The organism is Aeromicrobium sp. UC242_57, assembly GCF_044452305.1.
In the GTDB taxonomy this organism is placed as follows: Bacteria; Actinomycetota; Actinomycetes; order Propionibacteriales; family Nocardioidaceae; genus Aeromicrobium.
This window is the reverse complement of the sequence record NZ_JBIOAM010000005.1, coordinates 1,043,318-1,098,261: the sequence shown is the minus strand read 5'-3', so window position 1 is coordinate 1,098,261 and position 54,944 is coordinate 1,043,318. Positions and strand designations below refer to the sequence as shown.

Here is a 54,944-nt window from a genome sequence, read left to right as displayed (position 1 = left end):
CCAACACGTGCGTCACGAGTGAATCGGAGAGTTTGGAACCATCAGCCCACCGTGCCCCAGCGACTGCGATTACTACCGCGGCAAACGACAAGACGAATGTCATGTAGCGAAACAGATCAGACGACCCCAGTTCCGACTTCGAGTAAGTACTGAAGTAGCTTGCAAGATCTAAATCGCCAATCGCGCCCTGAGAGGAACGTGCTCGTGACGCGGCCGCCTCTGCACTAGTGGCAGCCTCATCGGCCCGAATAGCGGACAGCCGCGAGGATGCCCGGTTGCGGCTCTCTTCGAGTGCGGATAAATCGTCCTCGAGCATCTTGAAGTCAACCATCGTCAAGTCAAGACTGGCGACGACGCGACGGGCCATCGGAAGTCCCGACTCGACGACGGTCAGTAGTTCCTGCGAGCCTTCGTGGCCTAGTGCGCTGAACAGTTCATCGAGGTGATTCTCGATCTGGTGGCGCGCAGACAGGCCAGTCGCATCGGACTCTTCGTCTTCGTAGGCCCCGACCTGTTGCAGCGCCCCGGCGAGGTGCTCCATGGCTCTGAGATCAGCCACAACAAGCCTGCGGTCTTCGAGTGGCCGCTCGATCAGTTTCCGTTGCACCCGCTCGGACAGGTACTCGAACCAATCGGTCACGGGCGATCTCCTTCGAATACGACGTACGCAACCGCCTGACCCTAGTCGCTCCACACCGGCCGTGTGGTCGATTCGGACCATCCCATTGTTAGGCCCCGTCAACTGGCGGGGCCTTCGTCATGCCCAGGAGGCACCATGCGCCCAGTCAACGAGAACGTACAGGTCAGCTTCCAGTACGGCCGCCGCTACAGCAACGGCAAGAAGCACCGCGGCCGCGACTAGTCCAACGGCAAAGAAGGCGGCAACGTCTACGCCATGTGGGACGGCGTCGTCACCCACGCCGGCTACGGCGGCTGGGGGCCCGCGTTCGGCCAGCACGTCGTCATCCGGTCGACCTTCAAGGGCGCCGTGCGGTGGCAGTGCCTGGCGCACCTCAAGACCGAGAACGTGCGCGTAGGCCAGACCGTCAAGGGTGGCCAGAAGATCGGCACGATCGGCGGTGCCCGGGGCAAGAAGTACTCCGGCAACTCCACGGGCCCTCACTGCCACGCGCAGGTGTCGACGCAGAACCGGTACGACCGCGAGATCGACCCGGCGCCGATGATCAACGCCGGCAAGCCTGCCCCGTCCAAGCCGATCGCCAAGTACACCGACGGTCTGTTCTGGAACCTCGCCGCATCCGACAAGGAGCACGGCAAGGCGTCATGGGACAGGCGCGTTCTCGGCATCATCCGGGCGCTCAAGCACTACGACCGCAACATCATGCAGCTCGTCGAGGCCGAGACGGAGGGCGCGCAGGGTCGGACGTTCGGGGCCGCGCTCGACAAGGCCGGGGCCAAAGTCGCCGTCGCGGACAACCAGCGCATGATCGCGGTCAAGAAGGCCGTCAAGGTCGGCAAGACCAAGATCCACACCCTGTCCGATCGTGGACCGGCCAAGGACGACAAGCAGATCGTCATGGCCGTCGTCACCGTCCCCGGCGCCGGGCCGCTAGTCGTCGAGGCGGGGCACTTCGAGTTCCGCGACGGCGCCGCCTACGACAAGACCCGCAAGGCACAGGTCAAGGAGACCCGCGACGTCACCCTGGCATTTGCCAAGGCCAACGGGGTCCCCGCCCACCGGGTGATCTTCTCCAACGACGAGAACGCCAAGACCGGCACCAACAACGCTTGGGGCACGACCTACACCGACCTGCGATCGCGCTCCAACGTCGTCTACGGCAACGCGAAGTACTTGTCGAACTGTGGCTGGGACGGCGTCGCCGAGACCTCGACATCGGCCTACGTGCCCGACAAGGTCCGTGTCCACAAGAACCGGCCCGTCATCGGCGCCTCGACATCGCTGACGTTCGTCGAGGACGAGCTCAGCGACCACCTGCCCATCCCGTACACCATCGGCAAGATCTAGAGAAGGGGCACCATGTCCCAGTCAGTCATTCCCACCACGACCAAGCTCGCCGCAAAGCACGGGGTCGTCCGCACCGCGACGCAGACCCCGTCATCTGTCATCCCGATCACGGCGATCGCGATTCCCACCACCGGCGACGGACTCCTCGGTGTCGGCCTTGGTGTCGTAGGTGCCCTCACGTCCGCGCTGATGATCATTGCCAAGGGCATCCCCGGCGAGTACGTCGACGCAGCTGGCGACTGACCATGATCCCGTCCTGGCGCACGGCCTGCGTGGTCCTGGTCGCATGGTCTGGCGTCGTCGCCGGCGCCGTCTTCGTGTCATGGCGCAGCATGGAGGCCGTGGCCAGGTCACGGCGGTAGCATCACCACGCGCGCCGTATTTCTGACGGCACGACCAAGCCCCTCGTCATCTTCGGATGGTGAGGGGCTTTTCGTCGTTACGTCACAGGAACGAGTTCGCTTCCGTCGTGAGGATCTCACCGTCGGTCGAGAAGACCGCGATGATCATCCCCAGGCTTCAGCCGTCGACCACGGTCCAGTAGCTTCCGTCGTCCGGCAGGATCGGCGGGATGATCCACCGGTCTCCTGGGCAGTCGTTGCACATGGTGGCCACCCTTGCACCAGGCGCGGGTCAGATCGCTGTTTCTAGAAACGTCATGACCGCGTCACTCCTGGTCCGCTTCCTTGATGAGTTGGTAGATGCGATTGCGGCTGATGCCAAGCTCGCGTGCGGCAGCAGTTGGCCCAACTTCGGACGCGTAGTCGCGGACGGCTTGGGCTCGCAGGTCGCCCACCTGGACGCGCAGGATCCCAACCTGTTCGATGGCCTCGTCGAGTGCGCGGATTCGTTCGAGCGGGTCAAGGCGCTTGGTCCGGGCTTCGAGTAGCCCGGCAGCGACTGCGATCTCTTCCGTACCGTCAATGTACACCCATGACTTGACGATCATATAAAGCTGAGCACCAACACGAACGCCCCGACCTCACTCGAGGTCGGGGCGTCGATGTCATAGGGACCTAGTTGCCATCGGCCACAAAGATCTTATGGGTTCGACACTCTTTCGGTACGTCGGCCGGGAGGCTCTTCGCGCCCCACTTGACAAAACTACCCCCCGTGTCGATCGGGTCTCCAATCTCATATGTCTGGCCAGAATGCCTCAATTGGAGCGGGCTTTCGCTGACCAGCCTCGCCGTTCCCGGAAACGCGACGACTGTGAAATGGGTGCCATCTAGAGACGCGACGCCGACGCAGCCTGATCGCGAACCAAGTTTTCCTTCCAGCCCTACCTCGTCCGACTCCTTCACTCCACCGGCGAAGAGGACCACGCCGGAGGGAGTGCGGGACGTGGAGCCTTCGTCTGAGGCAAGTATCCGCCACGCGCCGGCTGCTCCAATTAGGAGGACCACGACAACCAGAAACTTTCGAATCATCTCCTCGACCCTATCCCGCCGTGCGGAGTTCTAGTCCCATGACGCCCAGGTTGTGCCACAGCGGGGTGAACTGGCTTCGTTTCTTGAGAATCCTCGTATGCCAACCCGAGTGGACACCGTAGGCGTAGCCTCCGGAATACCAAGGACCGCCGCTGTCCCACCCTCCGACACCTTACTGGTCATAGACACCAGGTGCTTCCACTTGCCTCGCGCCGTGTTTAGACGGCTCACAGTACTGCACGTAGTTTTGCCGTTGTCGCGCTTTCCTAACGAAGTGCGCCCAAACAGGCACAGGCGCTGATTGATAACCGGCTTACGGTAGGCCTTGATTGAGCGAACCTTGGACGCTGTGTAGTAGAAGCTCTTGCCGACCTTTGCGTTGTCCCTCTCGTGATACTGCATATCACCGTCGTCGGTAGGCAAGTAGATGCTTGAGTTCTTCAGCGATCCGCTAACTCCTGCATATATTGAGAGATCGTTGTCGCAGTGACGTGCCGTAACCAGTCCGTACTTTCTTGGCCCGCCACCTTTACGGGCCAGCCCGATGTGCAGTAGCTGACACCGTTGGTGATCTTCGCACCGCCACGAAGCGTTGCCTCGTCCTCCGTGACAGTTGACTCATGCACGGTGACTTGAACGCCCGGAACGGCAAGTGGGGGCAAAGAAAGTTGCAGCGCATTCGAGACCTGGAGTTCAAGACTTGATTCAGCCCTTGCCCGCCCCCAACATCGGCTCTGATAAGTCCAGCTTCATCGTCGTAGTATGTCGACACATCCTCTGTTCCTGATGCAGCGATTACCGCATCATGCGCATCCGATACGAGTTTTGCGGTCTGGCCCTCGGTGTAAACCGCGTCAGCGACCGTGTCTGACCGGTACGGAAACGCCGGACGTCAGACCATCAACTTGGAGTTGGATGCTTGCAGGAGTGGAGGTCGTCATGTGAATGACTGCGCCCTGGCTTCCGCCTTCTTCCACTTCGGCTCGCGAGAAATACTCAGGATAAGATTGGCTTACTTGACTTGCAGTTTGAGCAAAACCGTTCTGCCAGCCATACTTAGCGATTGCAGAGGCAAGCGTGATGCCCTCGTCAACTGCCGCAGCCTGCATGTCCTCGAGCTCGTATTCGTCGATTCCATACGCTGTCATTGCGGGGAGACCCGGCTCAATCTCGTAAGTGACGTCGAGGTAGGGCCGTCGTGCGGCTGTGCAGGTCGAGGAGCTGTCAGGGTTCATGGAGCAGAAGCGGCGTTCTGCTGAGTGAATGGTTTCGTCGCCAGCAACCAGGGCGATGCCTTCCATGTTGATGGTGCCGTTGTTCCAGGCTTTGGCCATGTTGGTCAGGTTGACCTTGGTCCACCCGTCTGCACAGCCACTTGCACCACGGTTAGCAACAATGCTGGTGCTACCTGAGGTCTGAGAGCCGGGGCGTGTCGACCAGGTAATCGTGTCTTTCCAACCAATGGTGACCGGGTTGATGTTCATGGTGCGGTTGTTGCAGGTGTACCCGTAGTACTGCCACAAACCCAGCTCCGCCGAGATGATCTCGGTGTTGACGTTGCTGTCAACGAGGTTGTTGAAGAACTTCAGGTACGACCTAGCCGGGTTGGAGTTTCCCGGGCTGATCGCCGGGTCAACCTTGCCAACGATCAGCCGGTAGTCCGACCCCTTCGCCGTGTCACCGTTGCGGACCCAGGTGTCGCGGGTCTTTTCCATGGTGATGTCGGGGTCGATGATGACTGGGTACTGGGTGCCGGAGTCGGTCAGGTAGCCGGTCGGGGTGGTTAGGTCCAGCGTGTGCTGGGTGAGATCGCCGTCCGTAGCGGTGGTGTCGAGCTCGGCGTCCAGGTCGACCATGTTCGCGGGGTCCCCGGCCGCGTCTTTGACCGCATCCCAGGCTGACAGCTGGGTCGTTGATCCGACGGTCTTGCCGTTCTCGTCGGTGATCTTCAGACCACCGGCAGATGTCTGATCGACGTCCACTCCGTCTGCGCGCAGCCCTAGGCGGAAGACCGGATCATCTTCATCCGGCTGTTCATTCAGGCGGATCCGGGCAGTGACACCGGAGCCGGTGACAGTAACCAGTAGGTCTGTGGAGTCAGAGATCTCGTAGGTGGCGACACCGCCGTCGACCGTCGGTTCAGGCAGGTTCGTCGGCCAAGTGAACGCCAAGGAGGTTCCGTCCGGGCGGGTGACTCTGGCCGCTTCCTTCGCCGAACCGCCATCGACCGTGATGTCCAGGTCAGATGCCTTCGGCGCATAGGTTCCGTCAGCCTGCTTGACCAGCGTGTAGTCGACCGGGACCCACTCGCCCGACTGCTTGATCCGAGCGGTTCCGCCGAAATCGCGCTGGGTGAAGGTTCTGTCTGGGTTGGCATATACCGAGACCGATTCGGTGCGTTGGGAAAGATCCTCAACTCGCTCGCCCTGGTCGACTGCGGCAGCCACAGCCGCCTTGGTCGTACCAGCGTCAAGAGTGCCGTCGTCGTCCGAATCGGACACCGCGACGGTCACTGGATCGGTCGATCCGACGCTGACACTCGATGTCGAAAGCGTCATCAACGACACCCCCAAGACCAATGCTGAAGCCATACACGTTGCGCGCCGTAAATGGCGATTCAAACTCACCGAAAGTCTCCCAGAGCAAAAGTGAACGCCCGTCGCATTCGACAGGCGAAAACTAATCATGACGCACCCGTCTCTATTCTTCAGCAGAATCACAGAAACGAGTTGTAGGTCACCGGGTCTCCCCGACCTCGACCGCCACGCCAACTACGTGTGCGCCGGCTGACTCGAGAGCGGGGCCTGAAGCTTGCGTCGCGCATTCGTCGCCAGGTTGCTACGGCTGGGCTTCCAGTCGACTCCAATTACCGCTTGGATTTTCGCTAGCCCGCAGCCACCGCAGCCGACTCCGTGGCAAAGCACTCTTCCGGCTTCGCCACGTCGTAATACTGACCGCTCGGTACGTGGTAGATCATGCTCGAGGCGTTGCCTTTGATCGGGTAGTCCGACGGGCAGTCGTAGCCTTGCGGCGCTGCAGTACCGCCACCGTCACCAGCTGGATAAACTCAATTGCTCCGTGTACATGTACACGGAATCGGCTTTGAGACCCTCCTTTCTCGTCGTTTCAGATCCTTCCAGGCCTATCCACCTACGCTCAGAGTTCCCTGCAAGCGCAGTATTACGAGGCTTCGATTCCCGTCATCAACTCCGAGCGGAGCGAGGCGCCGAGGTCGGGGATCGAGTGGGCCCACCCGTGTCGCGCACCCGCGGAACTCTCGCGGCCTAACTCACGTCCCGCGCCTGGCCAGGGTGACCCCCGGCTCCACTAGGGTTCGGGGGTGATTCGACTGGGTACGGGTTTGGCAGCAGGAGCACTTGTCGTCTTGGCCGCGTGTGGCGGAAGTGATGAGCCGGCCCCGGAAGCAACTACGGCGGCCCTGAAGTCGGTGGATTGGCCGGCAGCGTGTGAATCCGTCGACACGTCCGTGCAGGAACACATCAACGGAGCGCTGCCGTCGGCCGAGGACTACGAAGCATTCGCCGTCGCGGTCGAAGAGCTCACGGCGGGCGTCAACCCTGATGACACCCAGCTGCTGAGCGATGTGCTGGTGGCGGCCCGGCAGTCCGTCGACGTGGAGAACAACCCCGTCGCGGGGCCTGACGATTACCTGACCGCTAGAGCGGGAATCCGAGACTCACTCTCCGCACTGCGCGACAAGTGCGCGGCCGAAGGCTCATCAGCCCTCAGCTAGATTGCGGCTCCGCGGCCGACCGGCGATCGAGATACCGAACCCGCGCAACCTCGACCAGCAGGAGCGCAACGAACGCGGTGCCCCACCGTACGTATGCCGGAACGTCGAAGACGAGGTCGAGCACGAGGTTGACGGCCAGCACCACGACGACGGCGACGACGATCTGATTCGCTCGCATCAGTCTCTCCATGCGAATCATCCTAAGAGACAGACCGTCAGGCCGTGTCTTCTCTTCAGACGTCCTCGGTCGGATCGGGCGGCGCGATGTCGTTGTCGTCAGGATCCTCTTCGATGCCGCCGGGCACCGTGGTCTTCGGCGCATCCGGATCGACGGGCTCGAGCGTCGGGTCCGGTTCCATAGGGGTCTCGCTCATGATGCCTCCAGTGGTGTGGTGATCGTCTCTTCGAGGTACCCGTCCGGGGTAGCGGCCAAACTTGGCATGGCCCCTACACTTGACAAGACAGATTGTGACCTATTGAAAATCTGCGGAATCTGCAACGAAAAACAATTGACTCGCCTAGCCTGCAAGGGAGGGTCATCTGCAGATGGACCGGTAGCGTCACCGACAGCTCGCGATGTGTTCGTGGAGGAGAGAGCTTGTCGCCGGGAGGTCTGCCAGTACTTGGAGTTCACATGTCGTCCCCCTGGCCATCCATCAATCGCCCCCAGCTGCTCAGTGCTGCCACAGAGTCGTTCACGCATCTTCGCGGCGCCATCCTGTACGGCGAGGCCGGGGTCGGCAAGAGCCAGCTGGCCAGCGACATTCGAGAGACTCTCGACCGCGAAGCTCCAGACCGTTACGTCTGGTACTCCGTGACCGGATCGCACGTCGAGTCGGCGATACCGCTCAGCGCGATCGACGGCTTGCTGTCTGAGGTCGACGCCGAAGATCAACGACCGCCTCGACGTATCGCCGAGCTGGTGCACTCACGACTCACCAGCGAGGCGAGCAGCAAGCACGTTGCGCTCCTGGTCGACGACGCACACCTCCTGGATGTTTCGAGCGCCGAGGTCCTGGCACATCTGTGCCGGCTCGGCGGCGTCCACCTGTTGTGCGCGATCCGCTCAGGCCACACCCAGGCAGATGCGCTCGTACGCCTCTGGCGAGACGATCTGCTGGGTCGGGTCGACGTGCCGCTCTTCACCGCCGACGAGGTGGGAGAAGCTGTCTGGGCGGCGCTCGGGGGCCCGGTCGACAGCGCGCTGGTCAGAGAGCTGTTCCGTTCGAGCGAGGGCAATCCGATGTACGTCCGCGAGCTGGTCCGCGCCGGGACGGCCGACGGCTCGATCGTCCAGCGTCACGGCATCTGGATCCGCGAGGGTCGCCCCAAGACAGCTGACCGGATCATCGACCTGGTCACGGCCGAGCTGGAGCGACTGTCGGATCGAGAGCGCGCAGCCGTCGAGCTCATCGCACTGGCGGAGCCAGTCAGCTCTGCCCTGGCCCGGCCCCTGATCGACACGGCGACCCTCGATCAGCTGGTCGACGCCGGCTTGGTGCGGGTCGAGGAGGTCCCCGACCAGGGCCAGCTGACCGACCCGTCGCTGCGGCTCTCCCACCCGATCTACTCCGAGTGCGTCCGCAGCACGATCAGCCCGCCAGCCCGTCACGAGTGGTACGCCAAGATCTACCGCGAGACCCCGCCGGCACCGCATCACACACTCAGCGGGTTCCTGCGCTGGACCGCCTGGACCCTGGAGTGTGGCCTGGAGATCGCCGCAACCGATCTGGTGCGCGCGGCTCGCGCGGCCAGCTCCCTCGGCCAGTCCGACTTTGCGCTCGAAGCCGCAACTGCCGCCTTCGAGCGCAGTGTCGACACCCAGACGGCGGTCGACGCGTTGACGATCCGCTCACGCGAGCTGTACTACAGCGACCTCCCGATAGAAGCCCTCCGCGACGCCGACGCCGCACTCCGTCTGTTGCGTGCGACGCCGTTGACGGTTGACGAGAGGGTGGCCGACGCGATCTTGAAGCTTCACGAGCTGCGCGCCGACATCCAGCAGTTCGGCCTCGACGATCCAGCCGCCGCATTGGAGACCATCGACCGCTTCTTCCGTCCGCTGGTCGAGAACGGGGAGCGGACCGAGCACGTCCGACGCCACGCTGGCCCAGATGGTCAGCCGCAGCTGGGCAGGAGATCTCGTCACCCCGCTGAAGGTCGTGGACGATCTGGTCGACGAGCCGACGGCGAGCTGGATGCCGCTCCACCGGTCATGGTCGCCCTGACGTGGGCTGGCCGGACCACAGAAGCCATGGCGCTCGCGGCCCACTACGACACCGTGACGATTCCCGAAGATCCGACCTCGATGCGCGCCGGAGCCAATCTGCGGTTCGCGGCGCTCATGATTCACCTCGTGAGCGGGCGTCTGGAAAGCGCTCGCGCCTGTGCGCCCGACCCGCTGTCGATCAACGACTGGGTCACTTCGATCCGGCGGGGACCTACGCGTGCTCGGCCCGGCTGCTCGCTGCCGACGGCCGCTGGCGCGAGGCCGACGAGCAGTTCCGCATCGCCCGTCAGCTGAGCGACGTGCGCGACCCGTTCGGCCTGAAGGCGTGGGCCATGGCCTGCGAGTCGGTGACCGCAGCGCAGGTCGGTGACGACGATCGCGCCCGCGAGCTGATGCTGCGGGTCGAACGCACCCCGTGGCGGGCCAGCAGAGGACTCGAGGCCGACATGCGCGGCCAGATGGCCCGCACGTTGTTGATGCTGCGCGACCCCAAGGCCACCGAGGCCGCGGTGGAGCTGACGACCTGGGCGGCTGAGCACGGCTACCACTTCGTCGAGCTGTGGGGACACGACCTGGTCGCGATCGCCGATCCGAAGCTGGTCCGCGCTCCTCACGGCACCGCAGCCAGGGTGGCCGAGCGGCAGGCTCTCGTCGATGCACCCATCGCCGGCCCGCTGGCCGCGCACATCCGCGCGATCATCGACGAAGACCCCGCATTGGAACAGGCCGCTGCTGCCCAGCTCGGGCAGCTGGGGCACTGGGTGCCACGACAGTCGTCATCGCCGTCGGCGTTGTCGCGACGGGAGTCTGAAGTCGCCGCCTTGGTCGCTGCGGGCCTGAGCAGCCCGGCCATCGCCGAACGACTGCACCTGTCGACCCGCACCGTCGAGGCCCACGTCTCGCGGGTCTTCGCCAAGCTCGGCGTCAACCGGCGCAGCCAGCTCGCCGACGCCTTGCGCAAGCACACCGCCTGACATCCGACGGCACGCCCACCGAGCTGGCCCGGACAGACGTCACCCCAGGTCCGGCGAGGTGAGCCCGCCGGACCTGGGGTGAAGGTGTCTCTCAGTACTGACGGAGCTTCAGCGTCTTGCTTGCCTGACGCAGCTTTCCGTTGCCTCGGTAGCTCGCCGTGACGAAGACGCTCCGGTCCGCCAGGCCCGTGAGCGTGAACTCGCGGACGCCACCGTTGCTCGGCAGGCTCAGCAAGCTGACCGGGCGGCCGTCGACGTAGACCTGGACGCGACCGAGAGCCGCTCCACCCTTGCTCTGACGCACCTTGACCCGCAGCTTGCCGGTCGTCTCGCCGGTACGCCTGACCGACATCTTCACCTTGGCGTTCGGCTTGCCCTTCAGCACACGCTGGATGATGCCCGCGCTGGTGGTCGACTCGAACGACGATGCCGACGACGGGATGAACCGCGCCGTGAACCGGTGCGTGCCAGGCTTCAGCTTGCGGACCACGACCGATCCCCAGCCCTGGCTGTTGACCGGCACCGGAGCGCCGACCTTCCTGCCATTGTTGTAGAACTGGACGCTGCCCGCGATCTTGCCCTTGCTGCCTGCATCGGCCTGCAGCTTCGCGTGCAGCAGGATGTCCTCGCCCTGGAAGGCCGGGATCTTGTCGGTGACCAGACGGAACTTCAGCGTGTTCTCGTTGACCGTGACGACCACGGTCGGCGAGACGCCCTCGACGTTGTTGTCGTCGCCGAGGTACTTGGCGCTGAACTGGTGCACACCCTTGGCGACCTTGGTCGAGGTGACCGTGGCGTTGCCGTTGTCGTCGATCAGGACCTGCGAGCCCACCGGGCTGCCGTGATCGTAGAACTGGACGTGGCCGGTGGCCTTGCCGTCAGGGTCGGCCGACGTGACTTTGGCGGTCAACGTCAGCGGCTGCCCGTACTGCAGCTGGTCGCTGCTCGGGGTCAGCGTCACCGTGGCGGTCTGCTTGTTGACGACCTGGTCCAGGACGTTGCTGAACACCGGCTTGTACCGGTCATCACCGAGGTACTCGGCACCGACGTCGATCGTTCCGACCGGCAGGACATCGGTGGTGACCGTGGCCTTGCCGTCGGTGTCGATCGCGATCGGCGCGTTGAACGGCGTGCCGTTGACGTAGAGCTGCACATCGCCCGTGGGCTCGTACGGCTTGGTCGGCAGGAGTCCATCGACGTCGATGCTGAACGTCACGTCGTTGCCGACGAGCGAGGGGTTGACGTCGCTGGTCGGCTTGATCTTGGCATCTCCGAAGTTGACGACGTGATCGATCCAGCTGCTGATCGCCTCGTTGTAGTTGCTGTCGCCTTCGTAGACGGCCCGGATGTGATGGTGCCCGTTCGGGTTGGTGACCGGCACCTCCAGGACGAATGTCGTGACACCCGTGTTGGGGTTGATCGCCTGGGAGACGCCTAGCGGCTGGTCGTCCACGTACAGCTGGACGTTGCCGGTCGGCTTGGTCGTGCTACCCGTGAGCGAGGCGACCTTGACCGCGAACTTCGACTTCTCGCCCGAGATCACGGTGTCGTGCTCGGCCGACAAGGTGATCGACACGTCGCCGGCGTTGACGACGAAGTCGACCAGGCTGGTGGTGTCGTCCGACGGGTTGAACTCGGTGTCGCCGAGGTACTGGGCCGTGATGTCAGCCGTTCCGACCTTCAGCTTGGTCGTGGTCAGCACGGCCTGGCCTGCACCGTCGAGCGTGACGACGCCGCCAGGAATCGCGACACCGCCCTGGAAGAAGCGCACCTGTCCTGAAGGAACGCCCTTGGCCGGCGCCACAGGCGAGACCGTCACACCGAGGTCGACCGCGTCACCGAGGTTCGGCACGTCGGCCGGTCCGGCGATCAACGTCGAGCTGTCACCCTTGATGACGGTCAGCCGGCTCGCCGATCGACGGCAGGAGGTCGCTGACCGCGTCAGGCGTGTAAGTCGCCTGCAGCGTGTAGTCACCGACCAGCAGGCCGTCCTTGTGGATGGTCGCGGCACCGTTGAGCAGGTTCTTGGTGCCCAGTGTGACGATCGAGCCATCGTCGTGGCTCTCGGCGGTCAACGTGACCGATCCGGTCGCCACTGGTCCGGGAAGCTTGCCGGAGCGACCGTGATCTTGTAGCCCTTGGACTGACCGGTCACGACCGTTCCGGGATCGTCGATCGTGGTCGTGCTGGCCGTCGGGGTGCGCTTCTTGACGACCTGCTGCAACGCCTCGCTGCTGGCCGGCTTGTACTTGGCATCTCCGAGGTAGCGCGCCCAGACGCTGGTGGTGCCGACCGGGAGATCTGCGAGGGCGACCGTGGCCTGACCGTTGACGTCGATCGTGATCGGCGCGTTGTACGGGGTGCCGTCGACGTAGAGCTGCACCTTGCCGGTGGGCTCGTAGGTCTGGGTCGGGATGAGGCCGTTGACATCGATGCTGAACGTCACGGCGTCACCGACCTGCGAGGGGTTGACGTCGCTGGTCAGCCGACCTCGGCTTCACCGATGTTGACGAAGTGGTCGATCCAGTTGCTGGTCGCCTCGTCGTAGTTGCTGTCACCTTCGTAGACGGCCCGGATGTGATGATGGCCGTCGTTGCTGGTCACGGGCAGGCTCGAGGAAGAAGATCGTGCGCCCCGTCGCGTCGAGCGACTGTGACGTCCCGAGCAGCGGTCGTCGACGTAGAGCTGCACCGAGCCGGTCGGCGTGGTCGAACCGTTCAGCGAAGCGACGTCGACGACGAACTTGGACTTCTCACCCGCGATGACGGTGCCGTGCTCGGCGTCGAGGGTCACCGACACCTGCCCGTTGTTGACCACGAAGTTCTCGAGGCTGGTGAGGTCTTCGGACACCTCGAACTCGGTGTCGCCGAGGTACTCGGCGGTGATGTCGGACGTGCCGACGACGAGCTTGGTCGTGCTCAGCACGGCCTGGCCCGAGCCGTCGAGCGTCACGGTGCCACCGGGGATCGCGTTGCCGTCCTGGTAGAACTTCACCTGGCCGGACGGGACGCCCTTGGCCGGGGCGACGGGGGTGACCGTCACGCCGAGGTCGACGGAGTCGCCGAGGTTGGGCGGGGTGCCCGGACCGGCGATCTCGGTGTCGGTGTCGCCCTTGACGACCGAGAAGTCACGCTGGCCGGTCGAGGCCAGCGAGTCGCTGTCGCCGTCGGGCGTGTAGGTCGCACGCAGCGTGTAGTCGCCGACCAGCAGACCGTCCTGGTGGAAGGTCGCCTCACCACCGGTGAGGTTCTTGGTGCCGATGACCGTGATGGTGCCGTTGGTCTGGTTCTCTGCGGTCAGCTCGACCGAGCCAGTCGGGGTCTGTCCCGCACCGGCAGCGGTCACGACTACCTTGTAGGCCTTGTCCTGACCGGTGACCACGGTGTTGGGATCGTCGATCGCGACCGCGGTCGTGAACTGCGACTCGTAGGTGATCGTGACGGCGCCGTCACCGTCGACGTTGCTGGTCCAGGAGCCGTCGAGCTCGGCCAGCACGCTGTTGACGTGGCTCGTGCCGCCGCCACCGCCGCCGCCACCGCCGCTGGTCGTCGCGGCGCCTTGGCCACCGCCCTGGTAGCCGCCGCCACCGCCACCGGCGCCGCCGGCACCCGTGGTCGTGGTGGTGTCGCCCGTGCCGCCGATCTCGCTGGCGGCGTCGCCGGCGTGCCCGCCTTCAGCGGCCGACGCAGAACCGTTGTCGCCGTCTTGATCGGCGCCGCCGCCGTCGCCGGCCGCCTGGCTGCCGATGAGGCCGCCACCGGTGCCGCCGCCACCGCCGCCTGCGCCTGCGGTCACGACGTGGTCGCCGTCGAGCAGCACCTCCGTCGCGCCACCACCGCCGCCACCGGCACCGGCGTTGTTGCCACCGGTGCCGCCGTTGCCACCCTTGCCGAGCGCGGCGGAGGTGCCGCCGAGCCCGGCTCCGGTGTTGATGTCGGAGTCGGCGTCGCCGCCGCGCTTGCCGAGGTTGACCGTGATCGTCTGGCCGGGGGTCACGGGGACGGTGACGGTGCCGCTGGCACCTCGTCCGCCGGATCCGCCTTCGAGACCACCGGCGCCGCCGGCGGCACCCTTGACCGCGATCTTCAGGGAGGTGACGTCAGTCGGGACAACCCATTGCTGGTTGAGGCCGCCTGAGGTCTGAAATGTTGCTGACCCGCTGGCAGCGTGGGCTGCTTGGGGTGCGATAGCGATCAGTCCGGCGGCCATCATGGTGGTCGCAGCGGCTGATGCAGTGATTCGGGAAGCCCGACTGCGTTGGCGCACGAGAAATTCTCCTTGGGGGGGTGGCGCCCGGACGGCACCTAGAGACTGACCAACGCTCGCAAGTCGTGGCCTCCCGCACATCAGTAAGTACTACGTAATTCCGCCTAGCCGCTGCGATGCTGGTCAACGACAGCCGCTGCTTCGTCGCGTAGTGCCTGCACCACGAGGCGGACGGAGGGCCGTTCGTAGCGGTCGGGCCGCAGCAGCGCGGCGATCTCGCGGGTGGCGCGGATGCCGACGAGGGGGCGGGTCACGAGCCCGTTGCCGTGCTCTCGCGTCGTGAAGCGGGGCAGGATCGCGATGCCGTGCCCTCCAGCGACCAGCGCCTCGACGATGCCGTTGTCGGAGATGCGTTGCGCGATGCGCACCGGTTCGCCCGTCGCGGCGACGACCTGGCTCAGGACCCGGTCGAAGGGATAGTCGTGCGGCACCCCGATCCAGGTCTCCGCAACGACGTCCTTGGGTGACAGGCTCGCCTTGCGGGCGAGTGGATGGCCTTCGGGGAGGGCGACGTCGAGCGGTTCGCTCATGAGTGGGACGACCTGGAGCCCGCGGTCGTGCCACGAGGCGGCGGTCGTCGGCGAGTCAGCGATCACGACGTCGTAGTCGGGCGTCAGATCGGCGAAGTCGACCGTCACGCCGTCCTCGTCGGAGCACACCAGCTCGACCTCGGGAATCTCGGCCATCCGGGTCAGCACTCCTGGCAGCAGCATCTCACCACCGGTGGGGAAGGTCGCGATCCTGACGAGCCCGGCGGGGCGTTCCATGAACGCGCGCCACTGTCCCTCGGCTCGCTCGATCGCGACGGCGATCTCGGTGGCTGTCTGGACCAGCGCCCGACCTGCGACGGTCAGGGCGACCCCACGACCAGCCGGCTCGACCAGCGAGTATCCGGCCTCGCGTTCGAGCACCTTCGCTGCTGCGACACCGCTGAGGGTGTGACCTTCATCGCGTCGGCGACAGCGCCCACGGTGCCTCGCTCGGCCAGTTCCCGCAGCAGCGCCAGTCGGTTCACGTCCATGTAGAAACACTACACGTTACGTGTAGAAATGTTCGCTTGTCCTTGATGGTTGAAGCATCCACAATTGAGCTGTGACCCGATCAGCGGATCACCTCAGAGCCTTGAAGGAGGCCCACCATGTTGATCCTCAGCATCAGCTTCGCCGTCATCACCGTGATCGGTGTGGCCAAGACGGTCAAGGCCGTCAGCACCGACGGCTTCGGGCGCATCCCCACCCGTACGTACTGAGTCGACGCTCAGGCGACCCGGGCCCGATGGCCCGGGGCCAGCTCGTCGACCAGCGCGTCGGTCTCACCCGTCGTGCCACCGAACGCGCCGTGCTCGGCGACGGCCGCGTACATCTCGTCAGCCACCGCCTCGACATCGGACCGCTCACCGAAGTGAGCCGCCAGGCGCAACCGCGAACGCCACAGCTCCTCGCTCGCCGGCAACATCGTGAGCCCCTGGGTCAACGCCGATCGCGCCGCGACCTCGTCGTCACGTGCCGCCGCAGCCTCGGCCACCGCCTGCACCGTCAGATTGACCGCGATCGCGATGTCACCCTCGACCGTCAATGACTCCAGCCAGCCGAAACGACCTGCCGGAACGTCGGCAAAGGCTGGTCCTGTCACGAGGTCCAGCGCTGCGCGCAGGTGAGTCTCGCGGTTGGCTCCGTCCTCGCTGGCCCGGTTGAGCGCTGCCCGGAACGTCGCCCAGTCGACATCGACTGCGCCAGGGGCGAGACGCCAGATGCCAGCGTCCTGCTCGACGACGGGATGCCCGTCAGCCGTGGCGCCGAACCAGGCACTCAACTGGCCGAGGGCACTAGCCCGCAACGTCTCGTCGACGCCTCGGGGCCAGATCGCCGCGCTGATCCGGTTGGCGTGCACCCCCACTGGGTGCAACGCCAGGAAGCACGCGATCTCGGTCAGCAGCTCGCGCCGGTCGTCATCGACCTGACCTGGCGCCTCGACGGCCACCGGGCCCAAGATGCTGACGCGGGCAACCGTGTCGTGGGCGGCCTGCACCCGGTGCTCGGTCTCGAGCACGTCGACCAGCTGATCCATGCTGACGCGTCGCGACGTCGCAGGGGGCTCGTACAGGGCAGTCAGGTCGCGAGTCGCCTCGACTGTCAGCACCTGCGCTGCGGCATCGATGCCGTGCAACGGCGACGACACCCTGCCGTCAGGACGTGCCGTCAGGCGAACCCCGTCGACGCCGGCCGAACCCACGACGACCACACCCAGAGCAACGGTCGGGTCTGCAGCGAGGGCCGCCGCTGCGCCAGCTCTGACTTGGCCGGAACGCCGGAGCACACCACCAGGTGGTACGACCAGTCGATCGCGCCGGGAGCGACCTGACGCGCCTCGCGCGCGGATGCGACACCGGCCTCGCGGCAGGCAGAACGGTGGTACCGAGCGATGTTGTCGAGCGACTCCAGAACCCGGCCAAGATCATCGGCGTGACGGATGGCGCCGTTGCCGACCGACGTGAGGTCGTCGGCAAAGCCCACCAGCGTGACGACCCGATCGTCAGCCCATAGATGCGTCGCCGTGTCGACGGCGATGCTGAGCGCGAGCCCGCGCGCCACGTCGCTGTCACCGTCGAGCACAAGGACGCCCGACACAGACTCCGCATCGAGCAGCAGCAGCGTGCCGTCGTCGCGGCGTCCGATGCTGACCAAGCCGGGCAACGACGACAGGCCTGAGCCCGAGACCTGCGTGTCACGGTCGAGAGTCCACACTGTCGAGCGCGCCTGCCACTGAGCGGGCGGCTCAACCGGCGGTGCCTCGTCGAACGACAAGGCGACGCCGCCTGCGCCGAGCGAGACCCTGGCCGGGGCAGGGGCAGCGACGGCCGAGTTGAGCGACCGGATCGCCCGGTCGAGCCAGCCTGCTGTGGAGACGTCGGCCTCCTCGCGCAGTCGGGTTCCGGGGCCGGGGGTCTGAGGATCGGGATCGTGCGGATCGGTGCCGGTGACCCCGCGGGTCGACCACCATGCCGTGGAAGGGGCCGAGGCGCGTCGACGGCGCAGACCCAAGAAGGCGCCGGCCAGGACCAGGCCTCCGGCCACACCGAACAACGGCGCCCAACGGCCGTCGAGCGAGATACCGCCGCCGGACTCGGCCGTGGTGTCGGTCGAAGCTGCAGCGACGTCTGAGGCGACTGGGTCGGCCTCGGCCCCACCTGTCTGGCCGCCACCACCGCTGCCACTGCCGCCAGCGGGAACCTGCTGCAGCACCGCGTGGTCGACGACCTTGAGACCCGAGCCCTTCGCGTCGTTGGGCAGCTTGAGCACCCAGCCCGGATGGATCAGGTCTGCCTTCTCCAGCACCCGACCGTCAGGCTGGGTCACACCCTTGTTGAGCTCCCCAGACCTCGTTGTAACGGCGGCCGTCTCCGAGGTAGCGCTCGGAGATGTCCCACAACGTGTCGTAGTGGCGGCCGTTCGGAGGTTTCACGTCGTAGTAGGTCGTGACGCCTTCGGCCACGTCGAGCCGGGTCGCCGACTCGAGGTCGCCCACCGTGGGCAAGGTGCCGTCGGGCAGCTCGTCGGGCATCGCCACCTCGGTCACGGCCGCGACGGGCGCCTGACTCGTGGTGGTCTCGGCAGGCGCCAGATCAGACGGCGTCACTGCCGTCGCCGACGACATGCCGGCTCCCGTCACGGCGGCGAGCAGCACGATCGAGGCCACGAGACGTCGGGCCAGCCCCTGGGTGCCGATTCCGCCGCCGGGGATGTGCGGTGCGAGCCCGCTCTGGCGACGTTCGGCCACGAGCTCGACGACCAGGCAGACCATGAAGTGCGCCCACGCCAGCCACACCACGAACGCCAGGACTGCCAGGACCGTCTCACCGCTCGCCGGTGCGTTGAGCCACTCAGCCGACGGCGCCTCGTCAGGCCACGGAGGGCCAAAGGCTGCCAGCAGCGCAACCGGGACACCGACCGCGATGAGCAGCGTGCCGACGAGGGCCGCCGCACCGGTCAGGACCGACGCAGCACGACTACGCTCCTGCGTGATCGCAGGCAGGCGGTTCTGCGAAGATCGCTCGACAGTCGGTGACATCGTCAGCTCCTTGGATCAGTCTCAGTAGATGACGGCGGGTGGTTGATTGGGAGCCTGGACCTCTTGGACCGGCAGGACCTGTCGCATTCGCATCGTAAAACCGTTGCCCAGCTGGCGCATCGCACCACCGGGCTCACCGTAGGTGACCTCCCAGGTCACCCGGACGTCGGCGTAGAAGGCGTCCTTGACGTTGTCGGGGATCGGCTTCGTCGCGAACTTGCGGGCCGAGGCGGACGACCGCGGGAAGACGATCGAGCAGGCGTTGCTCGGCTGGTCCTTGGGCTGGCGTCCCTCGAGATACGGAGTCGACGGATCACAGGTCACCGCGTCGACCCCCTGCTGGTTCGGGTCGATCACGATCTTGGTCGCCCGCGCTCGCATCACGACACCGCCCTCGGTGATCTGCCGGACCGGCCCGTAGGCCTGCTTGGTCAACGGATCGATCCAGTTGAACGTGAAGTAGGTCGGAATGCCCACCAAGGGAGTCGTGTTGGGCCGCGTACGCATGATCGGCACCGGCATCTGGGTGTCACGGTCGAACTGGTTCCACAAGAAGTTTGAGATCTCGTTCTCGTGGTAGTCGATGTCGGTGCCGTTCTCGACGAACACGATCGAGATGTCGATCGTCCGGTCAGGGCCACCGTTGTAGGTGTCGAAGTCGATGTTGTCGAGACACGTCATCAGCATGTACCGGCCCTTGCCGGGATTGGCGTTGTGCGGTGTCTGGATCGAGGCAGGAATCTCTGAGTAGCGGCATCGCTGGAAGCTTCTGGCTGCCGTAGCGCTCACGCAACGTCTTGGAGGTGCCCTGTCCGGGTGTCACGCAGTACATGCCCATGCCAGCCCCGTTGGCGTACAGCGAGCACGACTTCGTCGGCGTCTGGTAGTTGGCCTTCTGGGTTCCGTCGCTGAGCTTGCCGCTGTCGCCACCCCCGTCGTCACCGCCTCCGGGCGGGCACGGGGTCGAGGGCACCACAGGCCTGCGCGGCAGGTGCCATCACCACGGCACCTGCACCCAACAAGGGCACCGTCAGAGCAGCGGCCAACAGCCGGCGCATCCTCATCACGCGGGTTCACCGCCGGAACATGTGCCCTTTTGACTGATGGTGGTGACCTTCGCCGTTCCGCCGGCGACCGAGACGGTGGCCCGTTGCTTGTGCCACTCAGCCTTCTGGTTGTTGATCAGCTTGCCCGACTTGTCCTTGAAGTCGGTCGTGGGTGCCCACAGACACGCGACGATACGCGTCGTCGAGCCCGAGGCACGCGACGACAGGATCTTGGCGTCACCCTGCTCATCGACCCGCCAGTCATTGTCCCACTGCTGCTGGAGTCCTGGCGCATACAGACGCAGCACCTTCTTGCTGGCGACGTCGCGCAGCGCGGGAACGATCTTGCCGGCGTTGCCTGAGGCTCCGATACCCTCGATCAGCTTGCTGTAGGCCAGGACCGCCGGATCTTCGGCATGCTGCTCCCAGTTGCCGATCGTGATCGTCACGCCATCGGAACCCTGCGGCTGGGTGGGGCTGGTTGGGGCGGGGGTGGTCGCAACCGGCGTGGTCGCCGTGGTCGTTGACGCAGCCTTGGGCTCGTCGTCACTGCCACAGGCGGACATCGCGCCCAGCAGAGCCATGACGGCGAGTCCGTTCACCAACACTTGGCGATTCACGAAAGATTCCCCCCGGAGATCTTGGTGTGCAACCTGGTCAGCATATCGAAATCCCCCGAAACGACACACCCAGTCTCGATCAGGGAGCTTCGGGCGTCTCTGGCGTCTTGCACTCCGGCGGTTCGTCTTCGTCATCGTCGGGCTTGTCAGTCTCCTTGGGCGTCGGTTCATCCGTGGGCTTGTCAGTCTCCTTGGGCGTGCACGGTGTCACCTCGATCTCTGGCGGTACCGGTGGCGCCGTCGCCGTCGGGGAGCCCACGCTGGGCGGGGCGACCGATGGCGGGCCGACTGTCGGGACCTTGCTGCCGTCCGGCTCGGTGATGCCGCTGACCGGGCGGGCCAGCGCCTCACCGGTCGCAGTCAACACGTGTCGGTTCACGATGCCCAGCAGGATCGACTTGATGCTGATGGTCGTCGACACCGCCACTGCCAGATAGTCGCCGCCAGGGTCCTTGATCGTGGACAACCGGGCCTGGCAGCTGACGCAGCTGCGCATCGACCGCCATCGCGGTCCGGCAGTACTCGGTGGCCGCCGCGAGAGCGACCTGCGGCATCAGGTCGAGCCTCGGATCGCCGACGTCGATGGCTTGCGCTCCGGCTCGGGTCGCCTCCTGCGCATACGCGACCGCTCGTCCCTTCGCATTCAGCTGGCGGCCACCATCGATCACGAGCGCCGCCAGCATCAAGATCGCCAGCGACACGATCACCACGAAGGGTGTGATCGACCCCCTGCTCGTCGCGAGCCCTCATCGATACCCCCGATACCGGTCGAGCGGACTCGTGAACGTCTCGGAGATCTCGACCGACTTCAGCGGAAGCGCTGCCAAGTCACCGAGATCGACGGTGCACGTCACGGTCACCGTGACGGTCTCGATCGCGAGCGGATCGTTGGGATCAGGCAGCCCGAACGCCCCGTCGGAGAGCACCGGCTTGGCCACGGCACTGTCGCGACATGACGCCGGCGCGTCGTCCAATGACTCGCCGACAACCTGGTCGACCACGTCAGGAACCTGCGCTCGGGTGTTCTGGGCGGTGGCCGCGCGGGCTGCGTCCCGGGCGGCCTGGTCGATCAGGTTCTCGGTCTGGGCATATCGCCCGAAGGCGATGATCAGCATCATGAGGGCAAGCAGGAACGGCGCCACGATGACGAGCTGCGAGACTTGCCGTGCCGCGGTCCGTCCTGATCGGCCTCATTCGCGTGTGTCCCCCCGGAACTGTTCGAGCGTCGCCTCGGAGGTCTGCTGGATCTGCACCTCACCACCCACCGGCAGCACGACGTCACCGACCACGAGCATCGTGACGCGCCCCGTCCGGGTGTCGATCGTCCCGATTGCCGTGACGTCCTTGAGGCGACCAATCTTCGACGCATAGCCCTGTGCGACGTCCTCAGCAGCAGCGACGAAGGCACCCGGATCGGAGTTGTTGCCGGCCAGCCTCAGGTACGACACACCTTCGCGTGCCGCCGACTGGGCCGTGTTGCGGGCATGGAAGTACAGGCCTGCCTGGATGATCGTGAAGATCAGCAGCAGGAAGACCGGTGCGATGATCGAGAACTCCAGCGCGCTGGTTCCCCGTTCACGCCGGCGTCGGTCAGGTGTTGGAACCCTGCTCGATCTTGTTGGCGTTGTCCTCGACGACGCCCTGGATGACCCGGGCGACGACCAGCGCGAGCACGACGACGACCGCCGAGATGATGGCCCACTCGATCGCTGAGGCCCCGCGTTCGTTGAATCCTTCGCGACGCGCCCGGTCGGCGCGGTCGTGAACGTACGCGATGATCGCGCGGGCGTAGAACAATTCAGCTGACACTGAGATATCCCCCGATACATGGACCGCCGCCTAACCAAGTTGGCTGACGGCTGGATAGGCCAAGAATACCAAGAATGCGACGCACATGAGCAGTTGAGCCATCAGCATCGACTGCGAGTTCTCGCCCGCGGCACCTTCGATGTCGACCATCTCCTTGCGCCGCATGCTCTCGGCTCTGGCCATCAGCGACAACCTGATCCGGGCACCTTCGTCACCGGCGAGCGCGAGCGCCGACGCGAGGTCGCGCAGCCGTCGACACCCAGCTCGTTGCCGAGCCGCGCGATGCCCTCCCACGGCGTCCAGCCCATGATGCGGGCGTTCGACAGCGCCTGCCGCATGCGCACCATCGCCCAGTGATCGCCGAACGACGACGCCGCCATGAGGGCCTCGGGCAGACCGCGCCCGCCGGCGAGGTTCATCGCGACCAGGTCGAGGAAGGCTCCCGTGACGTGCCGGAAGTCGCGGCGCCGCTTCTCCGCCTCGCTGCGCAGCGCGAGGTCAGGCAGGAAGAAGCCGAACAGGCCCGCCGCAAGCGCGAGGATCAGCGGCATGCCGAGGCCGCCGCCGAAGCCAAGCAGAGCCATGACGACCGGGAACCAGATGAACGCGCCCAGACCCAGCAGCGCCTTGGTGCCCAGGTGCGTCGACATCGAACGGTTCATGACCGCGAGGTCCTCGCGGGTGCGGGTCAGCGGCCAGCCACGCACCGCGACCTCGGCCTCGATCCGTTCGCCGACTGTCGCACGCACGCGCTCCAACCGGCCGTCGGCGGACGAACCCGCAGCGCTCGCGGTCATCGACCGGCGAGGACGACGCTGCTGGTCGAGCCGGCCGAGGGTCGCCGCCACACCGGGCACGCGGGGCCGCAACATCAGGACGATCAACAGCACGCCTGCGCCCACGCTGGCTCCGGCCAGCAGCTGCGGGATCATCGCTGCACCTGGCTGGTGGTCGAGTTGCTGGTGGTCGGGTTGCTGCCGGTCGGGTGGGTCATCGCGGGGGTGATCAGGAAGCGTTCGGGCTCCACGACACCGGATAGTCGCCGCAGCCACAGCACGCTCAGCCCGAAGACCGCCAGGACGACAGCGAGGACGGCCTGGCCGGCCAGCGTGCCGTACGGCTCGACGTACTCGCGGTTGAACACGACCAGCAGGGTCGCGACGCCACCGATGACCCCGACGACGACCTGGACGCTGCGCCGGGTGCTGCGCCGGGACGCCTCGACCCTGCGTCGCACGTCGAGCTCGTCGCGCGCCGAGGCGGCCAGCGCGGTCAGCACGTCCCGCAGTCCGGGGCCCCGCAGCCGGGCGTTGAGGATCAGCGCGGCGACGACCAGATCGGCAGACGGGTCATCGAGGTCTTCGGAGAACTTCATCAGCGCGTCGGGCAGTGGCTCCCGTACGCGCAGCCGGTCGACCAGCAGGTTGAGCGAGGGCCTGATCGACGGTGCCGCATTGACTGCGGTCGCCGGAATCGCCTGCTCGAGACCCACCGCCCCGGCGATCGTGTCTCGCAACGCCTCGATCCACCCGGCGAGACCTTCGACCCGGGCGATCGCGGCACGCTCGTGCCTGGCGCCGCCGAAAGCGCGGTCCCAGAACGCGATGACCGCGCCGACGACCAGCGCGAGCACGACCCACTTGGTCACCGCCAGGACGACCACGCCAGCCAGGACGCCGAACGGCAGCTGCTGTCCCCGCCGCTTCGACGTCCGCGCCTGCAGGGCCCGTCGCCGTGGCGTGACCCCGGGGCTCGTGTCGGGCTCCTGCTTGCTCAGCGCGTACCAGAGCACCAGGCAGCCGAGGCCGACGACAGCGCCTGCCGTCGTCGCCAGCGGGAGTCGCAGCGTCTCGAGGTCCATGGCTAGGCCCAGCGTCCGTGGACCATGGGGCGGTAGCCGTGATCTTCGAGGTCGCCGACGCAGCCGATCGGCGAGTGGGCCGCAGCCCGGCCATCGGGGTCGGGCGCGAACACCTCGTTCGACAGCACCTGCCCGTCGTGGCCGACGACCTCGCGGATGCTCTCGACGACGCGCGTCTGGGTGCCGCCGGTGGCGTGGTCGTTGCGCTTGCGGACGAACACCACGAAGTCGAGCGCACCGGCGATCAGCATCGTGGTCGCCTCCAGCGGCAGCCGTTCCTTGCTCTGGATCGCGTACGTCCCGATGCGGTTGAACACCTCGAGCGAGGAGTTGGCGTGGATCGTCGACAACGAGCCGTCATTGCCCTGGCTCATCGCGTTGAGCATCGTGACGATCTCGTCGCCGAGCACCTCGCCCACGATGACCCGCGACGGGTTCATGCGCAGCGAACGGCGCACCAGCTTGGCCATCGAGACGTGCCCGAGACCTTCGGAGTTGCCGAGCCGTTCCTCGAACGACACCACGTTGGGGTGCAGGTCCTCGTACTCGCCGAGACCGACCTCGAGCGCACGTTCGACCGTGATGATGCGTTCGGACGCCGGGATGACGTTGGCCAGCGCACGCAGCATCGTGGTCTTGCCGGCGTTGGTCGCTCCCGCGATCATGATGTTCTTGCGCGCCTTGACGGCGGCCTTGAGGAACTCGCCGACATCGGCCGACATCGTGCCGTTCTCGATCAGCTCGTCGAGGAAGACCCGGCCGAGGCGCGCCTTGCGCACCGAGATCGACGGCCGGGCGCACACGTTCATGACCGCCGAGAGACGTGATCCGTCCGGCAGGCGCAGGTCGAAGCTGCGGATTGGCCGAGTCGAACGGACGGCTCGACAGTCCGGTGTGCGCCGCGAGCACCTGGATCAGCTCGATCAGCCTTCGTCGGTCTCGGCGACCGGCGCGTGGCGCTCCTCGCGACCGTCGCCGTACTGCACGAAGACGTTGTCGCAGCCGTTGATGTCGATGTTCTCGACCTCGGGATCGGCCAGCAGCGGTTCGAGGCGTCCGACGCCGAACAGCGCCGAGTGGATCGCGGACGCGACCCGCGCCTCGACGTCGGACGGGATCGGCGAACGTCCTTCGGCGACTTCGTAGCGGGCGTGGTCCTCCAGCACCTGCACGATGAGCGACCGGGCGAACTCGCGCTCGTCATCGGCGTTCATCGGCGTGATGCCGCTGATCTGGTCGCGGCGACGCTGCTCGTTGAGCCGGTCGGCGACCTGTCCGCGCAGGACCCTCACGAGATCGTGGTCGATCATGCCGAGGCCTCCTCGTCAGCCGTCTCTTCCCTCAAGCTCGGCTCGTCGACAGGCTCAACGGCCGGGGCTGACAGGAACGCGCCCGCCGTCCGTTCCGCGAGCTCGTCGACGATCGGCTGGGCCGAACGCACCAACGCGGTCCCGCGCGGGGCTGCCTGAGACCTGCCCCAGGAAGAAGGCCGCGCCCTTGGGGTCGTGCGCCAGGTGATGCACCTCGGCGACCGGCGTCTGCGACTGCGCGATGACGTCGCGGATCTCGGCGACCGCTCGGGCCCGCTTGGCCGGCGCGACCACGACGACGTGGATCGGCGCACCTGCTTCACCACCCAGCGAGTCGCTGACCTTGCGTACCCGGTCGCGCAGGTGCACGACGTTGCTCGGCACCGTGTCGACGACCAGGACGACGGCAGTCGCCGCGGCCAGCAAGGCGTTCTGCGGAGTCTCCGCACCGATCCGGCCCAGGTCGGCGACCGCGTCGACTCCGGGCAGCTCGGCGAACAGCGCACCGAGCTGGCTCCACTGCCCCAGGCCCGTCGCCTGCTCGGGGGTCGTCATCCCGGTCAGGACGTCGAGTCCCCCGACGATCTGCTCGGCGTGCTGACCCACGAGATCGGGGTAGAGCGACTTGCGTCCGGCCGCGACGAGGTTGAGCAGCCCGGAGTTGGCGTCGAGCGGTTCACCGTCGGCACCGGGCATCCGCAGCGCGACGTCACCGCCGGAAGGATCGCACTCGATCAGGATGCTGGGCCGGGGCCACAGTGCGGCGAACAGCATGGCGGACGTCGTGACTCCCGGGGAGCCCTTGGCCGAGGCGATGGCAAGCAGACCCATGCGTCAGCTCCCGCAGGTCTTCTGGACGCTGGCTGATCCTTCGCCGATCAACGCCGGAGTCACCGAGGAGTCCTCGATGCCCTGCGAGACGATCGACAGGCACGACAGGTCGATCGACACCACGATCGACACCTCGTCGTTGCCAGATCCGCCGATCGACCCACTCTTCTGCTCCCCGACGGACACCAGCTCGGCGTAGACCATCTGTCGTGCGCCGCCGTCGGACGTGCCGACGTTGAGCGCAAGACGGTCGCCCGACTGCAGTCCTCGGATGAAGGGCGACGAGTCGACGCCGACGGTCAGACGGGTCTGGCCCTCGGCGACTCCCGACTCGTCGGAGATCATGGTCCGCATCACGATCGTGCCCTCGACGAGACGCGCGGCCGCGGTCTTGCCGACGATGCTGTCGGCGTCGTCGAAGGGCACTCCCCCGCTGAAGCCTTCGGGCAGGCTGACCCGGGTCAGGTCGTCCGAGGAGATCGTCGCGCCCTGCGCGATCTCGGAGCTGACCTGCACGAACGAGGACCGGTTGCCCGACTGGATCGCCAGCCACGCCGACGCGAGAGCACCGCCGACGATCAGCAGGACGGCCAGGCCGATGAGGGCGGGACGGGATTCACGCGTCGACGGCAACCGCGACACAGAAGCCCCATTGGCTGTGGGTCTAGTCGCAGTGGATCGAGCCATGTAGGACAACCTCTCGGGATGATTTCAGGGGTCATCCGGATGAGGATCCGTCCCCCCGACACTGGATCAGTGACACACGGTACACGCGGCAGGGCGTTTCGCCCGTCGGCGCATTTACCCGCTCATGGCGGGCTGCTCGTGGGGCCCGGGGTCGCGGGCGCGGAGGTGGCAGGACGTTCGCGCTGCCGCTGCTCCTCCTTCTCGTTCTGCGAGGTCTTCTTGAACGCCTCGGTCACCGCGAGCCCGGCGATGATCACCGCGACCACGATGATGCCGACCACGACGGCCGGCCAGATGCGCGGATGGTCGCGCCACGTGCGGCGGCTGCCGTGCAGCAGGGCCGACCGGAGCTGGCGGCGCCGCATCGCATCGGCTTCCAGCACGTACCGCTCGGCGTTGGGCGTGTTCTGCATCGCCGAGCGGGGTCCGCCCGACGTCGGTCGGCCCGCTGCCGGCCCGTCGGAGTCGCTCATCGACGTGCGCTCCGGACGGCGACCGCACCCGCGATCCGCAGGAACGCCTCGCGGGTCGCGGGGGGTGACGAGCGCTGGATCGTAGGCGTGGCCGGATTGCAGGTGCCCGTCTGGCGGCACCACGACAGTCGACGTCGACAGCCCTTGCGACGAGGCAGTGGCTCGCACGGCCTCACGGTAGGCGGGCTCGTACGGGCACACGACGACATGCACCGAGCACGCCGCCGCCACAGGATTGACGGTCCGGACGCGTTCGAGCGCGATGCGCAGCGCGGCGACGCCGAGCTCACCGGGTCCGGTCACGATGACGGCCTGGTCGGCGCGAGCGAGCGCCGCATGACCGGCCTCGCCAGCATCGTCGCCGACGTCGAGCAGGTTGAACGTGTGGTCCGCGCGCAGTCGGTCGAGCGTGCCCGCGACGTCGGCGCGGGTCAGGCCCTGGTCCCAGCCCGAGCCATCGACAAGGCCCAGTCCGCTCGTGGCGCGTGGTGGGGTCGTGACCTCGACCTCGGCCATCAGGGACGCGACGCTGCGCGGGTGGTCGGCCCCGAAGATCTCGCCGAGCGATGCGGTGCCCTGCTGGACGTCGACGACGACGGAGTGGTCCTCGCGCAGCGCCATGAACGCCGTGCCAGCACCGACTGCGACGGTCGTGCAGCCGACCCCTCCCTTGCCGGCGACGAAGGCCACGATCCGCCGGTCGGTCTGTCGCTGTCGCACCGAGTCGACGATCTGCCGTTCGGTCTGGACCGCCACGGCCGCATCAGGGATGACGAGGCCACGGCCGACGGTGCGGAGCAGCCGACCGGGCTGGCGCGGTGGTGCCTGCCGGTCGGACGTCTGCGACAGCTGGCGCTCGAAGCTCGGACGGCGCCGCGACCACCTGATCGGGCTCGGGCGCAGGCTGGTCGCGCAGGTTCGGTGAGTTGTCGAGCTCGGGACGCAGGAACACCACGGGTGCCCGTGACTCGAGGTCAGCCGGCTCGGGCGCGGGACTGCGCGGGGCCTGCGGCTCACCCAGTCCTAGGCTGCGCGGGTCGATGCCCATGCGAGCCAGGTCTGCGGCGGCCCCCTGTGCCTGGTTGCGATCGCGGATCGTGGGATCGACCCCGTCGTCTCCGCTCACGTCGTCATCGGCCATCAGAAGATCCCTCCGATCCGTTCGAAGACTCCGACCGCCCCGAACAGCACGACCAGCAGCACGACCACGACGAGGAACTCGACGATGTTCAAGATCCGCTTGACCCGAGCACGGGTGATGTCCGACATCGGCGCCGAGGCGAGACCGAGCGCCGCCGTCATGACGACTGCGACACCGACCGCGAGCCACGGCGCGACATCGGGATGGTCGACTGCGAAGTGTCCTGACACGAAGGCGATGACGAGCAAGCCCGCCGTGCGCAGCGGAAGCATGTGAGGAGTGCGCGAGAACAGCCTCGATCGCAACGTGGCGGCCGCCGCCAGGCTCAGCGCCAACGTGCGGTCCCAGGGCTCGTTGGACAGATCGAGCGCGATACCGCCCCAGACGATCACCAGAGCGATGCCGATCAACGAGCCGACGAGCACCGCGTTGCTCGCCCGGTAGCGTGCCTGCAGCGCAGCCAGGTCGAGCCGGCCCACGTGCCGCACCCGGTAGTCGGCGCTCGCGACACCGCCGACCGACAGCGAGATCAGCGGGATCGATCCGACTGCCAGGAGCGCCAGCACCGGCAGGATGCGAGTTGCCTGCTCGACCGGCGCGGCGGTCCAGTCGACGACCGCATGGCTCAGACCGACGACGAGCAAGACCGCGGCAGCGGCCAGATGACCGGTCGCGGCGGGGGTCAGCAGGCGGGCCACCCCTGCCACGACCGCGACCGCAACGACTGCGAAGGCCAGGATCTCCCAGCCTGCGACGTCGGCCTGCGTGCCGATCGAGGCCCCCAGGATCGCCGCCCACAGCATGGCTGCAGCTGCGGCGATCTGGCTGTCGAGACCGCGGGCAAGGACTGCGGCCCACCACGTCGCGAACAGCAAGGCCACGACCGTGACAGCCGCCGGAGCAGGGTCGGCGACCCCCGCGAAGGACGAGCCGGGGTCGGCCTGCCCCACGAGCCACGCGGCAAGGCCAAGAACTGTCAGCAGCACCGAGCCGAGGACCACCGAGAACGACCGGGTCGTCAGCGTCGACCAGACCCCACCCGAGGCGTCGACACTGTCCTCGACGGTGTCGCGAACGTCTTCGACCGTGGCCGGCCGGACGTCGTCGGTCTGCGCCCGCAGCTCGAGCACGTCACCGTCGAGGATGCCCGCATCGCCCAGCGTCTGGGTGAGCCCGAGCGAGGCCCCGCCGATGTGACCCAACGTCCAGGTCGTCGGCGCACCGACCGCAGCCTCAGGAGCGGCGTACCGCATGACCTGCGGCAGCACGTCGGCCAACGGGAGACCGCTCGGCAGTGCCAGGTCGATCGTGCGATCGGACGTCACGACCGTGACTCGGCTGTACGCAGTCTGCACTGGCTTCACCCCCGTGTGGCCTCACATCGTGGCCGTGCGGCCACACGTCGCGGGCGCCGTACCGGTTGCGAGCATATCGTTGGTTCGGCAACCTCACATGACACCAGGGTTCGGGGGAACATGAGCACCACATTGGTGAAGCGTCCGGCGCGCATCACGCCGCCCAGCGCGCAGACGAGCCCATTGGCGATCGAGGCGCCGCCCATGCGCGGTCAGGCCGCTCCGGCGATGGCCGGAGCCAGCATGATGATGATGCCCATCATGAGCGGCACGGGCTCGGTCGCAGTCGCCATCACGCAGCGGGGCCGGCCCATCGTGGCGGTGGCGGCGATGCTTGCTCTGGTGGGCTCGATCGCGATCGGTGCGCTGATGATGATCAGCCAGCGCAGCGGCACGAAGCGTCAGGTTCGCGAAGGACGTGAGCGTTACCTCGACTACATCGAGGGACTGCGGCACACGGTCCGCGACCAGATCGCCGATCAGCGGGCCGAGCAGTCGTGGCGCCATCCCCGCACCGACGAGCTGCTCGACATCAGCCGCGACCATGCCCGCCGCTGGGAGCGGCGCCCCTCGCACGCCGACTTCCTCGCGGTGCGCCTCGGCACCGGCGAGGTCCCGCTGGCCTCAGGGCTGACGCTCGACGCCGACACCGGACCGCTCAACGACTTCGACCCGGTCTGCCTGCAGGCCGCCCAGAGGCTGATCGAACGGTATGCGGTGCTGCGCGACCAGCCGATCGTCCTGGGTCTGGCCGGCATCGGACAGACCAGCGTCATCGGCCGCGCACCGTTGCGCCGAGCACTCGCCAGCAACCTCACGATCGGCTCGCCGCGCTGCACAGCCCCAACGACCTCGAGATCGCGGTGGTCCGCTCCGACGACACGGCAGCCGACTGGGACTGGGTCAAGTGGCTCCCCCACGTCCAGTCGAGCAGCGCACTCGACGGCGACCTGCCGTCACGGCGGGTCGAGACCAGTGTCCAGGCCATGGCCGAGCTGCTGGCCCCCGAGCTCGAGATCCGCCTCGACAAGCTGCAGCGGGCCCGCGGCAACACCGCGAGCATCGGCGCCCACCTCGTCGTCGTGATCGACGGCGAGGGACTCCAGCCCGGCCACCACCTGACGTCACCGGACCCTCAGGTGCCGCTCGCCCGCGCTCGGCGTCCACGTCATCTCGTTGCTCGACTCACCCCGCAACGAGCCCGAGTCGGTGCAAGAACGCATCCAGATCGGCGACGACGGCTCCGTGCAGCTGGCCTCACGGCCTGCCCCGTTCACGCTGGACGTCCCGCCAGCCGGGCTGACCACGACGATCGCGCGGGTGCTGTCGTCGCTGCGCCTGACGCTCGAGGACGTCGGCGACGACGGCCTGACCGACACCGTCGGGCTGCCCGAGATCCTCGGCGTCGCCGACCCGGCTCGGCTCGACCTCAGCCGGTCGTGGCGACCGAGATCGCTGCGGGACCTGCTGCGCGTGCCGATCGGCGTCGGCGCAACCGGCAACACCGTGGTCCTCGACCTCAAGGAGTCGGCCCACGGCGGCATGGGACCGCACGGACTCGTCGTGGGAGCGACCGGTTCGGGCAAGTCCGAGATGCTTCGCACCCTGGTCAGCCGCTGGTCATCGGCCACGGACCCGACCGGCTCGCGCTGATGCTGGTCGACTTCAAGGGCGGCGCGACGTTCGCCTCGATGGAGCACATCCCGCACATCGCCGGCATGATCACGAACCTCCAGGACGACCTGACGTTGGTCGACCGCATGCGCGATGCACTGTTCGGCGAGATGCAGCGCCGCCAGGAGATCCTCAAAGAAGCCGGCAACCTGCCCAACGTCACGGTCTACCAAGACCGCATCGACGCTGGCGAGCCGCTCGAACCGCTGCCGCACCTGCTGGTCATCGTCGACGAGTTCAGCGAGCTGCTGACCGCCAAGCCCGACTTCGCCGAGCTGTTCGTCGCAATCGGCCGCATCGGCCGATCCATCGGCGTCCACCTGCTGCTGGCAACCCAGAAGCTCGAGATGGGCAAGATCCGCGGCCTCGAGTCACACCTGTCGTACCGGATCAGCCTGCGGACGTTCTCCGAGGGCGAGAGCCGCGACGCGATCGGCGTCCCCGACGCCTTCCACCTTCCTCCCGAGCCCGGATCGGGCTACCTCAAGGTCGACACGACGGTGTTCGACCGGTTCAAGGCGGCACTCGTCTCCTCGGCCTACGTGCCGCCGAGCGACGGACCCAAGACCTCGGTACCGGTCGTCCCGTACGTCGCGGTCAACGGACTCGGCGCCTGGCTCGCGAACCAGGCCGCGCAGGAAGCCCAGGACGGTGCAGAGACCGTCGCCAAGCCCTCGGCGGCGACCACGGTGCTCGACGTCCTGTGCGACCAGATCGCGGGGGCCGGCGCGGCCCGGGTGCGGCCCGTCTGGCTCGAGCCACTGCCGTCGGAGCTTCCGTTGGGCCAGCTCGTCTCGATCGACGACACCGCCGATCCGACGACGTGCACCGCGGTGCTCGGCACGGTCGACGACCCGACGCACCAGGCGCAGTACCCGCTGGCGTGGGACTTCACGGGCGGCGGCGCGAACCTGGTCATCTCGGGCTCGCCGCAGACCGGCAAGTCGACCCTGGTCCGCACAATGATCCTGTCGATGGCGATGGCCTACGCGCCGGGTGACGTCGCGTTCTACTGCATCGACTACGGCGGAGGTTCGCTCAGCGGGCTGCAGAACGTGCCCCACGTCGCCTCGGTCGCCGCTCGGGTCGATCCCGAACGCATCAGCCGCACCGTCAACGACGTCCGCGCTGCTCTCAACCACCGCGAGGCGATGTTCCGCGAGCACGGCCTGGAGTCGATGGCGGCGTTCCGGCGGGCCCGCGCCGCCGGAACCCTGCCTGACGACGAGTCAGGCGACATCTTCCTGGTCGTCGACGGCTGGGGCACGTTCCGCGACGAGTTCGACGACCTCGACTACGCGATCGCCGACATCGCGGCCCGCGGCACCAACTTCGGTGTCCACGTCGTCATCACGGTCACCCAGAACATGCAGGTCCGCATGCGGATGCAGGGCTCGATGGGTGGCCGGCTCGCAGCTGCGGCTCAACGACGCCTACGACTCCGAGTTCGACCGCAAGACCATGGAGCAGATCCCCAAGGACGTCAATGGCCGGGGCATCACCGGGTCGCGCCAGGCCGCGCACCTGTTCCAGGCTGCGCTGCCCGTGCTCGAGCTGCCTGCCTCCGCCGACCCTCAGGCGGGACACGCCGAGTCGGGCCAGAAGGAGCTCGTCGACGCGGTGATCGCCAAGTGGGGCGATCGCAGTGTCACCAAGGTCGCGGTGCTGCCGCGCCTCGTCACGTTCGACGACCTGCCACCGATCGAGCTCGGAGACAAGGGCGTGCTCGTCGGCCTGTCAGAGCTCAACCTCGGCCCGGCGGAGATCGACATCCACGGCGCCGACCCGCACCTGCAGGTCTATGGCGACGGCGAGACCGGCAAGTCCAACCTGCTGAAGGTGCTGATCAAGAACCTCGTCGGCAGTCGCACCCCGGACGAGATCGGCATCGTCGTCGTCGACTACCGCCGATCGCTGCTCGACGTCGTGCCGCAGGAGTACCTGCTGACCTACGCCACGGGCGTCGACCAGACGGCGCAGATGGCTGCCGAGGTGGCTGGCGCGATCCGGGCACGGGTGCCCGGCCCGGACGTCACGTCGGAGCAGCTGCGCAACCGCTCCTGGTGGTCTGGCCTGGAGGTCTTCGTGATCGTCGACGACTACGACCTGGTCGCGACGTCGCAGGGCGATCCGCTCGCCCCGCTCGTCGACCTGCTGCCGCAAGGACGAGACCTGGGCTTCCACCTGATCCTGGCGCGTCGCACCGGCGGCATGTCGCGTGCCGTGTTCGAGCCGCTGATCCAGCGTCTGATCGACCTCAGCGCCCCGGGCTTCATGTTCTCCGGCGATCGGCTCGAGGGCCGACTCGTCGGCGGGCACCCGTCACGTCGCCTCCCCGCGGCCGCGCGATGTACGTGACCCGCGACGGTGCGACGTCCCTGGTGCAGACCGCCCGCGTCGACGACGAGGAAGTCACCAGCTGACCCACCGCCTGACGTCCGAGCTTTCCTCGTCCAGATTCCGGAAACATTGTCACTTCTGGCCAAACTGACTTAGGCTGAATTGACCATGTCCACATGGTCACAAAGAACTATCGGACTTCTACAGGGGGTAAAAGACGATGACGACCGATCGCGTGTCACTGTCCGAGGGCTATGAAGGCGCTCTTCAGCAGAACAAGGGAATCGCGCAGGAAGGCGAGGCCGCACACGGACTCGCCAAGAAGCAGCACGGTCACACCGGCGATCTTCTCGGCCAGAACAAGGGCGCACTCGCGACCCAGGCCGGCAACGGATCCACCGCCACCGCCAACACGCTCTCCGCCGGCGCGCTGATGCACACCAACAACGCTTCCGGTGGCGCCGACTACCTGCGTCGCACCGCCGGCCACGAAGATGCCGCCTCGCACCAGCAGGCTGGCGAGTCGCGCACCGTCGAGACCTCTGCATCCGATCTGACCAGCAAGATCAACCGGGCCTGAGCGCCCCTTCCACGCATCAGGAGACAACCATGAGTGATCAGCTTCGCGTCGACCGCGGCTCCATCCAGCAGCACACCGACGACACCCGCGCCAACATGTCGAGCTTTTCGCGACGCCGGCGATGGTGCCGACCGCCAGCAAGCTCACCTGCAGAACCAGATGGAGAACGGCGTCGGCTCCGACCTCCAGGCGCAGCAGCGCTCGGTGACCCGCCACCACGGCGAGGAGATCGACACCAACGTCAACAAGCTTGCCCGGCAAGACCTCCGAGAACACCGACGAGTTCATCTCCAACGTCCGCAGCTCGGCCAACAAGTCGCTGCGCACGATCAACTGAGGTTGAGACATGGGCGGATCGGGTGACGTCACAGGCGTCGAGGTCGGGCAGCTGCACCAGGTAGGCAAGACGGTCTCGGGCCGTTCGGCCTCCGGTCGGGCAGCTGCCAAGGGACTCAAGGAAGGGCTCGACTCGGCAACGGGTCTGCTCGGGCACCCGATCGTCGGCGCGGCTCTCACGGGCTTCGTCAGCGATCACGTGCTCGACCCGTCCAACAAGTTCGACAACCTGCTCGAAGACGGCGGCAACAACGTCGCCAACGTGGCCTCCACTGCTCGAGCCAGCGATGAGAACGCCGGCTCCAACTTGCAGACTCCCGTGGCTGGCGCGTCCGACATCAGCAGCCGCATCAACCGCCAGGTCTGACCTGCGCGATCGCACCGAGACCGAGATGCTGACGCCGACGAGACCCTGTCCCGTGGGCGTCAGCATCACGGCTGACTCTTCACACTGACATCACAGGGGGCAGTGACATGGTCACCAGGACCGACGGACCATTCGAGTACTGGGAGGTCACCGGCGACGCCGTTCGGGCGACTGCCGAATCACCCGGTTCCAACGTCTCGGTGATCGAGTCTCTCGCCGGCGAGCTCGAGGGCGACGAGAAGCAGGCCGCTGCCGCCATCGAAGGCGACATCGAGGCCGGAGTCACGGCCAACACCACCGCCGCCAAGAATGCCGCGACGGCCCTGGCGGCCAAGGGCCAGTACGCCGTGGGCCTGCTCAAGCAGTTTCGCCGCCGATGTCGACACCTTCGACACGACCGTCAACCAGATCAACATCGACTACAAGTCGCAGTACAACTCGACGGTCAGCGGGATGCGTCAGCAGCCCGAGCACAAGAGCGGCGACGAGCCGATCGACTACGCCGGTGTCGCCGCCTCGACCAAGAGCAACCTGATGCCGCGGTACAAGACCGCCGAGACAGTGATCGACGATGCGGCCGATGCGATCGCCGCCAAGTTCAAGCAAGGCCCGACCGATGAGAACGTGCGCGAGCTGATCCGTGCGGGCCTCATCCCCCTGGCGTCGGCAGGCCTCTACCCGACGCTCGTCCTGACCGACGACGACAAGCGGCAGGCACTCAAGTCGTCGATCGCCGGGATGACACCGGCCGAGCAGGCCGAGTTCGTCAAGAACCATCCCGAGTTCGATGCCGAGCTCGTCGAGGTCCTGTCGCCTGACGCGCAGGAGATCTTGGCCAACGACGTCGCCAACGACATCAAGAACGACAAGGTCGACGCCGAGACCGTCCGCATCATGGCGCTGCTCTCGACCCAGCCCGCCTTCACCAACACCCTGTTCGACGAGGTTGAGCCGGCCGACCTGGCGAAGGTCATCAAGACCCTCGAAGAGGACGCCTTCCCACAGCCCGGGACCGAGGACCTCAGCCAGGACAAGATCGACCTCTACAAGGACTTCCTGACCGCTGCCGGCACCTCGTTTGCGACCTACACGAAGGGCGAGGGCGAGTACGCGCCGCCAGCCGACCTGTCCAAGACCTGGTACGACGCCATCACCGGCGACGACGGCTACGGCGGCAACGCCGCGGCGTTGACCCTCATGCTGCGGGCCGGCGGAGCGGAGACGTCGTTCGACACCGACTTCCTGGCCGATCTGACCGGTGACCTGTACGACTGGGAACGCGACCAGGACGGTGCGGTCTGGGGTCCGCGCGACTACGACGGCATCGTCGATCCGTTCGCCACCAAGATCGACGAAGGTCGCCATTTTGCGACCGACGGTCTGGCCAACATGCTCGGGGCCATGGAGAACTCCCCCGGCGCGGCACAGAAGTTCTTCCACGAGGGTTACCCCGATGGCGACACCTCCGAGGAGAACGACCGCCTCAAGTACCTGCTGACCGAGCGCACCTTCTCCGACTCGGCCTACAGCGACGAGGGCGATGGACTCGGTGCGGCCCTCGAGGCCGCTGCCACGGGCAACCGCGAGCACACGCTCATCCCCGGGACCAGCGAGTACGGCGACGACTGGAGCGCCAACTTCGCGAGCGAGGTCTTCAACACGATCGCCGACAAGAGCGGCACCGGCGACGGCTTCGGGCCCGACGACGTCTGGCACATCTGGCCCGACATGGCCGACAACCTCGGCGCGATCGGCGCGAGCTACAGCAGCGACATCTACGACATCGTGGGCCGGGCACCGGTTCCGGGCGGACCGCACCTGCAGATCGACCTCGCCGATCTCGACAAGGTCTTCGGCGAGATCGGGCGCGGCGACAAGACCGGCATCGAGACACTCTCGGCTGGCATCATGCTCGAAGGCAACGACCGCCTGCAGGACGCCATCGACCAGTGGAAGCAGGCGCATCCCGGCGAGCCGATCGACTTGGAGTCGGTGACCGAAGGCGCTCTGGGCGAGGCCCTGCGCGGCACCGGCGGCACGAGCGGCGAGATCCTCGGCCACATCGTCAACAAGGCGATCACGGTCGACGAGCACGACAAGAGCCTGGCCGAGACCCGCGCGGCTTACGTGTCGAAGGCGATCGACATCGCTGGCGGCTTCATCCCGGGTGCCGGGTCGGTGCTGGGCGAGGGCGCCAGCGAGCTGCTCAAGTCGGGGTACGACGTCGCCAAGAGCGAGGGTCTCGACCTGCTCAAGAACGCCGTCGAGGGTTCCGGGTCGGCAACCGGAGGCGACTACGAGCGCAGCGAGCGCTCGTCGCTCAGCCAGTCCCTGGAGAACAACATCACGAGCCAGCTCATCAGGAGCGGCGTCATCACGGTGGGCGACGGCCCCGGCCAGATCCCTGCCTCGCTCGTCACCGACGGCCCCGATGGCACCCAGGTCCTCAACCCCGATCTCTACGATGCCGACGGCCCAGACAAGATCGGCGAGGACGGCCAGTACACGCAGGCAGAGAAGAACCAGATGCTCACCGATCTCAACCGTTGGTTCGGCGACATCGACTCGCGCTACGTCGAGTCGATCACTCAGCCGGCTCAGGACGGCCTCGATCGGGAACCGAACAAGTGACCCGCCCCACCTTGCTCGCATGGTGCCTCGTCGCCGTGATCAGCACGACGCTCTCCGCTTGCGGAGGAAAGGACGACCCCATGGAGACCACGACCGACACCCCCGTCTGCGGACTCGTCGACCCCGAGCTGGTCTCGCAGGTCCTCGGCACCGCAGAGGTCAGCACGACCGGCGACGGAGCGGTCGACCGCGAGGTTCGACTGACGGCGCCGGCCAGCTGCAGCATCAAGCCGGCCGACGCATCACAACCTGTCATCCAGGTGCGGATCGGCGAAGTCGTCGACGGCGCAGACTACTGGCGCAAGAAGCTCGACCAGGAGGCTGCCAAGGCCGGCTGCGAGCTGCAGTACACCGACGATCCTGGTTACGGCTATGCGTGCGACTACACGACCGGCATGTACAACCCGGGCAGCAGCGTCGACGTGCTGCGCGGCGACCGAATCATCCGGGTCGTGATCTACAAGTGGTCCGGTTCCACGCATGAGCAGCGGGTCAAGATCGCCGAGGAGATCGTGCGGGATGCCGACAAGAACCTGACGGCCTTCGACAATTCCTCGAAGTCGTGAGATCACAGGGATAAACCGCCATGTGACGGGGTGAACATCCCCTTTTTTGCCAATCGACTTGTCTTGGCATCGTGTGGGGCGGATACTTAAGTTACTTGCGAGTAGCAAGTCGTATCTTTCAGCTCACCCCAAAGGACTGCTGGCATGAGCCACTACAAGAGCAACCTCCGCGATGTGGAGTTCAACCTGTTCGAACTCTTCGGCCGCCAGGACATCCTCGGCACCGGCCCCTTTGAAGAGGTCGACACCGACACCGCGAAGAGCATCCTCACCGAGATCGACCGGATCGCACGCGAAGACCTGGCCGCGTCGTTCGAGGACGCCGACCGTCACCCGCCGGTCTACGACCCGGCAGCCAAGACCGTCACGATGCCCGATGCGTTCAAGAAGTCGTACGACACCTGGATGGCGGCCGAGTGGTGGCGCCTGCAGGTGCCCGAGGAGCTCGGCGGCCAGCGCGCCCCGGCCTCGCTGGTGTGGTCGTCGTCCGAGTTCGTCCTCGGCGCCAACCCCGCCGTGTGGATGTTCGCCTGTGGCCCCGCGTTCGCACGCATCGTTTTCGAGAACGGCAACGAGCGCGACCAGAAGATCGCCAGCTACATGGTCGACAAGCAGTGGGGCGCCACGATGGTCCTCACCGAGCCCGATGCCGGCTCTGACGTCGGCGCCGGCCGCACCAAGGCATTCCCCAACGAAGACGGCTCGTGGAACATCGAAGGCGTCAAGCGCTTCATCACCTCCGCTGAGCACGACATGGCCGAGAACATCATGCACCTGGTCCTCGCCCGCCCCCAGGGCGTCGAGGGTGTCGGCGGCCCCGGCACCAAGGGCCTGAGCCTGTTCCTCGTGCCGAAGTTCCACTTCGACCACGAGACCGGCGAGCTCACCGGTGAGCGCAACGGCGCCTACGTGACCAACGTCGAGAAGAAGATGGGCATCAAGGTGTCCACGACGTGTGAGGTCACCTTCGGCGACGGCGCGCCCGCCCAGGGCTGGCTGCTCGGCGAGGTCCACGACGGCATCAACCAGATGTTCCGGGTCATCGAGAACGCCCGCATGATGGTCGGTGCCAAGGCCATCGCGACGCTTTCGACCGGTTACCTCAACGCTCTCGACTACGCCAAGGAGCGCATCCAGGGTGCCGACCTGACGCAGGCCTCCGACAAGGCCGCGCCCCGCGTCACGATCACGCATCACCCCGACGTCCGTCGTTCGCTGATGACCCAGAAGGCGTTCGCCGAGGGGCTGCGCTCGCTCATGATCTACACCTCGACCTGGCAGGACGAGATCCAGATCAAGGAAGCCTCCGGTGCCGATGCCGCACTCGACGAGGCGATCAACGACCTGTTGCTGCCGCTGGTCAAGGGCTACGGCTCCGAGCGTTCGTGGACGCTGCTGGGCACTGAGTCGCTGCAGACATTCGGCGGCTCGGGCTTCTTGCAGGACTACCCGCTCGAGCAGTACGTCCGCGACGCCAAGATCGACACCCTCTATGAAGGCACCACGGCGATCCAGGGTCAGGATCTGTTCTTCCGCAAGATCGTCAAGAACAAGGGTCAGGCGCTCGGCTACCTGTCCAACGAGATCGACGCCTTCGCCAAGAGCCAGGCTGGCAACGGGCGCCTCAAGATCGAGCGCGAGCTGCTCGCCAAGGGCCTCGAAGACGCCCAGGCGATCATCGGCGCGGTGTTCAACGACCTGATGGCCGCCAACCCGGCTGATGCCAACGGCGACATCAAGAACATCTACAAGGTCGGCCTCAACACGACCCGCCTCGTCTACGTGCTGGGTGACCTGGTCGTCTCGTGGCTGCTGCTGCGCGGAGCCGAGGTCGCTCTCGCGAAGCTCGGCGGCGAGGTCTCGGCTGCCGACAAGGCGTTCTACGAGGGCAAGATCGCCGCAGCGTCCTTCTTCGCCCGCAACGTGCTGCCCGGCCTGGCTGCCGAGCGCGCGATGGCCGAGAACGTCGACGGCTCCCTCATGGAGCTTGACGAAGCTGCGTTCTGATCCAGCCCGCTCGTTGAGCCGTTCAACGACGAAGCCCCCGCAACCAGTCTCCGGTTGCGGGGGTTTCGCCGTTCGCAGGTAGGGCTACCAGCTGATCAGCGCACCCGTCAGCGTGTACGGCGCGAAGTCCGAGGACAGGATCGAGAAGATCACCAGCGCACTACCGGCCAAGGCGATGTCCTTGTTGAAGGCGACCATCTCCATCTGCTTGGCCTGCGGATCGGTCTCCTTCCAGAACGCGTGCATCATGACGGCGGTGATGACCAGGAGGATCGCGAGTCCCAACGAGCCGATGTCACCCCAGATGCCCAGCAGCACCGAGACGCCGCCGGCGATGAGTGCGATGCCGCTGACCTGCACCATGAGCTTGGCGTTGCCGACACCACGTGACTGCGCATAGCCCGCCATGGCTTCGGTGGCCATCAGATGCCCGACGCCGGAGCCGATGATGAGGTAGACGAACAGGATTCGACCGATCAGGAAAATCTCGTCCATGGTGATGACCTCCACTAGATGATTGTTCAATCATGCTCGCGCTCGCCCGGTGGCACGTCAAGGCACGGTTGCCTGCACTTGCTGTGGGAAAGTTGACCAGTGAGACTCACCAACCCGCTCTGGTACTTGGCGGCCTTCTTGCTTGCCCTTGGCAGCGCGATGATCGGCACTGCCGTGGCGGCTGCCGCCTTCGACCCGGTCCGCAACACGACGGTGACCGCGACGAGCGAGCGGGTCGACGCGGCGGGCAAGTCTCTGGCGGTGTTCACGAATGACGAGGAGCACGGCGACATCGCCTGCCGGGCTCGCGGCCGGGACAAGAAGCGCATCGACATCCCGCAGAGTCGTCGGGGTGACGACCAAGAGCGAGGGCGAGACCTGGTACCTGATCGCGATTCTCAAGGACGGCAAGGACGATCTGAAGGTGGCGTGCTCACCGACTAGCGATCGGCCTGACACCGCGGGTTATGCCTATGCGACAGTCACCGGCTATGCCTCGGCCGCCAACAACGGTCGCGGCATAGCAATTCTTGGCGGCACGGTCGGAATTCTCCTTGGTGGGTTCGTCTACTGGTGCCGGCGCGGCCAGAAGCGCGAGCAGTAGCGAACAGCTCGCGCAGGCCGGTGGCCCGCCGGACGTGGGTCAGGCGGGTTGGCGGAGGCGGGTTCTTCGGCGGCGATGGACGGGTTTGCCGTCGCGTTTGGTGAACACGAACCCCTCGACTGCGTTGCCGGTGACGTTCAACCCCCCTTGGTCGCATCCAGCCTCACCAACAACTCAGCCTTCACCGAGTCAATCGCATCCTGCAGACCCTGCAACGAACGCAACGAATCACGCACATCACCCACCCTGAGCACACGCGCCGACTCACGCATCACCTCGATTGTGGGCTCCGGATTCATACTTCCAACCTAAAAGCCGCCCCCGACAGCCAAAATCCCTAGCATGACAGTTATCCACACCCTCGTGACATCCACCGCGTAGCGTGGCGACATGACCTGGACGACTGACGACATCCCTGACCTGACGGGCAAGCGTGCCGTCATCACCGGCGTCACGGGCGGGCTCGGCCTGCACACCGCGATCGGGTTGGCTCGCAAAGGCGCGTCCCTCGTCGTGACGGCTCGCGACTCAGCCAAGGCCGACGAGTCCGTCCGCCGCATCACCGATGACTCCCCCGGTACATCCGTCGACGTCGTCTCGCTCGACCTGGCCGATCTCGCCGACGCCACACGCGCGGCGAGCGAGGTCGCGACGACGTACGACCGGATAGACATCCTGATCAACAATGCGGGCATCATGGTTCCGCCGAAGCAGCAGACCCGCGACGGTTTCGAAGCTTGCAGATCGGCACCAACCATCTCGGGCACTTCGCGTGGACGGCGACCTTGTGGCCGCTTCTCGATGCCAGCGATGCACGGATCGTGTCGGTCGCCTCGCTCGCCCACCACTATGCCCGCGGCTTCGACCTGAGCACCCTGACGCCAGCCGGCTCCCCGCGCCGCTACCGCCGCTGGAAGTCGTACGGCGAGTCCAAGCCGCCAACCTGATCTTCGCGCTCGAGCCGATCGGCGGACAAAGGCCGCGGGCAGCAAGGTCGTCAGCGTCGCCTGCCACCCCGGCTACGCCTCGACCAACCTGACCAAGACCCGCCCCTCGGCCGGCGGATTCAGCCTTCCCGGCATGGGAATGCACCAGATCTCGAAGGTCATCGGCCAGTCAGCCTCCGCCGGAGCATGGCCCACCCTGCGAGCGGCCACAGATCCCACACTGCACGGCGGCGAGTACATCGGGCCGGCGTCGATGGGCGGCACTCGCGGGCGTCCCGTGCCCGTCGGCATGGACCGGCTGGCACGCGACGAGGCGCTCGCTGACGAGATCTGGTCCGCATCCGAGACTGCAACGGCGGTGAATTTCGAGGTTTGAGACATAGTGTCAACCTTTTGTGGGATGAGCCACAGCGAGGCTGATTGACCAGGCAGTGCACGCCAGGTTGACGTAACGTCGAGCAGGATGATCCGAAATATGACGCACAGCGACTTCGACAGCATCGTCGAGCTCAACCAGAACGCCCTCGAAGGCGTCGGTCCGCTCGACAACGAAAGCCTCTCGCTCCTGGTCGAGATGTCCGATCAGGCCCTCGTGGTGGACGAAGGTGACGGCGCATCGCCGGCTTCGTCATCACGGTCCCACCGGGCGCCGAGTACGACTCGAGCCGCTATCGCTGGTTCGAGGACAAGCTGGTCGACGACTACGTCTACCTCGACCGCATCGTGGTCTCAGCGGAGCACCGTCGAGAAGGCGTCGCTTCTCGCCTGTACGAAGAGATCGAGGCCGCAGCTGCCCATCGCGCTCGAGGTGTACGAGACCAACGACGTGTCGCTCGCCTTCCACGAGAGCCGCGGATTCGAGTCGGTCGGCGAGCTGGAGCACAACGGCAAGGTCAACCTGATGCTCGTGCGCGAGCCCGACGAGGCCTGAGCACAAAAGCCCGACCTACCCCAGCCCCGTCATCCGTGACCGGGCATCGGGGTAGGTCGCGAGCAGCTGGGCACGCGTCCTGACCCGGTACCGCCAGATCTGCATCAGGCCCAGCGCCCACAGGACGTACTGGAACGACATCGCCCACCTGAACGCCGACGCCGTGTAGTTGCTGCCGACTCCCGGCGAGCGCCAGTCGAGGATCAGACCGATCGCGATGACGAGCACGAGGCTCGCGATGAAGCCGCCCTGGTTGATGATGCCGGTGGCACTCGCCATCCGGTCGGCCGGATTCGACGTCCGTCCGAGGTCGAAGCCGATCATCGAGGCCGGGCCGCCGATGCCCACGATGACCACGAGCAGCACCAGCAGCCACATCGGCGCATTGCCCCGCCAGCACAGGACGACGGTCCAGACGGTCACGATCGAGAGAATGATCGCGATCACGATCGTCGAGCGGTACCAGGGATGCCGGCCGATGGCCCAGCCGAGGATCGGCCCAGCCGCCATGATGGCCACGACCATGATGGTCAGCAACGCACCCGCAGCGCCCTTCGAGAGTCCTTCGCCCCGCACGAAGAACGGATAGCCCCACAACAATCCCAACGTCGTGGTGCTGAACTGGGTCGAGAAGTGCACCCAGAAGCCGAGCCTGGTGCCAGGTTGCGCCCACGACTGCCCCAGGCTCGACTTGATCTGGGTCAACGACATCGCCGGCCCGCGGCTCGAGCGGTTCTGCGGATCGTCGCGGATCACGAAGATCATCGCGATGGTCAGCACGACGCCCAGCGAGGCCGACAGCAGATAGGCCTTGGTCCAGCCCAGCTCACCGAGTGCGATCGTCATCGGCACGGCGGCGATGACGGCACCGAGCTGGCCGATCACACCGGTCAGCTGGGTCATCAACGGGATCTGCCGAGGACCGAACCAGGTGTTGACCAGCCGCAGGACGCAGACGAACGTCATCGCGTCGCCCATCCCGACGAACACTCTGGCGACGAGCGCCAGCGCATAGGTGTCGGCGAAGGCAAATCCCATCTGCGCCAGCGTCAGGGTGATGGCTCCGGTGAGCAGGACCCGGCGGGGACCGAACCGGTCGATCAGCAGGCCGACCGGAATCTGCATCGCCGCGTAGACCAGCAGCTGCAGCATCGTGAACGTCGCAAGCTCGCCGAGGCCTGGATGTCGAACCGCTCGGTCGCGGCGAGTCCAGCCACCCCGAGGGACGATCGGTGGAACACCGCGAGCAGGTAGACCGCGAGAGCCACCGCCCACACCGCATATGCACCCGGGTGCCGGGTCTGGGGTTCAGCTCGCCTCACCCACCGAGTCTAGGCCTCGGTGCGACCCGGCTGGTGCGCGGCTGTCAGTGCGCGGCGTCGGCCTTGGCGGGGGCGCTCGGCAGCTGAAGCCGGTCGATGTAGGCCAGCCCGATCGCCGACGCGATGAAGGCCATGTGGATCAACGTCTGCCACATGATCATGGTCGCCGGGTCCTCGATGTGCGAGTTGGGGCCGAAGTACGACGGGGCCTCGATGAAGGTCTTCAACAGGTGGATCGAGGAGATGCCGATGATCGACATCGCCAGCTTGACCTTGAGGACGTTGGGGTTGACGTGCGACAACCACTCAGGCTGGTCGGGGTGACCTTGCATCTTGATCCGCGACACGAACGTCTCGTAGCCGCCGATGATCACCATGATCAACAGGTTCGCGATCATCACGACGTCGACCAGTCCGAGGACCAGCAGCATGATGTCTTCTTCGCTGAACGTGTTGAAGTCCTGGATCAGGTGGACGAGCCTCTTCCAGAACAGCACGACGTACACGCCCTGGGCCAAGATGAGCCCCAGGTAGAGCGGGGCCTGCAGCCAACGGCTGAGGAAGATCGTCGAACCGACGAAGTTGGCGAGGTGGCGGTCACGGGCGGCGGGCTCGAGTTGTCTGTTCAGTCACGCGCAGATCCTACGGGCACGCCCGCAACCGACCTCACTGCGATCAGTACGCCAGGACGAGCCCGGGCTCCCGCAGGATCGACGCGACCTCGGCCAGGAAGCGCGAACCCTGCTCGCCGTCGACGACCCGGTGGTCGAAGCTCAACGCCAAGGTCGTGACCCAGCGGGGCACGACCTGATCTTGTCGTCGACCCAGGGTCGACGTTCGATCGTGCCGAGCGCGAGGATCCCGGACTCCCCCGGGTTGAGGATCGGTGTGCCTGCATCGATGCCGAAGACGCCGATGTTGGTCAGCGTGAACGTTCCGCCAGCCATCTGTGCCGGCTGGGTGCGTCCTGCACGTGCTGTCGCCGTCAGCTCGCCCAGCGCCGCCGCCAGCTCGCCCAGCGACAGCTGTCCGGCATCGACGATGTTGGGCACCACGAGGCCGCGCTCGGTAGCGGCCGCGACGCCCAAGTTGATCGACTTCTTGACCACGATCTCCTGCGCATCCTCGTCCCACGACGCGTTGAGCTCGGGTACGTCGCGATCGCCAGGCAGATCGCCCTGGCCACGATCAGGGTCGGCGAGACCTTGACGTCGGCGAACGCCGGGGCCTTCTTGAGCGTCTCGACCAGCTCCATGGTGCGGGAGACGTCGACCGTGACCCACTCGGTGACGTGCGGTGCGGTGAACGCCGAACGGACCATGGCCGCTGCGGTCGCCTTGCGCACACCCTTGATGGGGATCCGGGTGTCCTCGCTGCTTGTCGAGAGGACAGGGGTCTCGACAGGCTCAACCGACGGGGTCTCGACAGGCTCGACCGGCGAGCCGGCGAAGGCCTCGACCTCGGCTCGGGTGATGACGTCGCCGACCGATGGCACGTCGTGCAGGTCGACACCCAGGTCCTTGGCGGCTTGCGCACCGGAGGCTTGGCCAGTGCCCGCACCGGGCCCGGCACCTTCTCGAGGTCGACCGAGGCAACCCGGCCGGGACGGGCCCGAGGCCGCGATGTCGGAGATCTTGCGTCGTCGCACCGTCGCATCGGCGCGCGGACCGTAACCGACGAGCATGGCCTGCGGTGCCTCCGACTCGGCAGCCTCGCCGCCGTCGACGATCGCCGCCGCAGTCTCCATCCGGCCGAACACCTCGCTGTGCGCCTGCGACCCGATCGAGATGATGGGTGTGCCGACCTGCACCGTGTCACCCTCGGCCACCAGCAAGGCCTGCACCTGTCCGGCGTACGGGCTCGGCAGCTCGACGATCGACTTGGCTGTCTCGATGTCGACGATGACGTCGTTGATGTTGACCATGTCGCCGACGGCTACCCGCCAGGTGATGATCTCGGCCTCCGTCAGCCCTTCGCCGACGTCCGGCAGGGTGAACTCGCTCATCTGCTCTCCTTCAGAACGCATGACTGAACCCATGACTCAGTACGCCCGGACTCGGTCGACGGCATCGAGGATGCGATCGAGTGACGGCAAGAACTCGCCTTCGGCGCGACTCGGCGGATACGGCAGGTCATAGCCCGTGACGCGTTGCACCGGCGCCTCGAGGGAGTAGAAGCACTCCTCGGTGACGCGCGCAGCGATCTCGGCGCCCAGTCCCAGCGTGCGGGCCGCCTCGTGCACGACGATCGCTCGACCGGTGCGTCGAACCGACTCGACGACGGGACCAAGATCCAACGGCGAGAGTGCTCGCAGATCGATGACCTCGAGCTCGATCCCTTCGGAGGCCGCGGCAGCTGCCGAGTCGAGGCACGTCTTGACCATCGGCCCGTACGCGATCACCGTCGCATCGCTGCCCGGTCGGACGATCTGCGACGACCACAGCGTGCTCGTCGCTACCTCGGTGTCGACCTCGCCGGCCTCCCAGTAGCGGCGCTTCGGCTCCATGAAGACGACGGGGTCGTCCGAGGCAATCGCTTGCTGGATCATCCAGTAGGCATCATGCGGGTTGGAGCACGAGACGACCTTGAGCCCGGCTGTCATCGCGAACTGGGCCTCAGGGCTGTCGGAGTGGTGCTCGACGGCACCGATGCCACCACCGAAGGGTATGCGGATCACGACTGGCATCCGCACCTTGCCGGCGCTACGGAAGTGGAGCCGAGCGACCTGGCTGACGATCTGGTCGTACGCGGGGTAGACGAATCCGTCGAACTGGATCTCGATGACCGGCCGCAGGCCACGGAACGTCATGCCGACTGCGGTGCCCACGATGCCCGACTCGGCGAGCGGCGTGTCCATGACCCGTCCGTCGCCGAAGTCTTTCTGCAGCCCTTCGGTGACGCGGAAGACCCCACCGAGGCGGCCGACGTCCTCGCCCATGACGAGCACCCGGGGGTCGTTCTCCATGGCGTTGCGCAGGCCGCTGTTGAGCGCCTTGACCATCGACATCTTCATGCCGGCACCTCCAACGACGAACGCCAGGCGACATATTCGTCGCGTTGCTGCTCCAGCTCGGGGGGTGTCTCGACGAAGACCCGGTCGAACCACTGCGCAAGATCTGGATCGGCGATCTGCTGGCAGAACTCCCGGAGCCGAGCACCGAGCTCGTCCGCCTCGTGGTCGAGGGCGGTGAAGAAGTCCGGCTCGGTGCCTTCTGCCTCGAGCAGCACGCGGATCCGGTCGATCGCGTCCTTCGCCTTCCAGGCCTCGACCTCGGCGGCGTCGCGGTAACGGCTCGGATCGTCGGACGTCGTGTGCGCACCCATGCGGTAGGTGACGGCCTCGATCAGGGTCGGACCCTGACCATCCCTGGCCCGCTGCAGCGCGACCTCGGTGACAGCCAGGCAGGCCAGGACGTCGTTGCCGTCGACTCGCACCCCCGGGACGCCGAAGCCGTCGCCGCGCTGCGCAATGGGCACACGGGTCTGGCGCGCAGTCGGGGCCGAGATCGCATAGTGGTTGTTCTGGCACAGGAACACGACGGGAGCCTGGTAGACCGATGCCCAGTCGAGCGCCTCGTTGACATCGCCCTCGCTCGTCGCACCATCGCCGAAGTACGCGATCGCCGCAGCGTCACGCTCAGGATCGCCACTGCCGACCAGACCTTCGAGGCTGAGGCTCATGGCGTAGCCGGTGGCGTGCAGGGTCTGCGCTCCGATGATGATGGCGGGCAGAGCCAGGTTGTGCTCGTGGGGATCCCAGCCTGACATCTCCGAACCGCGAAAGATCCCCAGCAGCAGGGTCGGATCGACACCCCGGCACCAGGCGACGCCGTGGTCGCGGTAGCTCGGGAAGGCGAAGTCTTGGGGGCGGAGGGCACGAGCCGAACCGATCTGCGCGGCTTCCTGTCCGCAACGATGGCGGCCACAGGCCGAGCTCACCGTGCCGTTGCAGGGCGTACGCCTCGTTGTCGACCCGGCGGGTCAGGACCATGTCGCGGTAGAGCGACTCGATCTCGGCGCGATCACCGTCGAACGAGTAGGTCTCGTCGGTGCGTCGTTCACCAGTGGGCGTCACCAGCTGGACCAAAGGTGCGTCGTCGACGTGGGAGGCAGAGGGGTCGATGATCATGCTTCTCCTCAATCATCCGGGTGCGGGGTCGCCGCGCCGGAGCTCGAAGTCCGCGATCCGTCGGAGTCACAGGGTGGTGGACGCCATCAGGATTGCAGGAGTGTGACCGGTGTCACGCTCAGCTCCACCGTAACTGCCCACCGCCCCAGTTCCAAGTCAGGACGCGTCCGGCCCCGCTCACGCTTGCCACCCCCAACGACCTGGTCCCCACCGGGTCACGATCGGGGCCGAGACCTCATCCAGGATTCAGCGCGCGCGATGACCTCGGCGTTGACCTGAGGGGAGCCGACACTGATGCGCACCCCGTCGCCAGGAAAGGGCCGCACCGAGACCGGGTCGCACGCTGCGGCGAAGCCGGCAGCGTCGTCGCCGAGCGGGAGCCAGACGAAGTTGGCCTGCGTCTGCGGCACCGCGAAACCCTGCGACCGCAAGGCCACGACCATCGCCTCGCGCTCCTGGACGATCGCCTCGACCCGCTCCTCCAACGCAGGCTGCGCCTCCAGCGACGCGATCGCCGCCGCCTGCGACAGATCTGTCACCGTGAACGGCGGAGTGGCCTTGCGGATCGACTCGGCGACCTCCGGTCTAGCGATCGCGAAGCCGACCCGCAGACCCGCCAGCCCGTAGGCCTTGGAGAACGTCCGCAGCACCACGACGTTGTCGTGCCGGTCGAGGGCGGCCAGGCCGTCGGCTGCAGCAGGATCCCGGACGAACTCGACATACGCCTCGTCCACGACGACCAGCACGTCGTCGGGCACCCGGTCGAGGAACTGCGAGAGCTCGTCGGCCGTGACCACGGGTCCGGTCGGGTTGTTGGGCGTGCAGACCAGGACGACCCGCGTACGTTCAGTCACCGCCGCTGCCATCGCCTCGAGGTCGTGCGTCGCATCGGGGCGCAGCGCGATCCGCACCGCCGTCGCACCGGTCAGCGCCGCCGCGATCGGATAGGCCTCGAACGAGCGCCAGGCGTAGACGATCTCGTCACCGGCCTCGAGGTGGGCGTTGAGCAGCGCGAACAGCACCGCGACCGAGCCCGTCCCGGCGGCGAAGTGATCCGGTGACAGCCCGAACCGCTCTGACAAGGCGGCGTACAACGGCGTCATGCCGGCATCGGGATAACGGTTGATCCGTGACAGCCGTCGGCCGCACGCTGCATGACTCCAGGCAGCGGGTCATACGGATTCTCGTTGCTCGACAGCTTGAAGTCGTCACTGTGAGCAGCCTTGCCAGGGCGGTAGACCGGGATGTCGTCGAGCGCCTTCCTGGCGCGAGGGATGCTCATGCACCGACAGTAATCGCACCGACGAGCACCTGTCAGAATCGACGGATGACCGCCCCCCGCCCCCGCCTCGGCTACGCCATGGTCATCATCGCGGCCCTGCTGTTCGGGCTCAACGGGGGCATCTCGCGAGTCGCCATGGGGGCCGGACTGACCCCGGGAGAGTTCACCACGGTCCGCATCACGTTCGCCGCACTGGTGTTCGTGGCCTATGCCGCATGCTTCCGCCGATCGGCGCTGCGTCGCCCACGCGGCACCGCCTTCTTGACCGTCGTCGCGCTCGGCCTGGTCGGCGTCGCCGCGATGCAGCTGACCTACAACGTGGCGATCACCCGACTCCCACTCGGCATCGCGCTGCTGATCGAGTACCTCGCACCGGTGTTCGTCGTGCTGTGGGTCCGGTTCGTGCGCAAGGACCCGGTCCATCCGCGCATGTGGGCCGCCGTGGCACTCGCCCTGGGTGGCCTGGCCGTCGTCAGCCAGGTGTGGAACGGGCTGACGTTCGACGGCCTCGGCGTCCTGATGGCGTTGCTGGCGGGCATCAGCTTCGCCGCGTACTTCCTGATCGGCGAGCACGGCCTGGGCTTCGACGACCCGCTGCGCGTCATCTTGTGGGCGTTCATCGTGGCGACCGTCGCCATGAACCTGTTCCAGCCCATCTGGGAGACCCCCACACTGCCCGACAGCACCTCCTGGCTGGGCCGCCTCGACGAGTACTCCGTCAACCCCCTGGTCCCGATCGCGATGGTCGTCGTGCTCGGCACGGTCATGCCGTTCTTCCTGCAGCTCATCGCCCTCAAGCACCTCCCGGCCTCGATCGTGGTCGTCGTCGCGATGCTCGAACCCGTCATCGCGAACGTCCTCGGCTGGGCCTGGTTCGCCGAGACCCTGAGCCCGGTCCAGGTGCTCGGCGCCACCGCAGTGATCGCCGGAATCGTGCTCGCACAGACGTCCCGCACGGTCGAGCACGCGATCCCCGCACCCTGAGGGGCGCGGCCGGGCCGTCGACAGTGCAACAATCAAGCCATGGAGCGTTTCCTCTCGACCTGGCTCGTCAGCGCCGTAGCCCTGTCCGTCGCAGCATGGCTGCTCGGCGACCACATGAGCATCGGCGATGCCGATGAGTCCAACGTGGCCCGCATCGTCGCAGTGCTGCTGGTCGCCCTCGTGTTCACGATCATCAACAGCTTCGTCGGCCCCGTCCTCGAGCTGCTGTCGCTGCCGTTCATCATCATCACGCTGGGCCTCGCCCTGCTCGTGATCAACGCGCTGCTGCTGTTGCTGACCGAGAAGATCACCGACCTGTTCGACGTCGCCTTCCACATCGACGGCTTCTGGTGGGCTGTTGTCGCCTCGATCATCATCTCGGTGAGCCAGTCGATCGTCGGCGCCTTCGTCAACCCGCCGAAGCAGTCGGTCCGCGTCATCCGCAACTAGGACCACAGGCATGACGTACACCGTCGCGATGGTCTGCCTCGGCAACATCTGTCGCTCACCCATCGCGCACGTCGTCCTCGAGGATCGTCTCGTCAAGGCCGGCCTCGACGACCAGGTCGCCGTCGTGTCGTCCGGCACAGGAGGCTGGCACGAGGGCAACCCCATGGACCCTCGCTCGGCCGACGTCCTCGCCCAGGCCGGCTACGACCCGTCGCGCCACGTCGCCCGGACGTTCACGACCGACTGGTACGCCGAGTACGACCTGCTGCTGGCGATGGACCACAGCAACCGGTCCGACATGCTCGACCTGGCGCCGACCGTCGACCAGCAGCATCAGGTCAGGCTGTTCCGCGAGTTCGACCCTGAGGCCACCGAGCTCGACGACGAGGTCCCCGACCCCTACTACGGCGGCACCGACGGGTTCCACCACGTCCTCGCGATGGTCGAGCGCACCGTCGACCAGCTCGTCGAACAGCTGCCCCAGCTGACCCGTTCGTGACGTGTGGCGGCTTCCCCCGTCCGCCGTTAGGCTGCGAGCAATTGCACTGCGAATCCGGGGGAATCACATGACCGTACGACTTCGACGACGCATCAAAGGCCTGTCCATCGCTGCGGCGATGACGACAGCGGCACTCGTCAGCACCACCGCTCCGGCCCAGGCCGCGACAGGCTGGACCACGATCTTGTCGCAAGACGGTTCTCACGTCCTCGCCTGCAAGCGAGCGGTCACGGGCCCGTTCGGACCGTTGTGGGAGATCACTCTCGGAGCGCTGACCGCGCCGGGCTACGGCGCCAGCGGCAGCGCCACCGTGCTGCGTTCGGGCAAGCAGGTCGCGAAGACCAGCGTGTCCGCTCGTGACGGCCAGTGGAACTTCACCACCATCCATGCCTCACGCCTGCTTCCGGACAAGGTCGACTTCACCGGCGGTTTCAGCGTCACGTCGATCCCCGGATCCGGCGGCGGTGGCAGCACCGGGCCGAAGAACCCGGCGACCTACCTCGCCACCTGCGCCTGACCCGACTGGCCACGCCCCGACTGGCCACGCGGTAACGTCGTGCTCATGGCACGCATGGCAGGGACCGCGGCCCGGGCAGAGGCACTCCTCGGTCTGGGTGTCGTCTCGACCACCCCTGTCGCCGGGGGCGACATCTGCACCACGACCCGACTTCGCCTCACCGACGGCCGCGGCGCCGTCATCAAGACCCGTCCGCATGCGCCCGAGGGCTTCTTCGAACGCGAGGCCGCCGGTCTTCGCTGGCTCGGAGAGGCCGATGGCGCGAAGGTGCCCACGGTGCTCGCGGCCGCCGAGGACTGCCTGGTCCTCGACTGGGTCGAGCCGGTCAAGCCGTCGACCGAGCTCGCCGAACGCTTCGGACGCGACCTGGCAGCAACCCACCTGTCTGGCGCCGACGGCTTCGGCGCCCCCCAGGACGGGTTCATTGGGCTCGCCCCGCTGCCGAACCGCCCCTTGCCGACCTGGCCGGAGTTCTTCGCGTCCCGTCGCGTCATGCCGTACGTCCGGGCCGCCGTCGATCGTCGTGCGCTGACCTCCGACGAGGCGACGACCATCGAGGCCGCGATGCGCCGCATCCACGATCTCGCCGGCCCAGCCGAGCCGCCGGCACGCATCCACGGCGACTTGTGGTCCGGCAACATCGTGTGGGGTGCCGACGGCAACGTGTGGCTGATCGACCCTGCCGCCCACGGCGGGCACCGCGAGACCGATCTGGCGATGCTCTCGATGTTCGGCGCACCGCACCTGCAACGCATCCTCGATGCCTACGCCGAGGCGGCACCGCTCGCCGACGGCTGGCAGGACCGCCTGGCCCTGCACCAGCTGCATCCCCCGCTCGTGCACGCCGTGCTGTTCGGCGGCACCTACGGATCACGTGCGGCTCAGGCCGCACACAGCCTGTTGTCGGCCTGATCTCAGGACACCTTCAGACATGACGGGCAGACTGGGTGCCATGCGCATTCTTGTCGTCGACGATGACCGCGCCGTGCGTGACTCACTGCGCCGGTCACTCGAGTTCAACGGCTACACCGTCGACCTCGCTTCTGATGGCGCCGAGGCTCTGGCGCGCGTTCCCCAGATCAACCCCGACGCGATCGTCATGGACGTCATGATGCCCCGGCTCGACGGCCTCGAAGCGACTCGCGCGCTGCGCAATGCCGGCAACGACGTCCCGATCCTCGTCCTGACGGCTCGCGACGCGGTCTCCGACCGGGTCGACGGGCTCGACGCCGGCGCCGACGACTACCTGACCAAGCCCTTCGCCCTCGAAAGAGCTGCTGGCCAGGATCCGCTCGCTCCTGCGCCGGTCGTCACGCGCCGCCGAGGTCGAGCCCGACGAGGCGCCGCTGACGTTCGCCGACCTGTCCCTCGACCCAGTGACCCGCGACGTCACCCGCGGTGGACGCTCGCTGTCGTTGACCCGCACCGAGTTCGCCCTGCTTGAGCTCTTCCTGCGCCGACCCAAGCGCGTCCTCGAACGGTCCTTCATCCTCGAGGAAGTGTGGGGATTCGACTTCCCGACGACGGCCAACTCACTCGAGGTGTACGTCGGCTACGTGCGACGCAAGCCTCGAGGCCGAGGGCGAGTCCCGCCTGCTCCACACGGTGCGTGGCGTGGGCTACGTCCTGCGCGAGACCCCACCGTGATCGACGCGGTCCACCGCGCACTGCAGAAGATCACAGGCCGGATGTCGCTGGCCCTGCGCGTCGCGGTGCTCACGACCGCGGCCGTCGCCCTCACGCTGGGTGTCGTCAGCGCGGTCGCCTTCGTGACGGTTCGAGCCGAGTTCGAGAGCTCGCTCGACGAGTCGATGCTGCGGCGCGCCAATGCCGCCGTCGACAGCGGATACAGCCAGGCGCTCCAGACCAGCGAGTCGGTGCAGGCGTTGGCCTACCTCGGCATCTTGCCCTTCATCGTCGAAGGAGGTCGGCTGTTCACCTCCGACCCGGCGACCAGCACGGAGTTCGCCAAAGCTAAGGGCGTGCGTGGCTGGAGGTCTCGATCGGCGAACGCAAGCAGTCGGTGCGCACCGTCGTCATCCAAGGGGTGCCTCATCGGGTCGTCGCAGTCAGCGCAGGCCCCGGCAAGGCCCTCGTCCTCGCCCAGTCGATGGAGTCGAACCGCGACGCCCTCGAGCGGCTGAAGGTGATCCTGCTGCTCGCCAGCACGGCAGGTGTCGTGCTGGCCGGTTGTGCCGGCTGGGCCGTCGCCAGCAACGGTCTGCGTCCCGTGCGCCGCCTCACCGCGGCGACCGAGCATGTCGCCCGTACCTCAGAGCTCACGCCGATCAAGGTCACGGGTCGCGACGGCTGGCCCGTCTGACGACATCGTTCAACGCGATGCTCCAGGCGCTCGACGCCTCGCAGGAACGCCAGCGCCAGCTCGTCGCCGATGCCGGCCACGAGCTCCGCACACCGTTGACCAGCCTGCGCACCAACAT

Annotated in this window: 65 protein-coding genes and 5 pseudogenes (2 of these 70 running past the window's edge); 29 read left to right on the top strand and 41 right to left on the bottom strand. The window is 66.7% G+C overall.

The genetic code is table 11. The annotated features are described in order from the left end of the window. Positions 1–640, bottom strand: the 5' portion of a protein-coding gene (locus ACHMWU_RS28460) for a hypothetical protein (RefSeq protein WP_396048844.1). It extends 281 nt beyond the left edge of the window; the window shows 640 of its 921 coding nt (coding positions 1–640); its start codon is at positions 638–640; its stop codon lies beyond the left edge, outside the window. Between the two features lie 243 nt (positions 641–883). On the opposite strand from ACHMWU_RS28460, the pseudogene ACHMWU_RS28455 reads away from it, so the two are divergent. Continuing rightward, a pseudogene (locus ACHMWU_RS28455) lies at positions 884–1,987 on the top strand (M23 family metallopeptidase); the annotation flags it as partial. A gap of 12 nt (positions 1,988–1,999) precedes the next feature. Further along, a complete protein-coding gene (locus tag ACHMWU_RS28450) occupies positions 2,000–2,230 on the top strand; it encodes a hypothetical protein (protein ID WP_396048843.1) in 231 nt (76 codons plus the stop codon). A 424-nt stretch (positions 2,231–2,654) separates the two neighbouring features. Here ACHMWU_RS28450 and ACHMWU_RS28445 read toward each other — a convergent pair whose 3' ends face one another. Both ACHMWU_RS28445 and ACHMWU_RS28440 read right to left on the bottom strand, forming a co-directional pair. Continuing rightward, complete coding sequence (locus tag ACHMWU_RS28445) at positions 2,655–2,936, bottom strand: helix-turn-helix domain-containing protein (RefSeq protein WP_396048842.1); 282 nt, start codon at positions 2,934–2,936, stop codon at positions 2,655–2,657. Positions 2,937–4,271: 1,335 nt separating this feature from the next. Next, a complete protein-coding gene (locus tag ACHMWU_RS28440) occupies positions 4,272–5,930 on the bottom strand; it encodes a DNRLRE domain-containing protein (RefSeq protein ID WP_396048841.1) in 1,659 nt (552 codons plus the stop codon). Between the two features lie 974 nt (positions 5,931–6,904). On the opposite strand from ACHMWU_RS28440, the gene ACHMWU_RS28435 reads away from it, so the two are divergent. Beyond that, a complete protein-coding gene (locus ACHMWU_RS28435; protein ID WP_396048840.1) occupies positions 6,905–7,171 on the top strand; it encodes a hypothetical protein in 267 nt (88 codons plus the stop codon). Here the strand turns inward: ACHMWU_RS28435 and ACHMWU_RS28430 are convergent. Together ACHMWU_RS28430 and ACHMWU_RS28425 are read right to left on the bottom strand one after the other, a co-directional pair. Next, positions 7,164–7,349 carry a hypothetical protein gene (locus ACHMWU_RS28430; protein WP_396048839.1) on the bottom strand — a complete coding sequence of 62 codons (186 nt, stop codon included), beginning with the start codon at positions 7,347–7,349 and terminating at the stop codon, positions 7,164–7,166. The genes ACHMWU_RS28435 and ACHMWU_RS28430 overlap by 8 nt on opposite strands. 55 nt (positions 7,350–7,404) lie before the next feature. After that, on the bottom strand, positions 7,405–7,545 hold the full coding sequence (locus tag ACHMWU_RS28425) for a hypothetical protein (RefSeq protein WP_396048838.1): 141 nt from the start codon (positions 7,543–7,545) through the stop codon (positions 7,405–7,407). Between the two features lie 260 nt (positions 7,546–7,805). Here ACHMWU_RS28425 and ACHMWU_RS28420 point away from each other — a divergent pair, with 260 nt between their 5' ends. After that, positions 7,806–9,695, top strand: a complete 1,890-nt coding sequence (locus ACHMWU_RS28420) for an AAA family ATPase (protein WP_396048837.1) — start codon at positions 7,806–7,808, stop codon at positions 9,693–9,695. 5 nt (positions 9,696–9,700) lie between these two features. Beyond that, positions 9,701–10,375, top strand: a complete 675-nt coding sequence (locus ACHMWU_RS28415) for a response regulator transcription factor (RefSeq protein WP_396048836.1) — start codon at positions 9,701–9,703, stop codon at positions 10,373–10,375. 91 nt (positions 10,376–10,466) lie between these two features. On the opposite strand, the gene ACHMWU_RS28410 is transcribed toward ACHMWU_RS28415, so the two are convergent. The 27 genes and pseudogenes from ACHMWU_RS28410 to eccD all read right to left on the bottom strand — a co-directional run bounded on the left by ACHMWU_RS28410 (position 10,467) and on the right by eccD (position 29,842). After that, a complete protein-coding gene (locus ACHMWU_RS28410) occupies positions 10,467–12,248 on the bottom strand; it encodes an Ig-like domain-containing protein (RefSeq protein WP_396048835.1) in 1,782 nt (593 codons plus the stop codon). A gap of 10 nt (positions 12,249–12,258) precedes the next feature. Next, entirely contained in the window at positions 12,259–12,450 is a 192-nt protein-coding gene (locus tag ACHMWU_RS28405) for a hypothetical protein (RefSeq protein WP_396048834.1), read from the bottom strand. After that, positions 12,447–12,821 (bottom strand): Ig-like domain-containing protein, encoded by a 375-nt coding sequence (locus ACHMWU_RS28400; RefSeq protein ID WP_396048833.1) that lies wholly within the window; start codon positions 12,819–12,821, stop codon positions 12,447–12,449. The genes ACHMWU_RS28405 and ACHMWU_RS28400 overlap by 4 nt, the downstream gene beginning before the upstream one ends. 35 nt (positions 12,822–12,856) lie before the next feature. After that, entirely contained in the window at positions 12,857–14,587 is a 1,731-nt protein-coding gene (locus ACHMWU_RS28395) for an Ig-like domain-containing protein (RefSeq protein ID WP_396048831.1), read from the bottom strand. A gap of 158 nt (positions 14,588–14,745) precedes the next feature. Then, positions 14,746–15,552, bottom strand: a complete 807-nt coding sequence (locus ACHMWU_RS28390) for a LysR substrate-binding domain-containing protein (RefSeq protein WP_396048830.1) — start codon at positions 15,550–15,552, stop codon at positions 14,746–14,748. A gap of 346 nt (positions 15,553–15,898) precedes the next feature. Next, complete coding sequence (locus ACHMWU_RS28385; protein WP_396048829.1) at positions 15,899–16,873, bottom strand: BTAD domain-containing putative transcriptional regulator; 975 nt, start codon at positions 16,871–16,873, stop codon at positions 15,899–15,901. Further along, on the bottom strand, positions 16,840–17,997 hold the full coding sequence (locus ACHMWU_RS28380; RefSeq protein ID WP_396048828.1) for a hypothetical protein: 1,158 nt from the start codon (positions 17,995–17,997) through the stop codon (positions 16,840–16,842). The genes ACHMWU_RS28385 and ACHMWU_RS28380 overlap by 34 nt, the downstream gene beginning before the upstream one ends. Continuing rightward, positions 17,984–18,709: a LysM peptidoglycan-binding domain-containing protein gene (locus tag ACHMWU_RS28375; RefSeq protein ID WP_396048827.1), complete on the bottom strand. Its 726-nt coding sequence runs from the start codon at positions 18,707–18,709 to the stop codon at positions 17,984–17,986. Before ACHMWU_RS28375 ends, ACHMWU_RS28380 begins: the two co-directional genes overlap by 14 nt. A gap of 21 nt (positions 18,710–18,730) precedes the next feature. Next, entirely contained in the window at positions 18,731–19,396 is a 666-nt protein-coding gene (locus ACHMWU_RS28370; RefSeq protein ID WP_396048826.1) for a hypothetical protein, read from the bottom strand. Then, positions 19,341–19,682, bottom strand: coding sequence for a hypothetical protein (locus ACHMWU_RS28365; protein WP_396048825.1), 342 nt, complete (start codon positions 19,680–19,682; stop codon positions 19,341–19,343). The genes ACHMWU_RS28370 and ACHMWU_RS28365 overlap by 56 nt, the downstream gene beginning before the upstream one ends. A gap of 90 nt (positions 19,683–19,772) precedes the next feature. Beyond that, a complete protein-coding gene (locus ACHMWU_RS28360) occupies positions 19,773–20,339 on the bottom strand; it encodes a hypothetical protein (protein ID WP_396048824.1) in 567 nt (188 codons plus the stop codon). 115 nt (positions 20,340–20,454) lie between these two features. Continuing rightward, positions 20,455–20,742: a hypothetical protein gene (locus ACHMWU_RS28355; RefSeq protein ID WP_396048823.1), complete on the bottom strand. Its 288-nt coding sequence runs from the start codon at positions 20,740–20,742 to the stop codon at positions 20,455–20,457. Next, complete coding sequence (locus ACHMWU_RS28350) at positions 20,723–21,097, bottom strand: Tad domain-containing protein (protein ID WP_396049265.1); 375 nt, start codon at positions 21,095–21,097, stop codon at positions 20,723–20,725. The genes ACHMWU_RS28355 and ACHMWU_RS28350 overlap by 20 nt, the downstream gene beginning before the upstream one ends. Before the next feature lie 24 nt (positions 21,098–21,121). Continuing rightward, a complete protein-coding gene (locus tag ACHMWU_RS28345; RefSeq protein WP_396048822.1) occupies positions 21,122–21,517 on the bottom strand; it encodes a TadE/TadG family type IV pilus assembly protein in 396 nt (131 codons plus the stop codon). A 48-nt stretch (positions 21,518–21,565) separates the two neighbouring features. Next, a complete protein-coding gene (locus ACHMWU_RS28340; RefSeq protein ID WP_396049323.1) occupies positions 21,566–21,823 on the bottom strand; it encodes a hypothetical protein in 258 nt (85 codons plus the stop codon). Between the two features lie 9 nt (positions 21,824–21,832). Next, a pseudogene (locus ACHMWU_RS28335) lies at positions 21,833–21,934 on the bottom strand (TadE family protein); the annotation flags it as partial. A gap of 31 nt (positions 21,935–21,965) precedes the next feature. Further along, a complete protein-coding gene (locus ACHMWU_RS28330) occupies positions 21,966–22,184 on the bottom strand; it encodes a hypothetical protein (protein WP_396049322.1) in 219 nt (72 codons plus the stop codon). A 30-nt stretch (positions 22,185–22,214) separates the two neighbouring features. Continuing rightward, on the bottom strand, positions 22,215–22,349 hold the full coding sequence (locus ACHMWU_RS28325) for a hypothetical protein (protein WP_396048821.1): 135 nt from the start codon (positions 22,347–22,349) through the stop codon (positions 22,215–22,217). Positions 22,350–22,366: 17 nt separating this feature from the next. Continuing rightward, a complete protein-coding gene (locus ACHMWU_RS28320) occupies positions 22,367–23,116 on the bottom strand; it encodes a type II secretion system protein (RefSeq protein ID WP_396048820.1) in 750 nt (249 codons plus the stop codon). Next, positions 23,113–24,045, bottom strand: coding sequence for a type II secretion system F family protein (locus ACHMWU_RS28315; RefSeq protein ID WP_396048818.1), 933 nt, complete (start codon positions 24,043–24,045; stop codon positions 23,113–23,115). Before ACHMWU_RS28315 ends, ACHMWU_RS28320 begins: the two co-directional genes overlap by 4 nt. Before the next feature lie 2 nt (positions 24,046–24,047). Beyond that, positions 24,048–24,854: a CpaF family protein gene (locus ACHMWU_RS28310; RefSeq protein ID WP_396048817.1), complete on the bottom strand. Its 807-nt coding sequence runs from the start codon at positions 24,852–24,854 to the stop codon at positions 24,048–24,050. Between the two features lie 114 nt (positions 24,855–24,968). After that, a complete protein-coding gene (locus tag ACHMWU_RS28305) occupies positions 24,969–25,355 on the bottom strand; it encodes a hypothetical protein (protein WP_396048816.1) in 387 nt (128 codons plus the stop codon). A 54-nt stretch (positions 25,356–25,409) separates the two neighbouring features. Beyond that, complete coding sequence (locus ACHMWU_RS28300) at positions 25,410–26,186, bottom strand: hypothetical protein (protein ID WP_396048815.1); 777 nt, start codon at positions 26,184–26,186, stop codon at positions 25,410–25,412. Between the two features lie 3 nt (positions 26,187–26,189). Next, entirely contained in the window at positions 26,190–26,828 is a 639-nt protein-coding gene (locus tag ACHMWU_RS28295) for an SAF domain-containing protein (RefSeq protein ID WP_396048814.1), read from the bottom strand. 167 nt (positions 26,829–26,995) lie between these two features. After that, a complete protein-coding gene (locus ACHMWU_RS28290; RefSeq protein WP_396048812.1) occupies positions 26,996–28,102 on the bottom strand; it encodes a hypothetical protein in 1,107 nt (368 codons plus the stop codon). 7 nt (positions 28,103–28,109) lie between these two features. Continuing rightward, the gene (locus ACHMWU_RS28285; RefSeq protein ID WP_396048811.1) at positions 28,110–28,487 is read right to left on the bottom strand and encodes a hypothetical protein; all 378 of its coding nucleotides are present in this window, start codon (positions 28,485–28,487) and stop codon (positions 28,110–28,112) included. Next, on the bottom strand, positions 28,487–29,842 hold the full coding sequence (gene eccD / locus ACHMWU_RS28280; RefSeq protein ID WP_396048810.1) for a type VII secretion integral membrane protein EccD: 1,356 nt from the start codon (positions 29,840–29,842) through the stop codon (positions 28,487–28,489). The genes ACHMWU_RS28285 and eccD overlap by 1 nt, the downstream gene beginning before the upstream one ends. Positions 29,843–29,962: 120 nt before the next feature. Between eccD and ACHMWU_RS28275 the strand changes: the two genes are divergently transcribed. The 10 genes and pseudogenes from ACHMWU_RS28275 (at position 29,963) to ACHMWU_RS28230 (ending at position 40,343) form a co-directional block, all read left to right on the top strand. Next, positions 29,963–30,928, top strand: a complete 966-nt coding sequence (locus tag ACHMWU_RS28275; RefSeq protein WP_396048809.1) for a hypothetical protein — start codon at positions 29,963–29,965, stop codon at positions 30,926–30,928. Between the two features lie 90 nt (positions 30,929–31,018). Then, complete coding sequence (locus tag ACHMWU_RS28270) at positions 31,019–31,495, top strand: FtsK/SpoIIIE domain-containing protein (RefSeq protein WP_396048808.1); 477 nt, start codon at positions 31,019–31,021, stop codon at positions 31,493–31,495. Continuing rightward, positions 31,495–32,886 (top strand): annotated as a pseudogene (locus ACHMWU_RS28265) (FtsK/SpoIIIE domain-containing protein); the annotation flags it as partial. The gene ACHMWU_RS28270 and the pseudogene ACHMWU_RS28265, both read left to right, overlap by 1 nt. A 91-nt stretch (positions 32,887–32,977) precedes the next feature. Then, a complete protein-coding gene (locus ACHMWU_RS28260; protein ID WP_396049264.1) occupies positions 32,978–33,874 on the top strand; it encodes an FtsK/SpoIIIE domain-containing protein in 897 nt (298 codons plus the stop codon). A gap of 202 nt (positions 33,875–34,076) precedes the next feature. Continuing rightward, entirely contained in the window at positions 34,077–34,436 is a 360-nt protein-coding gene (locus ACHMWU_RS28255) for a hypothetical protein (RefSeq protein WP_396048807.1), read from the top strand. 33 nt (positions 34,437–34,469) lie between these two features. Further along, a complete protein-coding gene (locus ACHMWU_RS28250; RefSeq protein ID WP_396048806.1) occupies positions 34,470–34,799 on the top strand; it encodes a hypothetical protein in 330 nt (109 codons plus the stop codon). Continuing rightward, complete coding sequence (locus ACHMWU_RS28245) at positions 34,783–35,139, top strand: hypothetical protein (RefSeq protein WP_396048805.1); 357 nt, start codon at positions 34,783–34,785, stop codon at positions 35,137–35,139. Before ACHMWU_RS28250 ends, ACHMWU_RS28245 begins: the two co-directional genes overlap by 17 nt. A gap of 309 nt (positions 35,140–35,448) precedes the next feature. Then, on the top strand, positions 35,449–37,770 hold the full coding sequence (locus ACHMWU_RS28240) for a hypothetical protein (RefSeq protein WP_396048804.1): 2,322 nt from the start codon (positions 35,449–35,451) through the stop codon (positions 37,768–37,770). 80 nt (positions 37,771–37,850) lie between these two features. Then, complete coding sequence (locus ACHMWU_RS28235; protein WP_396048803.1) at positions 37,851–38,336, top strand: hypothetical protein; 486 nt, start codon at positions 37,851–37,853, stop codon at positions 38,334–38,336. 144 nt (positions 38,337–38,480) lie between these two features. Further along, the gene (locus tag ACHMWU_RS28230) at positions 38,481–40,343 is read left to right on the top strand and encodes an acyl-CoA dehydrogenase (RefSeq protein ID WP_396048802.1); all 1,863 of its coding nucleotides are present in this window, start codon (positions 38,481–38,483) and stop codon (positions 40,341–40,343) included. Positions 40,344–40,427: 84 nt separating this feature from the next. On the opposite strand, the gene ACHMWU_RS28225 is transcribed toward ACHMWU_RS28230, so the two are convergent. Beyond that, on the bottom strand, positions 40,428–40,838 hold the full coding sequence (locus ACHMWU_RS28225) for a DoxX family protein (RefSeq protein ID WP_396048801.1): 411 nt from the start codon (positions 40,836–40,838) through the stop codon (positions 40,428–40,430). A 99-nt stretch (positions 40,839–40,937) separates the two neighbouring features. On the opposite strand from ACHMWU_RS28225, the gene ACHMWU_RS28220 reads away from it, so the two are divergent. The 5 genes from ACHMWU_RS28220 to ACHMWU_RS28200 all read left to right on the top strand — a co-directional run bounded on the left by ACHMWU_RS28220 (position 40,938) and on the right by ACHMWU_RS28200 (position 43,403). After that, positions 40,938–41,282, top strand: a complete 345-nt coding sequence (locus tag ACHMWU_RS28220) for a hypothetical protein (protein ID WP_396048800.1) — start codon at positions 40,938–40,940, stop codon at positions 41,280–41,282. Continuing rightward, positions 41,263–41,442: a hypothetical protein gene (locus ACHMWU_RS28215; protein WP_396048799.1), complete on the top strand. Its 180-nt coding sequence runs from the start codon at positions 41,263–41,265 to the stop codon at positions 41,440–41,442. Before ACHMWU_RS28220 ends, ACHMWU_RS28215 begins: the two co-directional genes overlap by 20 nt. Before the next feature lie 390 nt (positions 41,443–41,832). Then, positions 41,833–42,312 (top strand): SDR family NAD(P)-dependent oxidoreductase, encoded by a 480-nt coding sequence (locus ACHMWU_RS28210; protein ID WP_396048798.1) that lies wholly within the window; start codon positions 41,833–41,835, stop codon positions 42,310–42,312. 216 nt (positions 42,313–42,528) lie between these two features. After that, a complete protein-coding gene (locus ACHMWU_RS28205) occupies positions 42,529–42,765 on the top strand; it encodes a hypothetical protein (RefSeq protein ID WP_396048797.1) in 237 nt (78 codons plus the stop codon). A gap of 347 nt (positions 42,766–43,112) precedes the next feature. Then, a complete protein-coding gene (locus ACHMWU_RS28200; protein ID WP_396048796.1) occupies positions 43,113–43,403 on the top strand; it encodes a hypothetical protein in 291 nt (96 codons plus the stop codon). On the opposite strand, the gene ACHMWU_RS28195 is transcribed toward ACHMWU_RS28200, so the two are convergent. From ACHMWU_RS28195 to ACHMWU_RS28160, 8 genes and pseudogenes are all read right to left on the bottom strand, one after another. Further along, on the bottom strand, positions 43,336–44,472 hold the full coding sequence (locus ACHMWU_RS28195) for a nitrate/nitrite transporter (RefSeq protein WP_396048795.1): 1,137 nt from the start codon (positions 44,470–44,472) through the stop codon (positions 43,336–43,338). The genes ACHMWU_RS28200 and ACHMWU_RS28195 overlap by 68 nt on opposite strands. Before the next feature lie 214 nt (positions 44,473–44,686). Further along, entirely contained in the window at positions 44,687–45,271 is a 585-nt protein-coding gene (locus tag ACHMWU_RS28190; RefSeq protein ID WP_396049263.1) for a TIGR00645 family protein, read from the bottom strand. Positions 45,272–45,317: 46 nt separating this feature from the next. Next, a complete protein-coding gene (locus ACHMWU_RS28185; RefSeq protein ID WP_396048794.1) occupies positions 45,318–45,446 on the bottom strand; it encodes a 2-oxo acid dehydrogenase subunit E2 in 129 nt (42 codons plus the stop codon). Beyond that, positions 45,416–46,647 (bottom strand): annotated as a pseudogene (locus tag ACHMWU_RS28180) (dihydrolipoamide acetyltransferase family protein). Before ACHMWU_RS28180 ends, ACHMWU_RS28185 begins: the two are co-directional and overlap by 31 nt. A 36-nt stretch (positions 46,648–46,683) precedes the next feature. Next, complete coding sequence (locus tag ACHMWU_RS28175) at positions 46,684–47,655, bottom strand: alpha-ketoacid dehydrogenase subunit beta (RefSeq protein WP_396048793.1); 972 nt, start codon at positions 47,653–47,655, stop codon at positions 46,684–46,686. After that, the gene (locus tag ACHMWU_RS28170; protein WP_396048792.1) at positions 47,652–48,581 is read right to left on the bottom strand and encodes a thiamine pyrophosphate-dependent enzyme; all 930 of its coding nucleotides are present in this window, start codon (positions 48,579–48,581) and stop codon (positions 47,652–47,654) included. The genes ACHMWU_RS28175 and ACHMWU_RS28170 overlap by 4 nt, the downstream gene beginning before the upstream one ends. 405 nt (positions 48,582–48,986) lie before the next feature. Continuing rightward, on the bottom strand, positions 48,987–49,874 hold the full coding sequence (locus tag ACHMWU_RS28165; RefSeq protein ID WP_396048791.1) for a histidinol-phosphate transaminase: 888 nt from the start codon (positions 49,872–49,874) through the stop codon (positions 48,987–48,989). Next, a complete protein-coding gene (locus tag ACHMWU_RS28160; RefSeq protein WP_396048790.1) occupies positions 49,871–50,053 on the bottom strand; it encodes a hypothetical protein in 183 nt (60 codons plus the stop codon). Before ACHMWU_RS28160 ends, ACHMWU_RS28165 begins: the two co-directional genes overlap by 4 nt. A gap of 45 nt (positions 50,054–50,098) precedes the next feature. On the opposite strand from ACHMWU_RS28160, the gene ACHMWU_RS28155 reads away from it, so the two are divergent. The 9 genes and pseudogenes from ACHMWU_RS28155 to ACHMWU_RS28115 form a co-directional block, all read left to right on the top strand. Beyond that, entirely contained in the window at positions 50,099–51,037 is a 939-nt protein-coding gene (locus ACHMWU_RS28155; RefSeq protein ID WP_396048789.1) for an EamA family transporter, read from the top strand. A 39-nt stretch (positions 51,038–51,076) separates the two neighbouring features. Beyond that, positions 51,077–51,487, top strand: a complete 411-nt coding sequence (locus ACHMWU_RS28150) for a phage holin family protein (protein ID WP_396048788.1) — start codon at positions 51,077–51,079, stop codon at positions 51,485–51,487. A 10-nt stretch (positions 51,488–51,497) separates the two neighbouring features. Beyond that, positions 51,498–51,986: a low molecular weight protein-tyrosine-phosphatase gene (locus ACHMWU_RS28145; protein WP_396048787.1), complete on the top strand. Its 489-nt coding sequence runs from the start codon at positions 51,498–51,500 to the stop codon at positions 51,984–51,986. Positions 51,987–52,053: 67 nt separating this feature from the next. Continuing rightward, positions 52,054–52,503, top strand: coding sequence for a hypothetical protein (locus ACHMWU_RS28140; RefSeq protein ID WP_396048786.1), 450 nt, complete (start codon positions 52,054–52,056; stop codon positions 52,501–52,503). 45 nt (positions 52,504–52,548) lie between these two features. After that, positions 52,549–53,415 (top strand): fructosamine kinase family protein, encoded by an 867-nt coding sequence (locus tag ACHMWU_RS28135; protein WP_396048785.1) that lies wholly within the window; start codon positions 52,549–52,551, stop codon positions 53,413–53,415. Positions 53,416–53,455: 40 nt separating this feature from the next. Then, positions 53,456–54,150 (top strand): annotated as a pseudogene (locus ACHMWU_RS28130) (response regulator transcription factor). Then, positions 54,147–54,647: a hypothetical protein gene (locus ACHMWU_RS28125; RefSeq protein ID WP_396048784.1), complete on the top strand. Its 501-nt coding sequence runs from the start codon at positions 54,147–54,149 to the stop codon at positions 54,645–54,647. The pseudogene ACHMWU_RS28130 and the gene ACHMWU_RS28125 overlap by 4 nt, the downstream one beginning before the upstream one ends. A 2-nt stretch (positions 54,648–54,649) precedes the next feature. Continuing rightward, the gene (locus ACHMWU_RS28120) at positions 54,650–54,826 is read left to right on the top strand and encodes a hypothetical protein (protein ID WP_396048783.1); all 177 of its coding nucleotides are present in this window, start codon (positions 54,650–54,652) and stop codon (positions 54,824–54,826) included. 17 nt (positions 54,827–54,843) lie between these two features. After that, positions 54,844–54,944, top strand: partial view of a sensor histidine kinase gene (locus tag ACHMWU_RS28115; protein ID WP_396048782.1) — the beginning only. 601 nt of this gene lie beyond the right edge of the window; only the first 101 of its 702 coding nucleotides appear in the window; its start codon is at positions 54,844–54,846; its stop codon lies off the right edge, out of view.

Bases quoted from the DNA above. Each gene is read 5' to 3' on its own strand.
- ACHMWU_RS28450 (WP_396048843.1), top strand. From the start codon at position 2,000: ATGTCCCAGTCAGTCATTCCCACCACGACCAAGCTCGCCGCAAAGCAC.
- ACHMWU_RS28445 (WP_396048842.1), bottom strand. From the start codon at position 2,936: ATGATCGTCAAGTCATGGGTGTACATTGACGGTACGGAAGAGATCGCA.
- ACHMWU_RS28430 (WP_396048839.1), bottom strand. From the start codon at position 7,349: ATGCGAGCGAATCAGATCGTCGTCGCCGTCGTCGTGGTGCTGGCCGTC.
- ACHMWU_RS28425 (WP_396048838.1), bottom strand. From the start codon at position 7,545: ATGAGCGAGACCCCTATGGAACCGGACCCGACGCTCGAGCCCGTCGAT.
- ACHMWU_RS28420 (WP_396048837.1), top strand. From the start codon at position 7,806: ATGTCGTCCCCCTGGCCATCCATCAATCGCCCCCAGCTGCTCAGTGCT.
- ACHMWU_RS28395 (WP_396048831.1), bottom strand. From the start codon at position 14,587: ATGATGGCCGCCGGACTGATCGCTATCGCACCCCAAGCAGCCCACGCT.
- ACHMWU_RS28375 (WP_396048827.1), bottom strand. From the start codon at position 18,709: ATGTCACCGACTGTCGAGCGATCTTCGCAGAACCGCCTGCCTGCGATC.
- ACHMWU_RS28370 (WP_396048826.1), bottom strand. From the start codon at position 19,396: ATGCTGATGACGTGTCTCGACAACATCGACTTCGACACCTACAACGGT.
- ACHMWU_RS28360 (WP_396048824.1), bottom strand. From the start codon at position 20,339: ATGGCTCTGCTGGGCGCGATGTCCGCCTGTGGCAGTGACGACGAGCCC.
- ACHMWU_RS28325 (WP_396048821.1), bottom strand. From the start codon at position 22,349: ATGCGGCGCAAGGAGATGGTCGACATCGAAGGTGCCGCGGGCGAGAAC.
- ACHMWU_RS28320 (WP_396048820.1), bottom strand. From the start codon at position 23,116: ATGATCCCGCAGCTGCTGGCCGGAGCCAGCGTGGGCGCAGGCGTGCTG.
- ACHMWU_RS28315 (WP_396048818.1), bottom strand. From the start codon at position 24,045: ATGGACCTCGAGACGCTGCGACTCCCGCTGGCGACGACGGCAGGCGCT.
- ACHMWU_RS28310 (WP_396048817.1), bottom strand. From the start codon at position 24,854: ATGAACGTGTGCGCCCGGCCGTCGATCTCGGTGCGCAAGGCGCGCCTC.
- ACHMWU_RS28305 (WP_396048816.1), bottom strand. From the start codon at position 25,355: ATGATCGACCACGATCTCGTGAGGGTCCTGCGCGGACAGGTCGCCGAC.
- ACHMWU_RS28300 (WP_396048815.1), bottom strand. From the start codon at position 26,186: ATGGGTCTGCTTGCCATCGCCTCGGCCAAGGGCTCCCCGGGAGTCACG.
- ACHMWU_RS28285 (WP_396048811.1), bottom strand. From the start codon at position 28,487: ATGGCCGATGACGACGTGAGCGGAGACGACGGGGTCGATCCCACGATC.
- ACHMWU_RS28275 (WP_396048809.1), top strand. From the start codon at position 29,963: ATGAGCACCACATTGGTGAAGCGTCCGGCGCGCATCACGCCGCCCAGC.
- ACHMWU_RS28260 (WP_396049264.1), top strand. From the start codon at position 32,978: ATGGAGCAGATCCCCAAGGACGTCAATGGCCGGGGCATCACCGGGTCG.
- ACHMWU_RS28255 (WP_396048807.1), top strand. From the start codon at position 34,077: ATGACGACCGATCGCGTGTCACTGTCCGAGGGCTATGAAGGCGCTCTT.
- ACHMWU_RS28245 (WP_396048805.1), top strand. From the start codon at position 34,783: ATGGGCGGATCGGGTGACGTCACAGGCGTCGAGGTCGGGCAGCTGCAC.
- ACHMWU_RS28240 (WP_396048804.1), top strand. From the start codon at position 35,449: ATGCCGCGACGGCCCTGGCGGCCAAGGGCCAGTACGCCGTGGGCCTGC.
- ACHMWU_RS28235 (WP_396048803.1), top strand. From the start codon at position 37,851: ATGGAGACCACGACCGACACCCCCGTCTGCGGACTCGTCGACCCCGAG.
- ACHMWU_RS28230 (WP_396048802.1), top strand. From the start codon at position 38,481: ATGAGCCACTACAAGAGCAACCTCCGCGATGTGGAGTTCAACCTGTTC.
- ACHMWU_RS28225 (WP_396048801.1), bottom strand. From the start codon at position 40,838: ATGGACGAGATTTTCCTGATCGGTCGAATCCTGTTCGTCTACCTCATC.
- ACHMWU_RS28210 (WP_396048798.1), top strand. From the start codon at position 41,833: ATGACCTGGACGACTGACGACATCCCTGACCTGACGGGCAAGCGTGCC.
- ACHMWU_RS28205 (WP_396048797.1), top strand. From the start codon at position 42,529: ATGCACCAGATCTCGAAGGTCATCGGCCAGTCAGCCTCCGCCGGAGCA.
- ACHMWU_RS28195 (WP_396048795.1), bottom strand. From the start codon at position 44,472: ATGCTGCAGCTGCTGGTCTACGCGGCGATGCAGATTCCGGTCGGCCTG.
- ACHMWU_RS28175 (WP_396048793.1), bottom strand. From the start codon at position 47,655: ATGAAGATGTCGATGGTCAAGGCGCTCAACAGCGGCCTGCGCAACGCC.
- ACHMWU_RS28165 (WP_396048791.1), bottom strand. From the start codon at position 49,874: ATGACGCCGTTGTACGCCGCCTTGTCAGAGCGGTTCGGGCTGTCACCG.
- ACHMWU_RS28160 (WP_396048790.1), bottom strand. From the start codon at position 50,053: ATGAGCATCCCTCGCGCCAGGAAGGCGCTCGACGACATCCCGGTCTAC.
- ACHMWU_RS28155 (WP_396048789.1), top strand. From the start codon at position 50,099: ATGACCGCCCCCCGCCCCCGCCTCGGCTACGCCATGGTCATCATCGCG.
- ACHMWU_RS28150 (WP_396048788.1), top strand. From the start codon at position 51,077: ATGGAGCGTTTCCTCTCGACCTGGCTCGTCAGCGCCGTAGCCCTGTCC.
- ACHMWU_RS28145 (WP_396048787.1), top strand. From the start codon at position 51,498: ATGACGTACACCGTCGCGATGGTCTGCCTCGGCAACATCTGTCGCTCA.
- ACHMWU_RS28140 (WP_396048786.1), top strand. From the start codon at position 52,054: ATGACCGTACGACTTCGACGACGCATCAAAGGCCTGTCCATCGCTGCG.
- ACHMWU_RS28135 (WP_396048785.1), top strand. From the start codon at position 52,549: ATGGCACGCATGGCAGGGACCGCGGCCCGGGCAGAGGCACTCCTCGGT.